The sequence below is a fragment of the Paenibacillus sp. HGF5 genome (genome assembly GCF_000204455.1).
In the GTDB taxonomy this organism is placed as follows: Bacteria; Bacillota; Bacilli; order Paenibacillales; family Paenibacillaceae; genus Paenibacillus_AQ; species Paenibacillus_AQ lautus_A.
This window is the reverse complement of sequence record NZ_AEXS01000025.1, coordinates 1-57671: the sequence shown is the minus strand read 5'-3', so window position 1 is coordinate 57671 and position 57671 is coordinate 1. Positions and strand designations below refer to the sequence as shown.

The following is a 57671-nucleotide window of genomic DNA, read 5'->3' as shown; positions in this document are numbered from 1 at the left end:
TATGTCGCCATCATTGCGGTGCTGCTGGCTTCCATAGCTGCCGCGAACGTCGGCTCGGTCGGCTTTATCGGGCTGCTTGCGCCGCATGCCGCCCGAATGCTGGTCGGTGCCCGTCATCGGCAATCGATGGTGATTGCGGCGCTGCTCGGCGGAATTCTGCTGGCCGGGGCAGACTGGATCGGCAGGGTGGTCATCATTCCGAAGGAGCTGCCTTCGGGTATCGTTACCGCGCTCCTGGGAGCACCGTATCTGTTATATTTAATGGGGAAATCCAATAAACTGAAGAAGAAATAAACCGTTAGGATTGTAATAGTGAAAGAGGCTATTCCATCGTCGCCAAGGGGTGACATGGAATAGCCTTTTTGCGTGCCATCGCCCCTGGACTGCTGGGGACGGCCAAGCTGATGATCGTTTCGTTCGACGTGGCGTATGAGGATCAGGCTTCCGTGTAGCGCACAAACGACAGGATGATATCCTGCGGATGATCACCGAAGCCCGAACCGTATAGATTCAGTCCGTTTGGATATTCCGCGTCTTTTTTCACCTCAAAGCGGACGCGGATCGGCCGGTTAAAAGCAAGGTCCAGCGAATCAATGGTCGTGGCACTAGATGCATGGCCGTCGACCTGGCTGCCTTGTTTCGTCACGCGCCATTCCGTCAGCATGCCGTACTCGCTGCCGCTCCTCCATTTATCCGGGGTAAGCTTCCCTTTGCGGTCGCCAAAATCACCGGGGCTTCTCCAAGTGCCTACAGGTAGGTCGTTGATGCTGACGGTGATGTCGGATGGCCATTCCTGCTGGAAGGAAGGCGCTTCCGAGCTTAGCTCCGCGCGGATGCGGAGCTCATCGAGGGCCGCACCGGGCGGCATGGGGTTCGCAAAATAATATTCGATGTATCCCGCCCCCGAGAACCAGAGGAGCGCAGCCTCCGTTCGTTCCGGCATGTAAAAGGCGCGCGGATCGTCAGGCGATCCGATCAGCGAGCCGTCCCGGGCCGCCATGCCGCACGTAGGCTCGATGCAGCAGTGGGAAAACATGCCGATCGGCATGTGGATTTCTTCCGTGCGCTGCAGCCCTTCTCCCGGCTTCGAGGGCAGCTCGAGAAGAATGGAGCGGCAGGTGACGGCGCAGATTTTTTCCCGATTCGCACCTTGCGAAGAGACGATCAGTTCCGCTTGCTCCAGCATTTGGACATTAATGGACACTGTAGGCTGGGCAATCCCCAGCGCCTCCGCCAACTGACCGACGCTCATCGGTTTATCGCCGAGCGCTTCAAGGATGCGGACCCGGACGTCGCTGGATAAGGCCTTGGCGACTTCCACGATCCGGGATGCCGGATAACGGTTGGTTTCCAGCTTCGATTCGTTCATAATTCCCTTCCTTTTCTGAAGCGTTATAGTGACTCCAAGTGTACAATAAATTTGTTATATTGTAAAAGTATAATGTACATTGCAATAATTATATATAGGTGCTAGAATAGGGGCAAATTCAGAACAAGGAAAGGTTGTGTTCGCTTCATGAAGATTCCTGTGGCAGCGCCCATCCGTACGGACATTCCACGTCCCGAGTATCCGAGACCGGATTTTGAACGAAAAGACTGGCTGAATTTGAACGGGCCGTGGTCGTTCACGCTCGAGACCGGCGGCGCTTTGGAGCAAGGCGGCGTGGGCTCGGAACAGTTGCAAGGGGGAGACGCCGGTCTTTTTGATTCGGAGATCACGGTGCCGTTCTCGTGGGTCAGTCCCTTATCCGGGATTGCACGAGACGAGAAGGGGGTTGGCTGGTATCGCCGGTCCGTGAAATGGGAGCCGGCCGAGAAGCAATCGCGGATCTTCCTGCGATTCGGTGCCGTGGATTATTTGTGCGACGTATGGGTCAACGGCAAGCATGTCGGCTCGCATCAAGGCGGATACGGAACCTTCGAGTTTGAGGTGACAACCGTTTGGAATACGGAACAAGACAATGTTCTCGTGGTTCGTGCAGAGGATTACGACCATAACTACCAAGCCCGCGGGAAACAGGGGTACGGCGAGATCAGAGGGATTTGGCAGCCGGTTTGGCTGGAGGCCCGGCCGAAAACCTACTTGGAGCAAGCAACCTTTACGACTTCCATGGACGGCCGCGTCGAATTGAAGTCCAAAATCCAGGCGCTGGAAGCAGGCGCCGTGACACTCGGGCTCTCGTTCGCTGGGGGCTCGATCACCCATCAGGCGGAGTGGGAGCTGCAAGAAGGCCCGAATGAAATGACAACGGTGTTCCAGGTTGACGATCCGCAGCTGTGGAGTCCCGAAACCCCGCATTTATACGAAGGGGAGCTACGCCTGGCGGGTTCCGCCGGCGAGGATGTCGTTCATACTTATTTTGGGATACGCGAGATCGGGACGGCGAAGTTCGATGGCCGGGATTACCGCTGGATTACGTTGAACGGGAAGCCGGTTTATTTAAACGGAACGCTGGACCAGTCTTACCATCAGACGGGATTCTTCACTTACCCGACGGATACGGAGATGCGGGACGAGATTTACCTGATGAAACGGCTCGGGCTGAACTTCGTGCGGATTCATATTAAGCCGGAGGAGCCCCGCAAGCTGTATTGGGCGGATAAACTCGGGATTCTGGTGATGGAGGATATGCCGTGCTTCTGGGGCAATCCGGACGAGGCGGCGCGTTCCGCCTATGAGCGCGAGGCGCTGGAAGTGATTGAACGGGACCGGAATCATCCGTCGATTTTTTCCTGGGTTATGTTCAACGAAACTTGGGGGCTTCGCACGGATAGCGAGGCTGCCGGCCTGACAGGCGGAGAAGGACAGCAACATTATTATCTCCAGGAGACGCAGGAGTGGGTGCGGGAGAAGTACCGCTGGGCCAAGAGTGTTGACCCTACCCGAATCGTGGAGGACAATTCGCCATGCAATTATGATCATGTGGAGACAGATATCAACACTTGGCATTTTTATATCAACGGTTATGAACCGCTGCGGAATCATATCGAGGAAATTGTACAGAAGACGTATCCGGGATCGGAGCATAACTACATCGGTGGCAACCAGCAAGGCGATGCTCCGCTCATGAACAGCGAATGCGGAAATGTGTGGGGAATCGAAGGAGGAGCCGGGGACAGCGATCTCGCGTGGCACTATCGTTATATGCTGAACGAATTCCGCCGCCATGATAAGCTATGCGGCTTCGTATTCACGGAATTCCGCGACGTCACGAACGAGTTCAACGGCTATTATCGGCTGGATGGGACGGATAAAAAATTCGGGTACGAGGATTTTGTGCCGGGCATGACGATCGCCGATCTGCATACGCCGGACTTTATCGTGATCGACGCGCCGCCGTGCCAGACGCTGGACCAAGGGGCTGAGAAGACCATACCGCTGCTGCGTTCCAGTTATTCAGATCGATATCACGGGCAGAAGCTGACCGTAGCCTGGGAGTTATCCTATGACCGGCTAGGCACGAAGGTCGTGGCGGATCAAGGAAGTCTGGAAGTAGCATGGAACGGCTACGGCGTGGCGCCGCTGACCGAATTGCAGCTTCGCATGCCGGAGACCGATGCGGTCGCGATCCTCGGTGTTCGTCTCCTGAATGCTGTGGGCGGCGTAGTAACGCGTAACTTTACAACGTTTGATGTGCGTGGTGCGGAGGAACAAGGGAACGATGGAGCGGATGTCACTACCTTAAGCATTCCCGTTAACTCGTTCCGTGAGCAAAGCTTTGCCTACATGTGGGAGGCGCTTCTAGGCTCCAAAGTAAACGGCGGCGGTGAAGGGCGGTTCGTCTATGACGTGCAGCTGCCGGACCAAGAGGAACAGCCGCTGATCCGCGATATCGACATTGTTTTCGAGGCAGGCGCGAAGCGCTTATTGGCAAGAAATATCGAGGGCGCGCGGCAACGTGCTCACGGAATCGACTTTATGCACGGGGCTTCGGCGGACGTGGAATATAATCCAAGCACCTATTATATGACGGATGAAGAGCTGCATGAATCCCGTGTATCGGTGTGGGTGGACGATGTCAAAATCGGCGAGGCCGTGCTCGCGGATGACCCTGCCGACAGCCGGGGCGTGCTGTCGTGGCACTATCAGCCGGTTCATAACCTTCTGGAAGAGGCCGGTTCGTACGGCTATCTGTGCCAGGCGCAGGTGCCGGGCAGACTCGCGGCAGAGCTGGACCGCAAGCGGAGCTTCCGTCTGGAGCTGCGCACCGAGGAGGGCGGCATCAGTTTGTATGGTCGGAATGCGGGCCGCTATCCGATCGATTTGCTGGTGCGGTGCCGGTGATATAAGAAAGGTTGATGCATGGCAGCCTTGAATTTCGTGGTGAGGAATATGGGAGGCGATCAATTGCGACCGGCCCCATGGACCGACCCAGAGAACAGCAAAGGAGCATCGTTGTAGCGTACGCTACAACGATGCTCCTCTTTTAGTTAACTCCTACTTACGGAGTCGGCTGCCAGGTTTCAGACGGCGTAAAACCGTCAGCAACATGGTCCTGGTCAAACTGCAGGATGGTGACGTATTGACCGATGATGTTGTGATTTTCATCGTATAGACTTAGGTATACGACTTTATCGTTGACTATTTTTTCATTTTCATAGTCGGATTGGTGGTAATATCCCCCGGTGAGCTGTACCTCTCCCGAACCGGATGGAATCGGGCGCAAGCTGCTCATTTGGTAAGCTTGGTAACCGTACGGCTGCAAATTGCCCTTCAATTCGTCTACGCTCAATCCCGAAGGGAGCGAGGATGTCGGCATGTACATCTCATACGACCCTTCCACGAAGAATTTGGCTGTCGGAAACTCGGCGCGAAGCTTGGACATGTCCGCGTAGACGAGATAACCGTACTTAAACGGCGTGGTGAAGTTTCCTCCGCTCAAGAAGAAATCGATCAATTCCTGCTTGGTAACGGCAGAAGCCCGCAATCCGATGTCGTTGCTCAGCACCGGCGCCGTCATGAAATCGTATTGATAATCGCCGGAGTCTACAACCGCACCGTCGCGAAGAATCTCTACCCTCCAGGTACCTGCGGTATCCTTAGCAAATTTGCCGTCCGGCAGGTTACAGCTGGTATATTGGCAGGTCAGGAACGGCGTGGAAGCGTTCGGCTCATATAAGAGAACCGTGTACAGTTCCCCCAGCTTGATTCCGCCTACATTGCCTTTAATGAGGTTGTAGTACATCTTTTCCCCTACCAGCACTCCGTTGTTGCTGTGCGTCCCCTTGTGGGAACCAATCTTTAGACCCTCTTGGATCGTTCTTGGGTATTGAATGAAAATTTCGTAGACCTTCTTGCCGATTCCGTCTCCGCTCGTGACGGTCAAGCGAACCCGTACATCCTTCATGCCTTTGATCTCCAGGTTGAATGCAGGATTCTCGTCGGTGATCGTCCCGGAAGCCAAGGTATTCGCTCCATCCTCCCAGACGATATAGTCTACCTTGTTGTAAGTCGCTTTCGTGACAGATACCGTAGCCGATACGGGTTGCGTCATACTGCGGTCCGTCACGATGCTGTATTCGAACGTGTCCGGACTAAAGCCGGTGACTCCCGTAGTGTACTCGTTCGCATCCAACTGGTTCATGGTGAAGCCGGATACGGTGAGATCCACCAGACGGGCGTCTCTGCACTGGTCTGCCGTTCCTGTGCAAGGAACGGGTTCTCCGCCGTTTCCGCCACCGTTGCCTGGTCCCGGGTCGCTCCCATTATTGCCGCCGCCGTTTCCGCCGGAGCCGCCATCCACCACACCGCCGCCATTGTTGCTGCTGTTATTGCCGCTGCCCGTCGTGCTGCCGCTTGCGGGCGGTGCCGTTATCGTGTTTGCCGCATCGCCGGCAACCGCGCCAGGGCGCTTCTGGAATGTAGAGCCGGCGGCATCCGCGTTAACCGTTGCATTGGCGATGGTGCCTTGACCAAGCAGTTTGGCAACGGCGTTCAGAACGAGATCCATGACCGAAGCATTGGCATTGACGTTGATCTCCGTATTTTTTGCTCCTTCTTCCACGTTCAACTGCTTAACGGACCCGCTAGGGATGCTGACTTTGATGTCCGATGAAAGCACGCGAACATCCTCGAATTGGCCGACAAGCTGAACCTCGGAGCCTTGAGGCATGTTCTTCGCGATTTCCACATTGGCGAATCCGCTGTCGGTCACGCTGGATTCCTCAAGCTTGACCGGAGAATGGACAACCACATGCTGAATCGCGGATTCTCCGACGACAACGACACGCACGGTGCCGGTTTGCTTGTCAACGGATACGCGTACCAATACTGAGTCCTCGAAGTGGACCGAGTTGGCTCCGCCGCCTTGAATGGTCGTGGTGCCTTTGACGTTTACTTTTTTGAAGAAGGCATCACCCTCTCCGACGGCCTCGGTCAGCGTAAGATTCCCTTCGATCACCACATTTTGAAGGGTAACGCCCGGCGCGGCTACGATGACATTCCCTTTGATCGTTTCGATGCCGGCAGCCGGTCCGTAAGTCCCAGCCTTATCGTATGTAATTTCCGTCGGAACCTTGTACTCCAGTGATTTATCGAGCAGGGTAACGGCCTCCGCGCGAGTAAGTTTGCCCTGCGGATTAAAGTTCCCTTTGGCGCTGCCGGTGATAACGGCTTTCTCAGCCAAAGCGGAAACCGCCGGTTTACTCCACTTGGAAATGGAGGAGTCGTCCTTAAAATCGGTTGCAGGCACGGTTTCGGCGGAGACAAGCTCCGTCAATTTGGCCACCATGACGGCGGCTTCTTCGCGAGTAACCGTATGGTCCGGGCGTACCGTATTGTCGTTATATCCATCGATGTAGCCTGCTTTCACGGCTCTGGCGATTTGGTCATAAGCCCAATGAGAAGCTTCCAAGTCCTTAAACGAGATGCTGCTTGGTTCGGTTATTTCAAAAGAACGGTTGATCAGCGTTACCAATTCGGCCCGCGTTACTGGACGATCGGGGTTGAATTTCCCGTTATAGCCCTGAAGCAGGCCCTGATCGGACCAGCTGCGCAGCCGGGTCTCCGCCCAATGTCCTTGAAGATCGTCCGCATCCGGTTGTGCGGCCCATGCCGTCGTCATGATGGACAGCGAGAAGATGAGCATGATCATGACAAAGACAGGTTTCTTTAGCGCTTTCGTGATGTGCATTCTAGTAGCCTCCTGGTAAGATTTTATATGAACATAGTTCTTAAAACCCTCTTCAATCATTTCTAAATACCTAATATGGGATTAAAATACTAGGACTATGTTATTATATTTTGGAATATTGATAGAGTCAAAGAAAATATTGGAACAAAAAAGACCATTTCCATCATGGAATGGTCTTTTATATTAAATATAAAGCAATCACGATGCGTTACCGCTTCTTCCAGAACAGCTGGAGCGCCACCTTCGCGCACCATAGGGAGAACAGCAGGAACAGCAGCGCCCAGGCGAACGCCGGGAGCACGGTCATGTTGGCCAGGTTGGACGCGTCGCCCGCTTGCTTGGGCTGGGTCAGCGCCATGGTCAAGAGGGTCAGCGGACCGACCACGGATTCTTCCAGCACGAGAAAGGCGAGCAGCAGATAATAGAAATTGCGGACCTTATCGCCGAGGAAATAGAAGATCAGATTCACGATCATAAATATGATAAGCCACCATAATCCGTAACCGGCGCGAACGAAGAAGATGATCATGATGAGGGCAAGCACGGTAATGGTGATCAGGCCGGTAGCCTGTTTTTTCTTGGCATAGCCGTAGAACATCAGAATGGCGAACAGGGATGCCGACGTATAGCCTGCAAGCGAGACCACGATCGGACTCCAGCCGCCGGAAGCCAGCATGGAATAGGTGACGCCGCTGTGATCGGGATTCAGCTCGATGCTGAGCACCCGGCCCGACATGAGAAGGGTCATGGCGGCATGCCCCAGCTCATGGATCATCGTATCCAGGATACGGAACCAGGAAGAGAAGGGGATCAGCCTCGTCAGAAAAGCCGCGCCCGCCAGAAATAACAATGCTTTCAGCCATTTATTCATTCGAAGGTCCTTTCAGCATAAAGTCATTCGCTAGACTATCATTCCGTCCATTATAATACAGATGAGAAACATGTGAAAACTCAGGTGGCTCCTATAGGTTAAATGGTATAATTGAAGTTGTGACGGAGGTTCATGTTCGATGAAAAACGATAAGCCTAACAACGACAATCACATAGATTCGATAAGACATACTACGCACGTGACCGACCAAGGGATTCGCTTTGCCGAATTCGAGCTGGCCGGTGATGAGCAGGATATTCCACTGCCGGACAAGCGGCCGAATCATCAGGAACAGGAGATCGTTAATCCTAACGCGCAAGCGAAGAATCCCCTGATTGTGAAGCCGCAGCAGCCGCTGGACATGAATTGGGGCGAGGACTTCCGCTATGTGACCAAGGAACAGCAATTCGTGCAGAAGGCGAGGGAACTCGCATGGCATGTGGAGGATGAGGCCCCTTTCGTAGCCTTCAAAAGCTATTGGCCGACCTACGACCAGATGGCCAGCGACCAGTTCAAATGGTATTTTTACTGGCGGGAGGAAGTAAGGTCCGGGCGATATCCGGATACGGACCTTTCCTATCTTTTTGTCTATTTTTACGAGCTGATCCATGGCGTTGGCTGGAGCGATCCCCTGCAGGGCTATGCATTGATGGAGCAAGCGTGGACGGCCTACCGCAAGCGTTATGCCAAGCTGGATACGTATCTGCGGGAGTGGTTATATGATTTTATGATCGTGCATGCCCTGGATATGCCGATCCGGGAGACGTACCAGCGTTTTCCGCGCGTCCTATCCGCTGAGCTGAAGGAGAAGGAATGGAAGCGCCGGTTCTCCCTCCAGCCGGTGGAGCTGACGTGGGAGCTGCTGCTCGATTTGCTGGATTATGACGTGGAAAAGAGCCGTTTTTACCAGGAGAAGGGCCGCAAGGACCTGGAACGGTACGCTCCGAAGGTGATTGCGCTCGTGGACAGCTACTTAGCCAAAATGAAGGGGCAGCGTCTTATTGACCGCTTTCAGCCGCGGCCCCGGCAGGTGAAACGGCATTTATTCCGCAGCGCGGTGTACGATCACGGGTTATACGGCCGAACCGTCGTGCTGACGGTGGTGTCCTTAAGCGAGCACGCTCCTTTGCGCTCCTATATAACCGGGCTGGTCCGCTTGACCGAGAATAAGCTGCGGGAATTGAGGGGCTTCAAGGGACGGCTGCGCGGAGCGGATGCGGTAGAACCCGAAGTGGAAGAGATCATCACCCGTTATCTGAAAAAAGAGATTCAGGAGCAGATGGAGGCCGAGCGCAAGCAGAGCCTGCCTGAGGTTCAGATCGATACGGGGAAGCTGCGCCGCTTGCAGCGGGAATCGGACCAGGTCCGCGACATGCTGCTTACGGAGGAAGCCGGGCAGCAGGAGGTTGAAGCGGAGAACAGCCGATCTGCAGCGGAAATTGTAACGGATGCGGGAGCCTCTTCGGACTATGGGGGACATGCAGCAACTAACAGGAGAACGGGTGCGTCTTCAAAGGGGCATTCCTCTCCAAAATCCGCGGCGAAGAACCCGGAAGTGTTCCAGGCCGTGATGGATTTTGATGCGGTTATTTATGAAGAGACGCCAGTTCCAGAGGAAGCCCGGAATGAAGCTAAGGAGCAAGAAGCGCTCGTTGTGACCGAGAAGGAAGAAAAGGCAATCGCTGCTTCGGAGGATGAAGGAACAGCGCTCGCTGCACCCGAGAGTAAGGAACCATCCGTCCCGGCGGCTGGTAAATCATCTGAGGGTGCGGTGGTTTGGAATACGGACGGACTGGATGAGGAATGGCAGGAGCTAGGTGAGCGTCTTAACCTTATACACTTGGAGGTTCTGCACGCCCTCAAGTCCGGACCGAACCGAACGCAGCTGCAGCGGATTGCGGAGCAGGCCGGCTCCATGCCGGCGCTGCTGCTTGATGAGATCAACGAGGCCGCGATGGATACCGTCGGCGATCTGTTGATCGATGGGGAGTCCATTGCGGATGATTATATAGATATGCTGGAAACATTGAAGTCCGAGTAACCGGACGGATTGACATCGATTGGACTCGTTATGACTGTAAGATGCTTGAAAGAGGTGGAACCATGACGGAACTGAAAATACCGAAGCGGCTCACGACCGCCCTCGTGAACTCTTTGACGGCAGGGGTCGTGCCGCGGGTGGGGCTGGAGTTCATCGCCGTCGGCCGCAAGCCGGAGGTGGAGTCGATCCTGCGCGACATGGATAATATCGGCGAGGGCGGCGCCGCCTTCCGGCTGATTACCGGCCGCTACGGAAGCGGCAAAAGCTTCCTGCTGCAGATCATCCGCAACTACGCGATGGATCGCGATTTTGTGGTGGCGGATGCGGATCTGTCGCCGGAGCGGCGGCTTGTGGGCACGAAAGGGCAGGGCCTTGCCACATACCGCGAGCTGATGACCCATCTGTCCACGAGAACGCGTCCGGACGGAGGCGCGCTGGAGGCCATTTTGCAAAAATGGATCGCCGCGATCCAGCAGGACATCATGCAGGAGACGGGCCTGCGCCCGGATGACCCTGCGCTGAACGATAAGGTGGAAACGCAGATTTATGCCGTGACGAACGGTATGCAGAATCTGGTGCACGGTTTTGATTTTGCAAAGGTTCTCGCTGCTTACTGGAACGGCTATAAGCTTGGCGACGATGACCGCAAGGGAGCGGCGCTGCGCTGGCTCCGCGGGGAAGTCCCGACGAAGACGGAGGCCCGCAAGGACCTTGGCGTCGGAGTCATTATCGATGACGACAATTGGTACGATTACATGAAGCTGTGGTCCGAATTTACGGCGGCCATCGGGTATAAGGGATTGCTGCTGTTCATTGACGAAGGGGTTAACCTCTACAAAATCACCAACAGCGTGTCCCGCCAGAGCAACTACGAGAAGCTGCTGACCATGTTCAACGACACGATGCAGGGCAAAGCGGAGCATCTGGGCATCTATATGGGCGGAACGCCGCAGTTTGTCGAGGATGAGCGACGGGGACTGTTCAGTTATGACGCGCTGCGCTCCCGCCTGATCGACGGACGCTACGGCAGCAGTTCGCTGAGAACCTACACGTCGCCTATCCTGAAGCTGGACATGCTGTCGTATGAGGAAATTCTCATCCTCCTGCAAAAGCTGCGCGACATCCATGCCCTGCATTTCAAGTATGAAGCGCAGTTGACGGACGAGCAGCTGATCGCGTTCATGCAGACGGCCGTGAATCGGCTGGGAGCTGAGGAGCTGCTAACCACCCGCGAGGTGGTGCGGGATTTCATGGATCTGCTGCATACGCTGCATCAGCATCCGGAGGCGACGTTTGAAGAGCTGCTAGGCGAGCGCGCCGCAGCGCAGCCGCAGGGCAAGGGGCAAAGCGATGCTCCTTCGGACGATCTGGACGATCTGCTGGCGGAGTTTGAGCTATGAGTGCGAATCCTTTTTCCAGGTTGGCCCCGTTCATTCAGGAGTTTATCTATAAAAAAAGATGGGACACCCTTCGCGAGGCCCAGGTGGAAGCCTGCCGCGTCCTGTTCGACACGTCCAATCATCTGCTGATCGCTTCCGGCACGGCATCGGGCAAGACCGAAGCCGCATTCTTCCCGGCGCTGACGGAGCTGTACAACATGCCTTCCAGCTCGGTCGGGATCCTGTATATCGGGCCGCTAAAGGCACTGATTAACGACCAATTCGAACGGATCACCGATCTGCTGAAGGAAGGCCAGGTGCCGGTATGGCATTGGCACGGCGACGTGTCCCAAGCCGAGAAAACGAAACTCATGCAGAAGCCGTCGGGCGTGCTGCAGATTACGCCGGAATCGCTTGAAGGGCTGCTCATGAACCGGCCGAACGCCATCCCGGCGCTGTTCCAGGATATGCGGTATGTCATCATTGACGAGGTTCATGCCTTCATGGGAGCCGACCGGGGCATTCAGGTGCTGAGCCAGCTGACCCGGATCGAGCGGATGGCTTCCTGTTCGCCACGCCGCATCGGGTTGTCGGCGACGCTCAGCGATTACGAGACCGCAGCCGGTTGGCTGGGCGCAGGCACGAAGCACGCGGTCGAGGTTGTCTCGCCGCAAGGGGGGCGGAAGCTGCGGCTGTCGGTCGAGCATTTCTCCTTCCCGGATGCGCGGGACGAGAAGCAGGCGGAGCAGCTGGAGCTTGCGCGCAAAGCCTACTACGATTTCGTATACGACAACACCCACCTGAAAAAAGCGCTGGTCTTCACCAACAGCCGCTCGGATGCCGAGCTGACCACGCTCGAGCTGCGGCGGATTGCGGCCAAGCGCGAGCAGCGGGATGTCTTCCATGTGCATCATGGAAGCATTTCCGCCATGCTGCGCGAGGAAGCCGAGGCCGCGCTCCGCGAAGGTCCGGGGCCGGCGGTCGCGGCGGCTACCCTGACGCTGGAGCTCGGCATCGATCTCGGCGAGCTGGAGCGGGTGATCCAGCTGGGCGCTCCGTACAGCTGCTCCAGCTTCGTTCAGCGGCTGGGCCGCTCGGGCCGGCGCGGGGATCAGGCCTCCGAGATGATGTTCCTCTGTCCGGAGGACGAGGACGAGGAGGCTATGCTGCCTGCGCGCATGCCATGGATGCTGCTCCGGGCCATTGCCGTCATTGAGCTGTATATTCGCGAGAAATGGGTCGAACCGCTGGCCCTGCGGAAGAAACCGGTCGGCGTGCTTTACCATCAGACGATGAGCACGCTCAAGAGCATGGGCGAGGCCGAGCCGCCGGATCTGGCTCGAGCGGTGCTCACGCTCCCGGCCTTCCGCGGCATCGAGCCGGAGGAATACAAGGAGTTCCTGCAGTATTTGCTCCAGACGGACCACATCCAGCGTACGGAGGAAGGCAGCCTGATCATCGGCCTTGGCGGGGAGAAAATCGTGAACAATTACCGCTTCTATGCGGTGTTTAAGGACGATGAAGAGCATGTCGTTTATAATGGGTCGGAAGAAATCGGATCGATTACGACCGTGCCGCCGCCGGGCTACTGCTTCTCGCTGGCAGGCAAGCTGTGGAAGGTAGAGGAAGTCGACACGAAGCACAAGGCCCTGTACGTGAAGTCGGCCAAGGGCAAGGTCGATACGTTGTGGCTTGGCGCAGGCGGCGATGTGCATACCCGCGTGGTGCAGAAGATGCGGGAGGTGCTCGCTGACAGCGCCATCTATCCATACCTGGCACCGGGTGCGGTGAATCGCCTGGAGCGGGCCCGCCGACTTGCTCGGGAGAGCGGACTGCTGAAACAGGTGGTCATACCGGCGGGCGGCGACTCCCTGTTCATTCTGCCTTGGGCGGGCAGCAAGCAATTTCGCACGCTGGAGCGATTGCTGAAGCATAATCTGTCGGAGCGGCTGGCTCTCCGATCTATCGTGCCGATGGAGCCGTATTACATGGTGGTCGCGGGCAAGGTCGATAACGAAACGCTGATGGAAGAAATCAAGCAGGAATTGGCGAACTGCGAGGACGCCGGCGCGCTTCTCGATCCCGACGAAGCGCCGTATCTCGGCAAATATGACGAGTTCGTCCCGCCGAAGCTCGTTCGCACCGCTTTTGCCGCCGACGGACTGGATCTGGAGGGATTGTCTGAGGCGCTGGGGATGGCACATGGTGCAGCGGGAAGGGGAGCTACGAATGAATGACAAGGAAGAAATACTTCCTGGTGGCAATGTGAACGAAGTCGTACGTATCGGTAATAACGTTCATCGTACTACGAAATGGAGTTCTTTCGTGCATGACTTGCTTCGACACTTGGATAAGCAGGGTTTTGAAGGTGCCCCCAAGTTCATAGGCATTGATCATAGCGGTCGGGAGATCTTGTCTTACATTCCTGGCGAAGTGCCGGGAAACCAATATCCTGATTTTAAACCCTATATATGGTCGGACCATGCCCTTATCCAGAGTGCAGCGTTGTTACGGCGTTATCATGACGCCGTACAGGGCTTTGCTGCAACTTCAATCCAACCCGAGGTTGCACATACCTCTCAGGCTTCGGGGGAGTGGGTCGATGAAGTGATCTGTCACAATGATGCCGCGCCATACAATATCGTTTTTCAAGATGAAGTGCCGGTTGCACTGATCGATTTTGATTTGGCTGCGCCAGGTCCAAGAATTTGGGACATGGTTTATATGCTGTATACCTCAGTCCCGCTGGCAAGCTTTGCAATAGATTACACTACAGGGACATCGATACCTTATCAATCGGAATTACATGCTGCGGATCGCACGCATAGAATATCGCTGTTCTTTAAGTCCTATGGCATATCACCGCCTCCCAACTTGAAAGAATGGACGATAAGACGCCTGAAGGCATTATGCGATACACTTACAACCGGTGCGGCACAAGGAAACAAGGCTTACCAGAACATGATCGATGAGGGGCATGTGGCCCATTACGAACGAGAGATTCAATTTCTGCAGGCACACTTCGAAGAGTGGTACCGGTGAAGGGTACCGATTTGAAGAGTGTCTGCTTTTTTTTCATATCTATCCCCCAATAGTCGTTGAGCATAACTGAAAAAAATATTTGTAACCCCTTCCAAAAAAGCATTGTGTTCACCTCACATATGTGGTAACTTATGAACATAAAAACGTTTTTATCGCAAAGGAAATGGAATGGTTATATGGGTAAAGTAACGATCAAGGATGTGGCAAGAGAAGCCGGAGTCTCCATTTCTACAGTTTCGAATGCATTGAACGACGTAGATGTATTGAACCCGGAGACCAAATCCCATGTGCTGAAGGTGGCGGAGCGGCTCAATTACGTACCTAACCTGAATGGAAAGCTGTTGAAGTCGGGCAAGACCAAGATGCTGGGCTTTTTTACAACAAGCGTGTCAGGGCCTTACTTCTACACATTGGTGGAGTCGATGTCACGGGAATGTGACCGTCTGGGTTATGGTTTGAACGTGTTTGTGACGAAGGATAAGCAGGTGATCATGAGCAATATTATGGGCGGCCGTGTGGACGGCGTCATTATCTTCGAAGAGCTGAAGATCGACGACAAAGACATCGCTGCCATGGAGAAGGATAAGATTAAGGCCGTATTCCTGGATCGCGAGGTTCAGAACGAAACGATGGGCAGCATCATATTCGACTCTTACGTAGCCGGTTATGAAGCAACCAAGTACCTGATCAGCCTGGGGCATAAGAAGATTGCCTACATCTCCGGCGTGGATACGATGTTTGACAGCGTGCAGCGGAAGGAAGGGTATCTGGCTGCGCTCCGGGAGTGCGGGTTCCCGGTCGACGGAGACTACATACTGCAAGGCTATTTCGAGGAAGAGGGTTCCTATAACGCCGTCAAATCGTTTCTTCACTTACACCCCGGGAAAGTGCCCGATGCTTTTCTCGCCGGTAACGACGTGAGCGCCATCGGCTGCATCCGGGCCCTGAAGTCCCACGGATACGAGGTTCCGCAAGACGTCAGCGTCGTGGGCTTCGATGATATCGATATCGCGCAGTATTTTACGCCGCCTCTATCGACCGTTCGCAACCAGATTGCCAGACAGGGGATTTTGGTCGTGGATCATCTGGTGCGCATGATTCAGAAGAAAGAGAAGGGCAAGATTCAGAAGCTGCCGGGAGAACTGGTCGTTCGCGGCTCCAGTCACGTGAAGATGAATCGGAATGAACCGGTTTAACCGAAGGGAAGGATCGAATCAAACGGTTTTTTAAAAATGGTTTTATAAATTCGGGGTTTTTTTGGCGGAAAATAAAAACGTTTTTATTATATGAAACGTTTTTGATCAAAGGGGGTTAAGCAGGTGAGCAAAACAGCTGCAGCAGTTCAGTCAACCGGAAAGGGAGCGGTTCAACCCACCGGGAAGAAGCCGATGGGGCAGAGGATCAAGGAATTCTTTATTGATTACAAGCGGCAATGGGAGCTTCAATCGATGATCATTCCCGGCGTCATCTTCATGTTCATCTTCTGCTACATACCGATTTACGGTTTGACGATTGCGTTTAAAAATTACACCGTTATCGATACGCTGGATTCCGCGCCGTGGGTTGGCCTGGACAATTTCAAGATCATTATGTCGGACAAGTATTTCTGGGACTCCGTCGTCAACACGCTGGGCATCAGCTTCTTGAAACTGGCGATCGGCTTTGTCATTCCGATTATTCTGGCCATTATGATTTACGAGGTTGGCATGGGGCGCTTCAAAAAATTCGTCCAAACCGTCTCGTACCTGCCCCACTTCTTGTCCTGGATCGTATTGGGCGGCATGCTCATTACTTGGTTCTCGACATCCGGCCTGTTCAACGAAATCTTGCTTGCTCTGGGGCTGATCTCGCAGCCGCAAAACATTTTGCTTGATCCAAGCAAGTATTGGTGGATTGCAACGCTGTCGGATATTTGGAAAGAGGCCGGCTGGGGAACGATTCTGTACCTGGCGATCATGGCCAAGATCGATCCTACCTACTACGAGGCTGCAAGAATCGACGGGGCCAGCCGCTTGAGACAAATCTGGAACATCACCCTGCCGAACATGAAGATGATTATCAGCTTGAATTTGATCCTGACTGTAAGCGGTTTATTGGGATCGAATCTGGATCAAACCTTAGTGCTCATGAATTCGCAGAACCGGGAAAAGGCCGAAGTCATTAACTCGTACGTGTACCGGATGGGTATGACGCAGGGAGATTTCTCTTATGCCACAGCCGTTGGTTTGGGCGTATCCATCATCTCCGTCATTCTGCTCGTTACGGCGAATAAGGTGACCAGTAAATTAAACGATAATCAATCCGTTCTATAGGTCATGCAGAAGGGGGTATAACGGTGAATTTAAAAGCAGCAAAAGGAGATCTCGACAGCCGGATCTTTGATACGATCAACATCATTTTACTGGTTACGTTTACGATCATCATCGTCGTTCCGTTATGGAACGTCGTCGTCTCATCCTTCAGCTCGGGCAGGTCCCTTGCCGAGGGTGGGTTCATCTTCTGGCCTACCGAGTTCTCGCTTGAGAATTATCAGGCCGTGTTCAGGGATGCCAGCATATGGAATGCCTTCTTCATCTCGGTGGCCAAAACCGTGATCGGGGTCATCACGCACGTGTTCTTCTGTGCGATGGTGGGATACGGCTTAAGTAAAAAATACGTCCGCGGCCGCAAGTTCTACGTGGCGATGGGTGTCGTTACCATGTTTTTCTCGGGCGGCATGATTCCGACGTACTTGTTGATCAAAGACTTGGGGCTGCTAAACAGCTTCTGGGTTTATATCATCCCGGCTCTGTTAAGTTTTTACGACGTTATCATTCTGATGAACTTCTTCCGCAACGTGCCGGATTCGCTGGAAGAGTCGGCGAAGATCGACGGCGGGGGCGACTGGAGAATATTCCTCAGCATCTTCATTCCTCTTTCCATGCCGGCTATGGCGACGATTGCCCTGTTTAACGGAGTCGGGCAATGGAACGATTTTATGACCACCAAATTGTATATCACGGATCAGTCGCTGTATCCGTTACAGATGATGCTGTATGAGATTATTGTGCAGTCCCAGACCCAATCGATGCAAAATATCGGTTCGGTCGCGATTCAGACGACGACCAAAGGGGTCCAACTAGCAACAATTGTCGTGACGACGCTGCCGATTGTTGTGATGTATCCAATATTACAGAGATATTTTATCTCCGGCATGATGCTCGGGGCTGTTAAAGAGTAGCGAAGCTGCAGCTCTTTAAGGGAGTGGAACAGAAGCAAGCCTGTAAAGACAAGGAGCTATTGAGAAAGCGCTTTTATTAAAAGGGAGGGTTACAGGATGTTGATGAACAAAGCTATGGGTAAGAGAGGACTTACGCTGCTTACGGCATTGATGGCCGTTGTGCTGGTTGTGAGCGGCTGCGGCGAATCGGGGGGGGCCGGCTCCAAGAAGGAGAATTGGATTTCGATCGAGGACCGGTATACACCGGATCCGGAAAAGCCGGCTTGGCAGCTGGACAAAAAAGAAGAGACCACCGAGCTGACTTGGTACGTGAATGCAGACTGGTGGAACACGGATTTCGGCAAGGACGTTGTCACCAAGAAGATTAAGGAAGACCTGAATATCAATATCAAATTCATTACGGGCGACGATACCAAATTGAATACGTTTTTTGCCGGCGGGGATATGCCGGATTTGATTACAACGTTTGACTCGAACTCCCCGGTCGTGCAGAAAGCGGCGACATGGGCGCTGCCGCTGAACGATCTGGCTGAGAAATATGACCCTTACTTCAATAAGGTAGCGGCGCAGGATACCCTCAACTGGTTCCAATTGAAGGACGGCAAAACGTACGGATACCCGAATTATTCCAATACGCAGGAAGACTATGACAGCGGCAACATTCCTGCCAAAACGGCATTTATCATCCGCAAGGACGTGTACGAGGCTATCGGCAAGCCTGCGATGGGAACGCCTGAGGAGTTCCGGGCTGCTCTCGCGGATATCAAGAAGCAGTTCCCTGCCCTGATTCCACTGGGCTTCAATTCCATCGGCGAAGGTACGGGCTCGCTCGGCGACGTGCTGCAGGATTTCATCGGCGTGCCGCTGGAAGACGAGAACGGCGGCTTCTATAACCGGAACCTGGATGAAGACTATCTGACTTGGGTGAAGGCGTTCAATACCGTATACCGTGACGGCGCGATCAGCGATGACAGCTTTGCCGATGACGGAACGGCTTTTGAAGAGAAGGTGAAGGCGGGCAAATACGCAACGATCATGCTGGACGGCACGCCGCAGCAGGGCGGAAACCTGCAGAGCTTCTACAGCAACAACAAAGGCAAAGAGTACATCGCAATTGACGGACCGCAAAGCACGGTCGGACATGCGCCGACCCTGAACCAATCCGGTATTACGGGCTGGATGATCAGCTTTATCACGAAAGAGAATGCAGACCCTGCCAAATCCATTCAGCTCTTCACGTACCTGTTAAGCGAAGAAGGACAAATGCTGATGAACTATGGCATCGAAGGCGAGACTTACCAAGTGAACGCAGACGGCACGGTGGAATTCCTGCCGGACGTGAAGGAGCTTCAGCTGAACAATCCGGATACGTTCAAGAAGGACTACCGCATGGGCGAATTCATGTTCTTCGGACATGACCGCCACAAGGCCCTGAGCGGGGATGCGTTCCCGGATGCGATCAAGCAAATGCAGGAATGGGGCAAAGGCAAGCTGACGCCGCACTTTATTTTGGAGAATATCAACCCGGATCAGGGCACGCCGGAAGCGCGCTCCCTGACGGCCATCAATACGAAATGGAACTCCACGCTCGTCAGCATGATTCGCTCGAAGGACGACGCAGCCTTCGATAGCCTCTTGAACGAATATAAAAAGTTCCTGGACGATAACAACTGGGATAAAATCGTCGAAGTCCGCAACGAGAAGATGAAAGCGAACAAAGAGAAGCTGGGGCTGAAATAAGTTTGCGTTAATGGATGGAAGGGCCCCTTTCTTGACAGGAGAGGGGCTCTTTCCAAGTTATCTTCGGTAAGCCATGGGTAGGAAGACACAAGAAACCTGGAGGGAAACAACATGCTGAACATCACCATCTACCAGTCAAACGGTGAAGAAGAATTATTCGTGAAGAAAGACAAGGCGCAGCTGACGCCCGTAACTACGGGTGCAGCGAAGCATTCGGTTGTCATCGATGAGGAGCAGACGTTTCAGGAGATGGACGGCTTCGGCGCGTCCTTCACGGACTCCGCTGCTTATCTGATCCATCAGGTGCTGGAGACGAAGCAGCGTTCCGAGCTCATGACCCAGCTGTTCGATCCAAACGAAGGGATCGGGTTATCCGTACTCCGCCAGCCGATGGGGGCATCGGATTACGCGCGTGACTTCTACAGCTACAATGATATGCCTGAGGGCCAGACGGATGTAGAGCTGGAGCAGTTCTCCATTGCGCATGACGAGGAAGATATCATTCCTCTTCTGCAGGAAGCGGCGAGATTGAATCCGGACGTGAAGCTGATGGGTTCCCCGTGGAGTCCGCCCGGCTGGATGAAGACGAGCGGGTCGATGATCGGCGGAGAGCTGAAGCCGGAATACTATTCGGTGTATGCTGATTATTTTGTACGTTATATCCAGGGGTATGAAGCCAACGGGCTGCCAATCTATGCAATTACACCGCAAAATGAGGCATTATACTCGCCTGGTCATTATCCTGGCATGATCATGCTGCCCGAAGCGCAGAGCGATTTTATCAAGAACCATCTGAAGCCGCAATTCGTAAAGAACGGCATCGGTACGAAAATACTCTGTTATGACCATAACTGGGACAAGCCCGACTATCCGTTGACCGTCTTTGAGCAAGCGGCCGACGCTGTGGATGGGGTTGCCTGGCACTGGTACGGCGGTAAACCGTCGGCCCAATCCGAAGTCTTCGAGGCATTCCCGGGGAAAGAGGTTCATTTTACGGAAGGATCGGGCGGGGAGTGGATTCCGCCGTTTGAGCAAGCCTTCTCCAATGTGATGCGAACCGGAATCGAGATTCTTCGCAATCACAGTAAATCTTATGTGCTATGGAATATGGCGCTGGACGAGAAGAACGGACCTACCGTGCCGGGCTTTGGCAAAAGCACCTGCCGCGGCATCGTGACGGTGAATCAGCAGACGAAGGAGCTTACCTATACGCTGGATTACTACGCGCTGGCACACTTTAGCAAGGTGATCCGTCCCAAAGCACGGCGCGTGGCATCTACCAGCCATGAGTCCATCCGTTCGGTAGCCTTCAAGAACACGGACGGCTCGATTGCCGTCGTGTTGTTCAACGACAGCGAGGCTTCGGAGAGCGTGGCGATCCAGCTGCGCGGAGAAGAGGCGTTGCAGCTGGAAATGCCGGCGAAGAGTGCGCTGACAGTCAAGATGGAGAGCAACTGATTGGAGGCTGCAGCGTCATAACAGCAACTGCTTGAAAGTTGCGACCTTTATAACTGGATGATAAAAAGCCTGGAACGATGGTTCCAGGCTTTTTTCTGTTTTCGTTAGAGATCAGCTTGTGGCCCTGATCTCGCAAGACAATTGCATCCTATTCTTACATGACTATCGCTGTGCTCCCGAATTCGGTGGGGGACTACGCAGCGCTTATTCTTTTGTCAGACCGAACACGTAAGACTCCAGGAAAGCCTTCAGCTGAGTGAAAGATTCGGGCCTCGCGCTGTATTTATATCGTTCATTCGGCATTTTGAAGTGCATGCGCAGAAGGCCCGCGGTTTTAAGCAGGGACAAATGATAGTGCAGGTTGCTCTTGGAAAGTCCGGTCTTCTGCTGTAATTCCGTAAACGTGACAGGACCGTCAGCGAGAATGTGCAGCAGCACGAGCCTCTTCTCGTCTGCTAATCCCTTGGTCATGCGCAGCAGCTGATGGGTCGGCGTATCTTCGTCCAGCTGCTCATCGTCTACGGCATAACTGATAATGAGCTGTCGGTTGCTCACGTAGTCCATCCGGTTTAACGGCTTGATGTGATAGGTGGGAATGAGCAGAATGGCGTTATATTCGTCTTCGGGATCGAGCACGATCCCGCTTGTTGCCTCATCGATCAAATCAATGTAGGGAAGCTCCCGGCTCAGCAGCTCCATGCGGGCGGCGGAACGCCCTAACAGCTCGTGAATTTCCGGCGTGATGGGATAGGCCCGATGCCACTCCGACATGATTTCATGACTCAGCTCCCGAAAGGTTTTTAGTCCCATCGGAAATCCATCTTCCAGATAAGGCGCCAGGAGTTCGTACAAATGGCCTTCTCCTAAATCGGCGAACCAGGCAAGAAAGCGCTCCACATTGTCTTTCTCCGGGCTGTCTGCGATGACCAGGTGCAGATAAGCAATGGTTTCGCACAGGTCCAGTCCTTCCAGCTTATCCGTAAACCAAACGGGCAGATTCTTCTGAATCTCTTTCCTCCATTTACTCCCCAGATCATGCATTTGATTTTTATTATCCGTATATGCGAACAAGCTGGTGATCAGCTCGTGAACAGGCGAATAGTCAACTCTGATAAAGGTCATGAGCATTCTCCTCCGGTACTTATCATTCCAGTCTCATGTTACCACATCTTAGGGAAAATAAATATTGAACTTTCATAAAGTTCATATATAATTGAACTTAAATAATTAGTTCAAAAAAATATGAACTATTGTGCGGAGGAAGAGGAGTGACTGGATATGACCAATTGGTTCGTTGTGGAATCTCTCATCAAGCAGCAGCAGGTGGAGTTGGATCGAGAGGCCGGAGAGTCCTGGAAATATACGCATGATCGGGTACGTTTGTTGGCACGCTTCTTCCCAGTGAAGAGACGGCCATTTCAGCCGGCCAAGAAAAGAGCCCGAAATTTGAACTAACGGGAACATGGAAGAACCGATTCATATCCATCTACGGAAAAAAGGAGCTGAAAATGAATGGACCTTTTGGCTGAGAATCGTTTAAGCGAGTGCGCCGTACAGGTGCCTGAATCGATAATGAATAACGAGGGAAACCATGACGAGCTGTTGTCTGCCGTGCTCATGCTGCCCGAAACCTTAAGACAACCGATGTATTTGTACTATTACGAGGATTTCAACACCTTGGAAATTGCGGAGGTGCTGCAGATTGAGCCCGAAAATGTCCGGAACCGCATGAGCAGAGCCCGCAAGAAGCTTAAAATGATGCTGGGCAAGAAGCTGGGCGTGATACGGGACGGCCGGGAAAGGGCAAGAAAAGCTGCTTATTCGTCCTCTTGACTTCTTCCGTGAAGATCGAGTATGATTTCCAGTAACTTGAATAACGTGAGACAAAAGCAATGAAGAGAAAGAGTACCTTGGCAGCGTCTTTGAACAGAGAGCCCCGGCAGGTGAAAAGGGGTAAAGAAGGAGCCTCGGGAATATGGTCTCTGAGCTGTGCACCGAAACCCTGCATGGGGTTGTAGGCTGTGCCGGAACCCGCACCCGTTACCGTGCTAGGGTATACACGCGATATATGGGCGTCGTACCCGAAGAGGTGAATGCCGCAAGGCATGAATGAAATTGGGTGGTACCACGTGAGCCATAAGCTCTCGTCCCTTTGGGATGAGGGCTTTTTTTGTTGTCCATAAAAAAAGGAGGATGAACGATATGACGAATATTTTTATCGGCGGTGCCTGGCCATATGCCAACGGGTCTTTACATTTGGGGAGGCTTGCCAGCCTCCTGCCGGGCGATGTGTTGGCACGTTATTTCCGCGCGAAGGGAGATCACGTCTTGTATGTATCGGGCAGCGATTGCCACGGCACGCCGGTGGCGGTGCAAGCGATCCAAGAGGGCGTAACGCCAGGGGATATTGCCGATCGGTATCATGCGGAGTTCGCGGAGTGCTTTGCACAGCTGGGTTTCTCTTACGATTTATATACGCGAACCGATCAGGCGTTTCACCATGGCGTAGTACAAGAGCTGTTCCTGAAGCTGCTGGACAACGGTCATCTGTACCGTAAAACCGTGCTGCAAACGTATTGCGAAACCGATCGGCGGTTTCTGCCGGATCGTTATGTGGAAGGAGATTGCCCCGTATGCGGGAGCAGGGCCCGCGGGGATCAGTGCGACGCCTGTTCCACGATGCTTGATCCTTCCGATCTGACGAACAGGACCTGCAAAATGTGCGGGAACCCGCCGGTGGAGCGGCCCACCGAGCATTTTTATGTAGCGCTGTCGCATTTCCAAGCTGAGCTGGCGGATGATTTGAGTCACGCCCAAGGCTGGCGGGATAATGCGGTGCACATGACCCGAAGATACTTGGAGGAAGGGCTTCAGGACCGGGCGGCTACGCGGGATCTGACCTGGGGCGTGGACGTCCCGGTTCCGGGCTTTGAGGATAAGAAAATCTATGTTTGGATTGAAGCGGTCAGCGGCTACTTGTCCGCCAGCAAGCAGTGGGCCGCGGAGACGGGCGGCGATTGGGAGCCCTTTTGGCGCAAGGGGCAGGGCGAGGTGACCGCTTACTATGTTCATGGGAAGGACAATATTCCGTTTCATACGTTGATTTGGCCCGCGCTGCTGAAGGGGGCCGGGGATCTGCATCAGCCGGATCGGATCATTTCTTGCGAGTACATGACGCTGGAAGGGAAGAAATTCTCAACCAGTCGCAATTGGGCGATATGGGTGCCGGATTTGTTACGCCGCTATCAGCCGGACTCGATTCGGTATTTCCTTATTGCGAACGGTCCCGAGAAGCGGGATGCGGATTTCTCCTGGAGGGAGTTCATTCACAGCCATAACGGCGAGCTGCTTGGAGCGTTCGGGAATTTGGTCAACCGGACTTTGGTGTTTGCGAACAAATCGTTTGACGGGAAAGTGCCTGAGGGTAGCATATCCGATGAGTGGCAGGGCCGGTTGGAGGCATTGTATCAGCAGGCCGGGGCGCTTATTGAGGAGGGGCGACTGAAAGAAGCGTTGGAGTTGATTTTCAGCGTGGTACGCCAGGCGAACAAATATTTCGATGAACGGAAGCCGTGGATTCAGGTCAAGGAGGATCGGGCCGCCTGCGGGACCACGCTGTACACCTGCATTCTGATTATGGCCAATCTGGCGAACCTGCTGCAGCCGTTCATTCCGTTCTCTTGCGATAGGATCCGCGACTTTCTCTCGCTGGAGCCGCCTGCGTGGAAGTGGTGCCACGTTCCGGCCGGCAGGCCGATTCATGGGGTGGAGCTGTTGTTTGAGCGGATCGATCCAAGCCGGATTGAGGAGGAGAGCCGTCGGCTGGGGGAGCTGTCCCTTTAATGGGGGAACTCACGGCTGCCCACCAATAGGGTCAGACCCAGCAGGAGGGTGGGAGCTATCGCTGTCATGATGAAATTCGTATTCGTGCCAGGACCCTGTGAGGTGGGTAGAGATCAAGGGGGCTAGGGATCGAGAGTTGGGGAGTCAGGAAGCAAAGTATCACTAGTCGGGGATACCCAGGAATCAAAGTATCAAGAGTCGAGGAATGAGAAAGCAGAGTATGTGAGTCGAGGATCGAGGGAGCAAAGTAACAAGAGCAGGGGGTCGAGGAAGCGAAGTATCAAGGGTGGGGAGCAAGGAAACAAAGTATCGAGAGTCGGGGATTGTTGGAGCAGAGTATCAAGAGTCGAGGATCGGTGAAGCAAAGTAACAAGGTCGGGGATGAGGAAGCGAAGTAACATGAGTCGAGGAACGGTGAAGCAGAGTATCAAGAGTTGGGGATCGATGAAACAAAGTAACAAGGGTTAAGGATAGGTGAAGCAAAGTAACAAGAGCAGGGGGTCGAGGAAGCAAAGTAACATGAGTCGAGGGACGATGGAACAAAGTACTAGAGGAGCTTCGACATGGGCGAAAATTGATGAAGCAACGTCGCGTGAGTGTTGAAGGTTTGCGGTTTGGATGGGGCTGGATTTGTGACGTTTGGAGGACAATGGTTCCGTTATTTCTATGTTTTTAGCCATATTGCAGTGGTTTGAGGACAGGAGATCCGCTATATTCAAAATTTACTGGGATCCAACCGTGTAAAAGCTGCATTAACGGATCCTATGTCCGCATTGGCCCAAAAGAGGCCCGAATATCAGTAAATAGCGGAACCAGTGTCCGCATAGATTCAAAAACAGAGTGGTTTCTGCCAAAAGGATTCTAAGAAGACCTGATCGCAGACTGATGCACATCCCATCTGACAATCAGGTTTAAGTCCTTGTTGGTTCCAAAAGCCGCCCAAAAATCAGCAAATAGGGGAACTAGTGTCCACGGATCGACCCCAAAAAAGGACCGAATATCAGCAAATAGCGGATCCTAAGCCTATGTCCGCATCGAAGTGCCGACTAGCGGCCCCAGGCAATCACTAGTCGACCCCAAAAAGAGCGACTTTGAGCGAGTAGAGCATCGGAGGATGCTTCTTTGAAGCCTTATGAAGCGAGAGTACGCCGCTTGAAGCACTGGCGGATACAAAAAGGAGCCTAGCGGGAATGCTGCGGGCTCCTCTTCATTTAAGCTTTTACAAGATCAGCGATCCGTTTCGTGAATCCAATTCGTCAAGACGGCGTTAAAAAGCTCAGGCTCCTCGAACATCGGATTATGGCCGCTTTGCTCAAAAACGACCTTTCTCACGTTTGCTTGCGAGCCGTCTACGGCATCCCATAGCGACACGGGGCCGACCAAATAGTCGTACCGTCCAAGACCGATGAAGACGGGGATATTGACCTCTTCCAGGCAATCGATCAGATTCAGCCGCGCGAAGGCTTCTCCCCATAAATGATCCAAGACGGGCATGCTGGTGAAGACCCCATCCCACATCCAAGCCGTATCATAGGCATAATCATAAAAGCTGTGGGCCCCCATCCGAATGCACATATGAGCAAACCGCCGTTCAGGCTCCCTTCGGATATCCTCCTCCAGCAGGGCGATATCCACTTCGAACTGCCGTTTCCGCTCAGGGCTTGCCGTCTCATTGAAAAAAGCGATGCTCTGCTGCTGCCGCTCCGAACTATTGGAGGGTGCCGTATTCAGCAGGATCACCTTGCGGACATGTTCCGGATAGGTTTGGGCATACGCCAGCGCCATAAAGGCGTGTCCCGAATGCCCCAATATGATAAAATCCTCCAGTCCCAGCGCTTGTCTTGCCCTTTCGATATCATCCAGAACCTTATTCAGCGTATAGTCTTCGGGTTCTAGTGTCCGAGGAGGCTCCACAAAGCCTCGATGGTCCAGGAAAATCAATTGAAATGACATATATAGCTGCTCCGAAAACAAGCGGGGGTAGTAAACGCTGCTTCCCACCACCAATATGGGCTTGCCGTTTCCGCGAATGGAAACATTCAATGCAAAACCTTCGCTCATTATCGTTTTTCGTGTATTCATTTGTATCGTCCTCGTTTCGTATAATTTTTAATCGCACCAGCCCCTTTCCTGTTCGGATTCCATTACATTCTCCATAGAACGTTCCAGCATTCTAAATCACCTCGATTAGCGTTCGTTCAAGCTCAGTATAGCATAGGAGCACAGGTACTCGGTGTAACAGATACCAGGCTTTCGTACATCGTACAAAACTGCTCCCTGTGCGCACGGCACGTGGTCCGGGGCATGCTTGGATGGGTGCCAACCATATCTGCCGCTGCTGAAAAAAAGCAAAGTATACAAGTTCGGACCGCTTCGAAAGGCCACTTATTCAGCGGTGTTCCGAAGGGTCAGGGCAAGTGCAGGATAATCCGCGGCAATCGCGTCCTTGCGCTCGAGGATGCGGTCAAATTCAAAGGCCGAGCTGAACAATTCCGGCTCGGGCTTGAACGTCACGCTGGTTCCCGTCTCTTGAGTCAAACCAACCGTCAAAAGACCCGTCTGTGGAATGCCGTGCCGGTATTCCTGCCGGTATATATTCCCGTCACGCCGAATTTCCACGGACAGCTGCTTGGAGAGGGCATTGACCACGGCAATGCTGATGCCTTTTTCCGCGCCGGGAACCAGAAAGTGCGCGCTGTTGTTGAACCGGTGGACATCGGTCAGAATCGACTGCACAACGGGGACATCGGAATTCGGGAGGGCCTGCACCGGAATGCCCCTTCCGTTGTCGGTCACCGTCACGCTGCCATCCTCATGCAGAAAAATGCCGATCTGATCGCCATACCCGCTCGTATGCTCCAAAATCGAATTTTCCACCACGGCCCAAAGCAGCTGATGAATATCAAAGCCATGCGAGGGCCCGAAGTACATCCCTGCATTGTTGCGGGTTTCCGACATCTCCAGGTAATCGCTGGCATCGAGCAGATCGCCGGCAGCGGACAACAGCAGCAGGAACGGCAGGCTTCGATGCTGGGGAAGAGCGTAGCGGCCCCCCTGCTCCTGGACGAGCAGGTCTGCGCCGAGCAGCGCCTTGAGATGATGATACAGCTGACCCGTCGTTCCCATGTTCAACCGTTCCACCAGCTCCGAACCCGATAGCGGCTCCGCCATGACGGCCTTCAAAATATCCAGGCGCTGCTTGTTGCCCAGGGCAGCGAGGATTTTGGCCGCTTTCTCGGTATTCATGTCCAGTAATTGATTCAATCGGCGTTGCTGTGGCTCCCAGCGGATGTTTTGTCCGTTCAGGTGCACTTGCCCGGAGTAGAAGACAGAGCCATCTTCCGGATTGGGTTCATTTATGGTGGGCGCTGTTGCGATTTCTTGGCGGTATGGGTTTGATGCGGATGCAGGTTTTCGTTCCATAAGAGCTTGATAAACAAGCTGCTGCAGCTCCGCCATTTGATTCTTTAAGACATCCATCTCTTGGGTCAGATCACGTGTCATGTGGAATCATCAACCTCACTTTAGTTTATTATGTTATTACGTAATTATTATATTACGTAATAACATTATTGTACACCCATTATAAGGAGATCGTTGTTTGAAATAGCGGCTTGTTTGTCTATAGTTGTTTTTTCTCTGTTGGTGGCACTCCGATCGCCTTACAATGAACGCAAAGGCTGGTGACATTCATTTGAGCGAAAGAATCATTCGTAATTTTAGGCAGGGCGACATGCCTCTACTAGGCGAGTTATATCAGGCGGTATCCGCCGAGAATGCGCTGTTCTGGTGGGTGGGTGACCGGGAGAATTGGGAAAACGTGTTTTGCGCTATCGAAGACGGGAAGATGGTAGCTAAGGGTCAGGTCGGGATCATGAACGTGATTCCGCCGGGATGTGCCCCGAACTGCAAGCATCATATTTACGTGAATCTCAAGGTGGTTCCGCATCGTGAGCGGGATGATGGCCTGTTGGACGAATTGTATCAGGTCCTGTATGAACGGGCGGTTGTCTTAATGAGGACTTTGCCGAAGACGTACGAGACGTATTTGTGCGTGGGCAATTATGTCCATGAGAGCGCCAATAACGCTTTTTTTACGGTGAAGAAGGGGTTTCAGCCGCTGGAGAACCTTTATGCCATGAAACGATCATTGGAGAAGCCTATTCCTGCCTTGCCGTTAGATGATCGCTATCAAAATCGATTGTGGAGGATCGAGTCTGCGGAAGAGGAAGTGGAGTATTTAAAGCTCGAAGCTGAGATTTGGCCGGAAGCGCCGCTGGGTCTCGAACGATTACGGGAATATAAGGGGCATTCCAACTGGATCGCCATGAATGTCCTGGAAGGGGATACGATCGTCGGCAGTACCATGGCATGGCAGGAGGAGGGGGATGGCGTGATTGAAGATGTGTTTGTGCGGGAACCGTGGAGACGGCGGGGGATCGCCAAACATTCTGCTTTGCCGCGCCATATCTTATCTTCAGGCGCATGGGTCCGCCACGGTCAAGCTGCAAGTAAAGGCAGCCAATGATACGGCGTTATCGCTGTATCAGTCGGTCGGCTTTGCCATAGACCAAGAGGAGCACCGGTTTTACCTGCCGCTGGAGCAGGAAAGCCACTAAAAAGGATCGACAGCCATGCGTGCGACAAGCATGTTGGTTAACAGCCATCGAAGCATGCCTCGGACCACGCAACGTACGCACAGGGAGTAATACGCAAGATGTACAATACAAAGACCACGCCAGGAACGAATCCTGGCGTGGTCTTTTCTATACGAAATTGAAAGTTATGAGGTTGATTCTTCGCCCCCGGAAACATTCGGATTGGCATCCAGAATGCCTACCGTGACATCCCACAGCTTCGGCAGGAAACGGAGGGTCTCTTCGGCCATCCGGAGCAGGTCATCGGTAGACGTTATGCCGAGATCGGCCAGGATCGCATCGAAAGCGGGAGCATACTGTTCTTGAAATTGGGGAGTCCCGTCAGCCTCCAAGATGTTGTGGCAGCGGGCGAAGGTGGCCACCATCCAGAAGACGGCTTCCCGATGGCTTCCGTTTAGGATCAGCTCGCGGCTGCCGTCAATGGCAATCGGTCTTGCCTCCGGCGTAATGTCACTGCTGAAGAAAAAGGGTGTCTTCGCAATCGCAGCAGCAGCATCGAAGGTTCGGGCCAGTCCGTTGAGATGATTCATGGCTTGCTCGGCAGTCAGGTCTTTACAGCCCAGCAAACGTAACAGCTCCTCGTAGACCTCCTCTTGGTTATATTCCTTCAGCACGTCGCGAACTGCCGCATAGCGGAGTCTGACCGTGGGGTTGCGAAGCGCGGCGACCAGAAGCATATGGGTGGTTACGCCGGTAGGAAACAGCCACGAGGTTACCTGGCGATGCCAAGGAGCGGTAGGATCTATGGATTGGAGACCGTTCATGATACGTTCGCGCACGTTCTCACAGCGGCGGGTGACCCAGATCCGGTCGGCAAAATGCCGCGAGACGTCCGTCTGCAGCTTGCGCAGCTGCCCGGTCGGGTCGGACATCAGGGTGTCTACGCGGAAGCTGCCGGCCAGATGGTAGGACGTTAATACTTGCTCGGGCGAAGCTAGGTCCTGCCAGGACAGATAGGTGACCTCGATCAAGGCATCCTGGTAGATAAACTTCCCCGGTTTCAGCGGGGGCTCCGGATCCGCGGTGACTACAACGACGTCAATGTCTGATGACGGAGCCATCTGGGCATCGTCCGGCTTGCCGACCGTGGAGCCGCTGAAATAGGCACCCATGAATCCAGGCTCCCTGCTGGCATGCTGCAAGACCCAATCTGTTGCCGCTGCTCGTGCTGATCCAACGTTCATAATCAGATTCCTCCTCTACCTGCATAATGTCGCAGAAAATAACAAAAATATCCTAATTTTCATTCCTTAATCATTATATGGACTTCCCTTCTAATGTACAACCGCTTACAAAGGGGGCTTGGTCCGTCATCCACATAATAAAGAGATGGAGATGCATGCAAAGAAGATTAATCCTTATGGGTGCAGGATACTGGAAAAGGCTCATATAAGGTAGCACTGGTCTCCGATAGTGTGAAATAAAAAACGGACATTCCCATACTCGCTGACGTTCTGCGATGGGTATTGTCCGTTTTTGGCTTGTTTTTCTATTCTATTCATCTGCAATCATAAGCGTTGTGTTGGTCTTCTTGAATGTTGGAATGAAGCTTGGATGGACGTTCGCATCCGTCACGATGGTATCGATTCTGTCGAGCGGAGCGATGGAAATGGTAACGTCTTTGCCAAACTTGGTGCTGTCCGCCATGACAATCACCTCTTTGGACAGCTCGATCATTTTTTTGCGCGTGATGGCTTCTTCCAGGTTGTAGTCGGAGATGCCTTTTTCGATGGTGATGCCGCTGCAGCAGATAAACGCCTTCAGCACATTCAGCTCATGAAAGTTGAAGATGTATTCATACGCGACGACGGATTGCTCCTCCCGCCGGATTTTGCCGCCGATCATAATTAGCTCCACGTCGCTGTCCATCAGCTCGATCGCAACCGGAAGTGAATTCGTAACCACCGTCAGCTTCTTCTTATGCTTCACGTATTTGGCGATTTGGTACGTGGTCGAGCCGCTGTCGATGTAGATGCAGTCGCCGTCATGAACGAATTCGCTGCATTTGCGGGCGATCCGGTCCTTCTCTTCCAGCTGGCTGACCATGCGCTCATCCATGGAGGATTCGCCGAACCGGGACTCCACGAGCTTTACCCCGCCATAGATCTTCTCAATCCGCCCTTGCTTGGTCAGGGTGTTCAAATCCCGTCGCAGCGTATCCACGGAGACGTTCAGCTCTTCCGTAAGCTCCGTGATCTTCAGTACTTTTCGAATCGTAAGCAGCTCAAGTATTTTCTTTTGCCTCTCCAATGGAAACATTCGCTCACCCATTCAATCCGCATTAGTGGTTGATGCCTGTATTCATGTCTAGTTTACCGATTCGCACGGCCATGTTCAATACAGTTACCTACATTATTCATAAGTTAGGCATCTGTTTTGAGTGAATATGGTCAATAGTTGGTATTGATTTATGAATGATATATGCATAATTTACTTACATTTAACAGTTCCCATGATTCTTATTTACATATGGTTTCTATACTGAGGATGTGTTTAAGGAGGTGAGCCGTTTGCTGAAGCTAGCGCATATTTGCAAACAATTCGACGATAAAGTGGTTTTGGATGACATCAACGTAGAAATCGGCACGGGCGAGATTGTATCGCTGCTTGGTCCGAGCGGGAGCGGGAAGACCACATTGCTGAATATTATTTTGGGACTCACCCGAATGGATCAGGGAAAAATCGTGTTCCAGGGTCAAGATCTGAGCAACGTACCGATGAAGAAGCGGGGATTTAATATCGTGTTTCAGGACTATGCCTTATTCCCCAACTTGAATGCCTACGACAATATCGTATACGGCCTGCGCAATAAGAAGGGAACCGCGAGCGAGCAGGAGGTCCGGGAATATATCGATTTTCTCGAGCTCCAGCCCCACTTGGACAAGCGGATCGGCGAACTGTCAGGGGGGCAGAAGCAGAGAGTGGCGCTGGCCAGAACGCTGGTCACGAAACCGAAAATCCTGCTGCTCGATGAGCCGCTCAGTGCGCTGGACGGCGTGATCAAGGAATCGATCAAGCAGCGGATCCAATCGATCGCCAGGGAATTCAAGCTGACCACGATCATTGTGACGCATGACCCGGAAGAGGCGCTGACGCTCTCGGACAAAATCCTGATCATCCATCAGGGACAGATTGCCCAATTCGGCACGCCTCAGGAGATTGTCCATCATCCGAGCAATGATTTTGTGAAGCAGTTCATTATCAAGCAGCTGCATATCAAAAGGCAGAACATCTACAACCTGTTCGGTGAACAGTATGCGTAGCGCGAAGCCTGAAATGCGGGTGATCTTTACCGTTATCCTGTTATTGTTCGCCGTGTTTCTGTTCCTGCCGCTGCTCATATTGCTGATCCGCTCCTTCGGATCCGATCAGGGATTTACCCTTGGACACTATGCATCCATAGGGGCGAATCGGGAATTCGTCGTGGCGATCGGCAACAGCGTGAAGGTATCGGGCGTAACGGCCGTGATCACGACCGTTCTGGGGTTCATACTCGCGTATTCCATTCATTGCACCAAAATATACCGGCCCGTCAAAGGCCTGCTGAAAACCGTCATCATGGTCCCCATGCTGCTCCCGACGATTACCTATGGGTTCGCCATCATGTATTCGTTCGGTAACCAGGGCTTGATCACCCGGCTTGCCGGGCGCAATCTGTTCGATATCTACGGATGGAACGGGCTGCTCATCGGCTACGTCATTTACACGCTGCCGCCGGTATTCCTGCTGATCCATAACGCGTTTAAGTACATTGATAAAAAATTCATCATCGTATCCAAGTTAATGGGTGACGGTACGATGAGAAGTTTCATGAATACGATTTTGCGTCCCCTTGCGGGAGCCCTTGGAGGGGCCTTTGTGCTGTCCTTTATCTTAAGCTTTACGGATTTTGGGATTCCGGCTTCCGTCGGCGGTACCTATCCGGTCGTGGCGACGCAGCTGTACCAGGTGATGCTGGGTTCCATTCCGGACTTCAATCAAGGCGCTGTCATTGCGGTAATGATGCTGATTCCGGCCGTGTTCGGCATCTGGCTGCTGAATTATCTGGAAAAGTGGAATTTCCACTATGACAAGCTGTCGGATATCGAGCTGCCGCGGCAGCGCGTTCGGGATATCGCCTTCGGGGTGATGTCGTCGGCCATTGTGATGGGCATGCTGTCCATTTTTGCGGTGATGTTCATCGCTCCTTGGCTGAGCAGTTACCCCTATGACATGACCTTCACGTTCCAGCATGTGCGGGATGTGATTCAATCGAGTGATTTGACGGGGGTCTATCGCAATTCGCTCTGGGTCGCCTTCTTAACGGCGCTGCTCGGTACCTTGATGGCGTACTTATCCGCGCTGCTCAATGTGCGTACATCGTTAAAAGCCCGGTCCGCGGTAGACATCATATCCATGATAACCAATACCGTGCCCGGCATGGTGCTCGGGATATCCTACCTGCTCTTCTTTAACGGGAGCAGTCTGAAGGGGACCTTTATCATTATCGTTCTGTGCAACATCGTTCATTTCTTTACGACGCCGTACCTGATGGCCAAGAACTCTCTGTCCAAGATGAATCCCTCCTGGGAAACCACGGGAGAACTGCTGGGGGACAGCTGGTTCAAGACCGTGTATCGGGTGGTCCTCCCGAACTCGGCCTCAACCGTCATTGAGATGTTCAGCTACTATTTCATCAACGCCATGGTGACGATCAGCGGCATCATTTTTCTCGTATCGGCCCAGACGTCGCTCGTCGCCAGCAAAATCAAAGAGCTGCAGCATTTCGCCAAGTTTAATGAGATCTTCGTGCTGTCGATGCTGATCTTCTTCACGAATCTGATCATCAAGCTGGTGTGCGACGCATGGCAGAGGAGAACGGCGCATCGCTAAAGGTGCCCCATTACGCTTGTCCGCTACGATGCCGGATCGTACTTCCGATCGCTGTTGTCTTCGGATTTCTCGGATTGAGATGATTAAGCAGTAGAAATCCGAATACAAAGGCGAACGCATTCGCTTCTCCAATACGATTCCGTCCTCTCCGCTGGGTATTGACACTTGAAGTGAGGAGCAACTCCTTGCTCGAAATCGCCACCAGCCATTCTGACGCGGAATGCGCAGGCTAATTCATTTTTTTAAATCATTACTAAATAAAAAAATTCAAGGAGTGGAGTTAATCATGATGAAGACGCTGAAGGGAATGCTGCTGTCATTGATCGCAGTCAGTATGGTGTTTGCTTTGGCCGCCTGCGGCAGCGGCAGTGCGGGGGAAGCGAAGAAGGTAGTCATCTACACCAATGGGGATGAAGAAGCCGTTGCGGCAATGGAGACCTCATTGAAGAATGCCGGATATGAAGGACAGTACCTTGTCCAATCCCTGGGCACCTCCGAACTTGGGGGCAAATTGATGGCGGAGGGGAACAAAATCGAGGCCGATCTCGTCACGATGAGCTCCTACTTCATCGAAAGCTCGCAGAGCAAGCATTCGATGTTTAAGGATCTGGCTTTTGACGCAGGCGCTACCGGTTCTTATCCGGCATATTACACGCCGATTCTGGCGAATACCGGCTCCATCTTCGTGAATACGGAAGTGCTGAAGGACAAAGGATTGACGATGCCCACCTCCATCACGGACCTGACCAAACCGGAATTCAGCGGACTTGTATCGATTCCGAACATCATGGATTCTTCCACCGGCTGGCTGCTCGTTCAGGCCATTATTACGCAGTACGGCGAAGATGCGGGACGTAAAGTGCTTCATGACCTGATTGCTAACGTGGGACCGCATCTGGAGAGCTCGGGCTCCGGTCCGATCAAGAAAGTGCAGGCGGGCGAAGTGGCGGCTGGGTTTGGACTCCGCCATCAGGCGGTAGCGGCCAAAGCCGCCGGTGCACCGATTGACTACGTGGATCCGGTCGAAGGAAACTTCTCGCTGACCGAATCGGTTGCGGTCGTGGACAAGAAGAATGCAACGACCGATCTAGCGATGAAGATGGCCGAGACCATCGTAAAGGATGCCCGCAAAGATCTGATTGCGAACTACCCGGTGGCCCTGTACGAAGGGGAGACCGTCGATGAAGTCAACAAGCCTGCATACTCGATGACCTTCGAGAAGCCGCTGACCGTGGAGCTGCTGGAAGAGCATCAGCAATTCTTCAACGGATCCAAAGAATAAGCCGACTTAGGAGCGATGCGACATGAAAACCTACAAGCTTTTGACACCGGGACCTTTGACCACAACCAAGGCGGTAAAAGAGGAAATGCTCTTTGACCGCTGCACGTGGGATGATGAATACAAATCGATTACGCAAAAAATCAGATCGCAGCTCCTGGCACTGGCCGGAGCGGATCCAGAGCTGTACACCGCCGTGCTGATGCAGGGAAGCGGCACGTTTGCCGTCGAAGCCGTCATGACGTCCGCCATTTCGAAAGACGATAAGGTACTGATCGTAACGAACGGTGCCTACGGCGAGCGGATCGTGAAAATGGCGGAGTACATCGGACTGAATTACGCGGAGTACAAGGTGAATTACGATGAACATCCAAGCGAGGATGAGCTGCGGGCCATACTCCATGAGGATTTGCGGATTACGCATATCGCGATGGTTCATTGCGAGACGACCACCGGCATTCTGAACCCGCTGGAGATGATCTCGAAGCTGTCCAGGGAATATGGAAAAACCCTCATCATTGATGCGATGAGCAGCTTTGGCGGCATGGAGATCGATGTACAGGGGCTCGGTATCGATTACCTGATCAGCAGCGCGAATAAATGCATTCAAGGCGTTCCGGGGTTTGGCTTCGTGATCGCCAAGCTTGAGAAGCTTGCAGTCTGCGAAGGAATAGCACGGAGCTTGTCGCTCGACCTGTACGACCAATGGAAGGGCATGGACAAGGACGGCAAATGGCGTTATACCTCGCCGACCCATGTCGTGGCGGCTTTCTCCAAAGCGTTGGATGAGCTGAATGAAGAAGGCGGCGTCCCTGCCAGGTTCAGCCGTTACCGGAATAACAATCGCCTGCTGCGGGAGAGATTGGGGCAGATCGGCATCCGGGCATATATCACCGATGATAAACAATCCCCGATCATCACCACGTTTTTATTCCCGAGCGAAGGGTTTAGCTTTGAGCATTTTTACGCTTATATTAAAGAAAGAGGTTATGTGATTTACCCGGGCAAGCTGACCGACGTGGATACCTTCCGCATCGGGAATATCGGAGAGATCTATGAGCAGGATATCGAGCAATTATGTACGATTATTGAAGAATATATGGGGGTGACGGCACGATGAACCGAATCGAAGGCGTTATATTGGACTGGGCCGGAACGGCCGTGGATTTTGGATGTTTTGCGCCCGTGAACGTGTTTGTCGATATTTTCAAGAATGCGGGTATTGAGGTAACGATGGAGGAAGCGAGAGCGCCGATGGGCATGCTGAAGATCGACCATATTCGTGCCATGCTGTCCATGCCGAGAGTGTCTGCGCTATGGGAGGCGAAGTACGGCAGAGCTTTCGGTGAGCAGGATGTGGAACGGCTGTATGCGGAATTCGAGCCGGCCTTGATGGTCTCTTTATCCGAGTACACGGACCCGATTCCGGGTGTCATTGAGGCGGTTGAAGCGCTGAAGGAGCAAGGCTTGAAAATCGGTTCCACGACCGGTTATACGAGCAGCATGATGGAGGTCGTGGTTGCCAATGCGCGGCAAAAGGGGTACAGCCCGGATGTCTATTTCACGCCGGATGACACGCACTCTCAAGGAAGACCTTATCCCTACATGATCTACCGGAACATGGAGTTTCTTGGATTATCGGCTTCATGGAAAGTCGTTAAGGTGGGCGATACCGTCTCCGACGTGAAAGAAGGCGTGAACGCAGGCGTGTGGTCGGTTGGCGTTGCTATTGGCAGCTCCGAAATGGGCCTGAGCTTGGAAGAGTTCCATGCCCTGTCAGAGTCGGACCGGGAAACCGCGATCTCGAAAACCGAAGAGACGTTTATCCGTAACGGGGCGGATTTTACGATCCGGACGATGAGCGAGCTGCCGCAGTTAATCGATAGCATTAACGGCATGCTGGCTGAGGGAAAAAGACCGGGGTTTCAGCGCTAGGGAACCATTAAGGCCTATCGATATGCCGGTACAGTATTGCGGGAACATATAACCCGAGCACGCTGAAGGAAAGAGAACGGTGCTATAGGGTACCTCTCACCTCGCTAAAAAAGAGCAGTCCACATGGACTGCTCAGACTGTCGGGAAAGAAAGAACTCAACAGCCATCTTGTATGCGTTTGAAACGAATGGTCAATCGCCCCAGAAATGATAGAAGAACCAAGTATACGATCCCATACTTGGTTCTTTATGATATCAACGTATACCCACCTCGTAATTCACTTTATTATTCCGACTGCAAAAACTCCAACACAGTACTCAGGAACTCGGATTGATACTCCACATTCGTTAAGTGTACGGATGGGAACAAGACGAACTTGGAATTCGGCACCGTTTTAGCGATCAATTCACCGTGGCTCGGAAGCGTCACAGTATCATACTGCCCGCTAATGACGAGTGTTGGGCTGCTGATCAGGGAAGCCGTCCGGCGCATATCCATATCGCGGATAGCAGCCCAGCTTCCTGCGATTCCATGTGGGCGAGTCGACAGCACCATCTCCCGAAAAGAAGCAACGATCTCATTTTCTGACTCCACCATATGTGAAGGAAACCAGTTCTTCATGAATGTATCGGCGAACTCTGGAAGGTTCTCGCGTTGCAGCACAGATGTGATTAAACCTTGCCATTGCTCAGCCGGTCCCAGATAAGAGGATGTATTGCTTAGGACGAGCCGGTCGATCCGCTCTGGAGCGTGGATCGCAAGCCATTGTGCGACCGCGCCGCCTAACGATAGCCCAAGGAAATGCACGCGGTCAATGTGAAGCGAGTCAAGCAGTTCGATGACATCCCGCCCCAGTCGATCGAACGAATAGGGAACCTCAGGTGTATCCGATTCGCCATGTCCCCGATAGTCGTAGCGAAGCACGAGAAAATGCTCAGAAAGATCAGCTATTTGGCCGTCCCACATGTGCATTGTGGTTGCAATTGAGTTCGCCAGCATCAGTACCGGTTTACCGGCTGGACCATCCATTCGATAAGCAATTCTAACTCCATCAATGGTTGTGAAAAAGTTTAACCCGTTTATCATTGTGCCCTCATGTAACTTCGTGGTCATATTCTCCATCTCCCTTGTCGGTTCATAATGAAATTATATTTGAATTATTTTACAATCGAAATGGAGTTATAAAGGAGTTTGGGGTCAAAAAACTTAATAATTACGTTGCTTACGCCATTAACTTTAAAAAATGAGGTGCATGGATTATGGATCACATAGACAATAAAATCTTATCGATCCTTCACGGAAATGCTCGAATAACAATCTCCGAGATGAGCCGATTAATCATGATGTCCCAGCCAGCCGTGACGGAACGGCTTCGGAAGCTGGAGGAGCAGGGAGTTATAACGGGGTATCGTGCAGTGCTTGCCCCATCGAAACTCGGCAAGTATACCACTGCGTTCGTACTGTTTAAATCGAATAACTGCAGGGAGTTCGAGGCATACGCAGAGTCGGCTCCGGAGATCGTCGATTTCTACAGGACGAGTGGAGAGTACAATTATTTATTGAAGGTCGTCACCGCAACGAGTGAAAGCTTGGAAACCTTCCTTGAAACGTGCAACACGTTTGGCCATTCATCGACGCATGTCGTTCTGTCCACACGATTCGAGGATAAAAGTCTGGTCTCAAGCCAGGATGCATCGAACACCATTCCACGCATTAATCCGCCGGGTATTTGAGCTGGTATCGTTGGAGCAGCAAGATCTCTAGAAATAGAGCAGGAATTACCAAGCAAATGATATTTTCGGCACTGCTTGTACACTATCACCTAACACAATTCCGCTAAGAAAGAGCAGTCCGCATGGACTGCTCTTTTTACCCTTCTTTCATCTTTATTGCACATACGTGCCGATAAACTCCTTCACTTCCCGGTCGTACCCTTCTGGATCGAACTGGCGTGCTAGGCCGTGGCCTGCATCGGGGACGATGAACAGCTTCTTTTGCTCCGGACCGTTCTCGTACAGCTCATACACCATCTCGGTAGGGACGAACAGATCCCCGCCGCCGTGTATGAACAGCGTGGGCGTCTTGGATTTCTTCACCTGCTCCAGCGCGGAGGCCTCGCCGAAGGAGTATCCGGCCCGGATCTTGGTGAGCAGGCTCGTGGATTGAACCAGCGGGAAGGATGGAAGCTTATACATGCGCTTCAGCTGATAGGTCAGCTCATCCGTGACCGAGGTATACCCGCAGTCCTCGACAATGGCTTTCACCTGGGGCGGAAGCTCTTCGCCGCTGGTCATCATCACCGTAGCCCCGCCCATGGACACGCCGTGCAGGACAATCTGGGCGTCTTCCCCTGTATGCCGGATGACACGTTCAATCCATCTGAGATAATCCATCCGCTCCGGCCAGCCGAAGCCTATGTAATCGCCTTCGCTCTTTCCGTGGCCACGCGCATCGGGAAGAAGGACGTTGTAGCCCAGGTCCTCATGATACATTTGGGCGAATCCGCTCATCTGCTCCGAATGGCCGGAGTATCCGTGCGCGATCAAGACGGTTTTATCCGTGGGCACTTCGGCAGGTATATAGTACGCATGCAGCTTCAAGCCGTCGTCTGAGGTAAGACTCCATTCCTCGAAGCTTTGCTTGGCCCACCAATCCTTACTATCCGCAAAGGGGTTATCGATATTCGAGTTGGCTTCCAGGTCCGGGTTGCCGTTCAGGAAAGCCTTATCGGCCCGGGCAATAGCGACGTTATAGAAGTAGAAGCTGGCTGAAATTATAATGATCGCTAGTAATGCGATAATAGCTGCAGACATGGTCATAATCCTTTTTTTCTTAATGATGTGTTTCCTCCCGCCGGTGTTGATCGTATGCGCCGAAGGCATGCCGAGAGGAAGGAATGCGCCGAATCGATAGCTTCCTACCACCTATCATATCGTACGTAACTTGATTCATCTATATGGCTAATCACGTTCGATTCGGATGGCGTTACATCAATCTTATCGGTTGGGAGAACCTAATTCATAAGAGCTGTGGCAGGAGGTGCGAAGAGAGGAACATGAATAAATACTTTATCAGCCTGATCCTTGCGGTCGTCACGATTTTCGGCTTGCCGCTGCCATCCCATGCCGAGGTGACCGATTATACATCACCGAAAAAAGACAGTGACCAACTGCAGTATCAGGATATGCTGATGCTGTTTCTGCTTCCCCATATCGATGAAGTCGTCAATCGGCATTATAGCCATACGTTGAAGGAGCTTCCGGTTGTCTATCCCTACTTCGTGGACGTAATCCAAGTGAAGAGAGTGAACGGATTCCGCGGCTTTCATTTCGTCATCACGCTGGAGGCCCGCCCGGTGGTCGGTCCCCATATCCCGGTGGGAAAGGACCACCTGGTTTTTGAGGTGGCTCCGACGATTCCCGGCAGTATGGTGAAGCTGTTGGAATACAAGCATCTGAAGACGTATGAGCTTCCTTCGCATTGGCAAGACATCGTGAAGTAACGGCGGCTGAACTGTTCAATGTAAAAAAACAAGCAAACGCAGTATTCGCGTTTGCTTGTTTGGCATGCAGGGGGACAAGCGCTTATCGGTGCAACAAGAACGATTAGCGCTTTAGGGGGGGGCCTACCGATTTTCATAAACCGGCCGATCCGGCCCGGGTTCAGCTTGGCTCCAGCCGATGCCGAGCAGGACAACGATGGCGATGAAAGCGGCCGGCAGCACCCATTTCCAAGAATGCGCGAGCATTCGGACTGCCGGGGACATCAGGGCCAGTATCAGTCCGATGAGCACAACGCTGAATAGATGAATCCCCGGCGGGAGCAGGAGGAATACGATGTGAAAGACCGACGTGAACATCAGAACCGGGATAAGCGACGTTCCCAACACGACGGCCGGATGGATTAAGGTCTCGCGCGGGTCCCGGGTAAATGCCGCCCACGTCAGAGCCGCGAAATGAACCAGCAGCGGTATCGCGAATAAATAACTTGCGCCCGGCAGAAGCCAGGTCGAGCCGATGAGCAGCAGCAGGAACAGGAACGCGCCGCCAAGCAGCGTCTCCACTTCATTTGCTTTCCGCACAATCCAGCGGGTAAGCGCCACATGAACGATGAGGGTCACCAGGACAAAGCTGACGCTGTACAGAAGCGAATCATAGGTTGCGCCTGTGGGCTGCGTCATTTTGCCTGCCCACAACGCATCGATGAGCGTCCACAAGCCATAGCTGAGCGCGGTTGAGAGCACGACGGCCAGAATCGGAGTTCCGAGCCCGATCAGCCCTCCCTTAACGGTAAGCAGGGAGAAGCGGGCAAACAACCAAGCAAAAGCCAGCCATAGCGCTGCGATCGCTACGGTGATCGGAATTGCCCAGTGCGCAGGGTAGTGAATCAGCAGGCCAAACAGATTGAAATAGATGCGGTCGCCTGTGGAGGTCAGGTCAGCCAAGTCCAGGTTGCCAAAATGCTTTGCCATGGCGAGCGCATTCTCGCCTTGATGCTGCATGGTCTCAAGGGAGACATTCTCCGTGTTGTCCATCGGGGTATGGTAAGCTACCCACCCGTCGCCATAGGCAAAGTTCAGCCCCGGGAGGCCATGCTCCAGCGCCACCGTCAGATCGGTATCGTTCGGCAGTTGTTTGTAGAGATCCACCAAGAGGGAGTTGCTGACAGGATTGGATACGGCCCGGGCATATTCTTCAATGATCCGTCCATTGCTGTCGCTGGTCTGGAACATGAAAGACGAGCCCTTCGATCCCCGGGCTTCAAAATTCGCAATCATGCCAATCTCACGGTGCGCCGGATCCTGAAAGAACACCTCAGCACCTAGCAGGCCTCTTTCCTCCCCGTCTGTCAGCAGGATCCATATGTCATTTTGCGGCGGAGGTCCGGCCTGGATCGCTCTTGCCGTCTCCAGCAAGGAAGCTACGCTGACCGAAGCATCGTTCGCTCCCGGTCCGGTAGGGACCGAGTCATAGTGCGACATCAGTAGGAGCGGTTTCCCCGATCCGGTTCCTTTAATGACGCCGAGAATGTTCGTAAGCTGCACGTCGGCGTCGATGTACTTGGTTGTCAGACGGTCATTAAACTCCTGAACCTCCGGGTTCAAGCCGAGCTGCTTCATCTGTTCCACCAAATAAGCCCGGACTTCCGCATTGGCAGGGGACCCCATCGGGTGGGGCTCTTGGGCAATCCGCTCGACATGTGCCATGGCGCGTTCTGCGGAGAACTCAGTTGCGGGTGCATCGATCTTTCTGGCTTCCGGCGGCTTCTCGAACCACAGCATGAGGGAGATAAAGAGTATGACGGCCAGGATGGTTGTAAGCGGCAGCCAATAAGGCGGTCTGCGGTCCGGCGGTCTGCTCAATTGAATTTGCATGATCAATACTCACTTCCTTTTAGGATCATTCAGGGTCATTCGCGGTGTGATCTTTCATCATATGTAAGAAATAGGCCCTTACACAGCGTAGTTCCAGAATATGACATGTGTCAATATAAGATTGAGAACGATGGCTCCCTACCTAACAAAAGAGCCTCCATCAGAATGGAAGCTCTCTTAATTTATATTCGATATTCATCTGTTCATACCATGCGTTTAGTCCGGTCCAGAGCTGCTCGCAGAGCTCATAGACATGATCCATTTGGAGAAGCTGTCCGCGCATGACCAGCTGCGCCAGCTCGTCATAACCGGAAGGTCGGGACGGGAGGGACAGGGATTCCTCCAAAGTCCGCGCTCTTGTATGATAAAAGGTTCGGTTGGCAAGTCCAATCAGCTTGGCCGTCTGCCAGGTCAGGTCCTTAGCGCCAAGCGGGAGATAGTTAAGGTTCCCGGACTGGACGTTGTTTCGGATTTTGCCCATCGTTTCGTAGGGCTCCCAAATCATGAATTCCCGCATCGTTTCTTTGATCGCTTCGTCCGAAACCTCGAGGGGCAGCTTCCGAATCTCGGCGAGCAGGTTCCCCGGATCGTAGATTTCCTGCAGGTGTACATAGGCGCCGGCCTTAATTGCCCAGGAGTCATCCACAGACGCAGCAGCCTTGAAGATGTCCTGTTTCTGTTTCATTCCGATTTCGATTTTGAAAGGGGGATATATGAATTCGTGCCCGGGCAGGGAGACTCCGTCCTGCGTAACAACCCGAAGCTCAATGTCCGAGTAAGGACCATCGATCCCTTGCGCAATCGAGCCGTACAGGCCGATGGCCAGAATGTCATCGCCGTGCAAGTGAAGCAGCCGGTCTTTGATGTGATGAATGATGTTCATTTTCTCTTCTCTGGTCGTAGCCGCAGGATAAGATAGCATAAGGAAATCCCCTCCGAAGAAAGTTAGTTATCTATATTATAGTATAAACAGGATAAGTGTATCAGGGGGTGACGGGTTATTGAAGTTTAGGAGCGTTATGTCTTGGTTCGTCTTGGCGATGGTGATCGGTTGTTCCGGTTTGAGCAAGATAGAAGTTCCTGAGGAACTGCTGGCGGAAAAAGACGAATTACGAATTCATTATTTCTATGAAGATGCGAATGCGGCGAATGGGCCGAATGAGCAGACGCATGTTGCATGGTGGAGTGAAGAGATCCATATGTCCGATGCCGATCGAGAGGTTTTGCAAGCTACCAATTTACATAATGTAAGGGACGAGACCGGCAGGCAAACGGCGGATGTTATAGGACTAACCAGATTTCCGATTGTTGTATTGGTGAATGATAAAGAAATCGTCTTGAAAACGGATGACTTAAATGAGGTTATAGATTTTCTTAAAAAGATCAGGCAGGGATCATAATATTCTTATGCCTATACTCCATATTATGGTAGTATATCCTTGCGGAGTGGGCAGGAGCTGCCGCATCCGCAGCCAATCTATAGCTGAGGTGAGAAGAGATGAGTAAAGCTGAGCAGAGTAGAGGCAAGACCAAGCAGGCATTGGACCGGGTTGTATTCATTGGCCGCACGTTCGAAGAGTACGCGAACATGTTTGATTTGAAGATGCCGGAGCTTGCCGGTAAAAGGGTGCTGGATTGCCCTTCCGGCGCGTGTTCGTTCACCGCTCACGGTTCGAAGCAGGGTCTCGATATAACGGCCAGTGATATTGCTTATGATCACAAGCCGGATGATCTGGAGGCCAAGGGACTGCAGGATATCGGGCATGCCATGGAAACGATGGAGCAGGCGAAAAGCAATTATGTCTGGGATTATTACGGGGATGTGGAGGGGCTCCGCCGGCATCGCGAGCAAGCGCTCCGCGATTGCGTTAGGGATATGCGGGAGTTTCCGGATCGCTATGTCGCTGCGGTACTGCCGGAGCTGCCTTTTGATAACAAACAGTTTCACCTGGTGTTGTCCGCCCATTTTCTGTTCATGTACAGCGACCGATTGGATTATGACTTTCATGTCCAGACGGTCCGGGAGCTGCTGCGAGTGGCCTCGGAAGAGGTGCGCATCTTCCCGTTGACCGATTTATCGGGGAGCCGCTACGTCCATTTGGACCGTCTGATTCATGAGCTGGAGGCAGAAGGCTTTCGGGTAGCGGAAGTTAAAGTACCTTATGAATTTATGAAGAACGGCAATTCGCTGCTACGCATTCGCAAGTTGCAGAAGTTTAGAAGGTAAGAAGTGGGGGAGCCGGCAATGTGCCAGCTTCCTCTTTTTTTCTGGGGATGGTGATTGTCGCCAGAGCAGCAGGATCTGTCGTATTTCATTGATCCCATATATGCTTCAATCCTACAGGAGCACGGAGAATGGTTTTCATGGTGGAAAGGACAAATGACAAAAACTCAATATTGATATGATGAGGTTGTTTGCTATAATGTGTTCAACAGAGAGGGGGCGTGAAGGTGGGCAGCGGGCGAACGGAATCCCGTTGCTCATGGAACCTATGTCACATGACCAACCATTAACGAAAGAAGCCATATTGGACGCGGCCGAGCAGACGCTTCGACGTTATGGCCCAGACAAGACCTCGGTTGTCGATGTGGCCAAAGCGCTGCAGGTGAGCCACGGCTCGCTCTATCGGCATTTTCCCAGCAAGGCCGCTCTCAGAGAAGCCGTCACGGAGCGGTGGCTTCAGCGGATTGCGGATCCGCTGCAGATCATTGCAGACGGGACGAATGGCAGCGCCACCGATCGCTTGCGGTTATGGACGGATACCCTGATCCGGGCTAAGCGGACTTACGTTCTCGAGGATCCCGAGATGTTTGCCATGTACGCGTCCGTGACACTGGAAGCTGTCAAGATCATTGATACGCATGTGAATTTGTTAATCGGGCAGATCACCCAGATTATGGATCAAGGGATGCGTGCCGGTGAATTCAAGCCAGGCCAGCCGGAGTCGGCGGCGAAGGCTTTTTTCATGGCAACCTCCTTGTTTCACCATCCGGCCCATGCCTATCAATGGACTTCGGATGGGATCGAAGCCGCCTTCGAGTCGGTTTGGACGTTATTGTTGGCCGGGATTTCGACGAACGGTTAGCGGAATAGGGATATGGCCAACCGCCGTCATCAGAATGCGGCAGGGCACTTTGGGAGCTAGCATGATGAGATCATTCCTTATGTAAAAAAGATGCTATTCTTGGCGATACTCGCATAGGATAGCGTCTTTTTAGTTTTGATTCGTTTACAAATGACAAAATTATAAATCTGTCACTTGTAATTTGTTATGAAGAGATCTATAATCAAATTACTAATAAGAGATTGCCGATCAGAACATCCATCTGGGGAGAGATTCGTGTTTCTCAATTCATATGCGGGAGGTTTTATCATGACAAAGGGCTTATCGGGCAAGGTAGCTATCGTAACGGGAGCATCGAGAGGCATCGGGCGCGAAATTGCGGAGAGACTTGCGGAGAACGGAGCCAAGGTTGTCGTAAACTATGCAAGCAGTCCGGCTAAAGCCGAGGAAGTGGTGGGCTGCATTAAGCAGGGCGGCGGCGAAGCCCGGGCCATTCAAGCCGATATTAGTCAGGTAGCGGAGATCGAACGGCTGTTTCGTGAAACGATCGAAGCCTATGGCGGAATCGATATCCTCGTGAACAATGCCGGCATCATGACCACCAAGCCGATTGCGGCCATAACGGAGGAGGATTTCGATCAACATTTCGCGATTAACGTGAAGGGGACTTATTTTGCGATCCAGCAGGCTTTTCACCATATGAACTCCGGCGGGCGCATTATCAATTTCTCGACGTCGGTCGCTGGGCAGATGTTCCCGACTTACAGCGTATACGCGGGGACGAAGGGAGCTGTAGAGCAGTTTACGCGTCAGTTGGCCAAGGAATTCGGGCCCAAAGGGATCACGATTAATGCAGTGGCGCCCGGGCCGATTAATACGGAGCTATTTACCGTTGGCAAATCGGAGGAACAGATTGCTGGGATCGTGAGCATGAACTCCTTCGGGCGCTTGGGCGAACCGGATGATATTGCAGGGGTCGTGCTGTTCCTGGCCAGCGAAGAGTCAAAATGGATCACGGGTCAAACGCTGCGCGTGAACGGCGGGTTCGTTTAATATCAGCGTTATGGCTAAGGAAAAATAAAAATGCACCGGGATTCCGGTGCATTTTTGAATTGCGGCAGGCCACGCCAATGCGTCATAATGACCTTCAACCCATTTTTATACCCAAGGATTTTTCTCTAGAGGGCGCTATTTCCCTCAAGACCCTCAAAACACTTTAAGCCCCTCAAGGCAACCTTAATCCAGGTCCTTCCACTTCAGGTCCAGCGTCGGAGGCGTGTAGCTGTCCATAAGCCCTAACAGCTTGAGCGGATCATCGGACATGTTGATCAGGTTCAAGTGCGAGGAGTTGGAGAAGCCCTCGGTAATGCTGTACTGAATCAGCTTCATGAACGGTTCAAAATAATCGCGGATACTGAGCAGCCCGATCGGCTTCTGATGAATACCGATTTGGGACCAGCACAGCACCTCGAACAATTCCTCATAGGTTCCAAAACCGCCCGGCATGGCGATAAACCCGTCGGCCAGCTTGCCCATCGTCGCTTTGCGTTCATGCATATCGGCTACTTCAATGAGCTGGGTCAGCCCGGTATGTACGATTTCCCCCTTGAACAGCCCTCTCGGCATGACCCCGATCACTTCGCCGCCATTTTGCAATACGGCGTTGGCTACTTCACCCATCAATCCGATGTTGGAGCCGCCGTATACTAATTGGAATTGGTTGTGGGCAATATGCCTGCCAAGTTCGGCCGCTTTTGCTTTATAGTCCGGATGCTCGCCCATGTTCGATCCTGCAAATACGCATATGGATTTCAATTTGCACACTCCTTACCCAGATGTTGATATTTTGTTCGAGTAATTATACTATATATAGTGATTTGTGTCATGGAATGTTCGGCCTATCCTTTCGACGCCGACATAGCACCTTATTTATTTTATGGCATGCATGTTCGTTTTATCATGGATTTAATCTCGGATTGTGTAAAAAGAAGGATGCAGTCATCCCAAGAAATCGCGGAGGTAACACACGTCATGGATATGAATGAAGCTCAGCAATGGATTAAACAGTTCTACGGTGAAAGAGGCTGGGCCGGTTACGGCCCCTTTATCCGGGTTGGATTTTTGATGGAGGAAGCAGGGGAAACGGCGCGTGCCGTTCGCGCGTATGAGATTGGCAGGGACCGCCCCGATGAGGAGGTTCAGTCGAGGGAACGGCTCAAGCAGGATCTGGTGGAGGAGATCGGGGACGTGCTCGGCAATATTTCGCTGTTGGCGGATCTCTATGATATTTCGCTGGAAGAAGCGTTTACGGCCCATCAGCAGAAGCTGTTGAAACGGTTTGGTTCTTATAGGTGACAGGCTTGTGAACCCGTTTCGCATCCAGTTGACGTGTGACGTGGCAGTCCCCCGGAATGCTTCTTAAGCGAAGGAACACGCTTCAGGCACGGAGAACTTACGTAGTAAAAAAGGCTGCTCCAAGTCCCTCGGACCTCGTGGAGCAGCCTTTTTTGAATATGATAAATCGTTAAGAAGTCCTAGGATACCAACACCTTGCGGAATTCCTGCGTCAGCAGCGGGACGACATCGAACAGATCGCCGACGATGCCGTAATCGGCAACTTTAAAGATCGGTGCTTCCGGGTCCTTATTGATGGCGATGATGACCCTGGATTGGCTCATGCCGGCCAAATGCTGGATCGCGCCGCTAATGCCGCAGGCAATATAGATCTCGGGCGTGACGACTTTGCCGGTCTGCCCGATCTGGAGCGCGTAATCGCAGTAGCCGGCATCGCAGGCGCCGCGCGATGCGCCGACCGCCCCGCCGAGCAGGTCGGCGAGCTCCTCCAGCGGCTTAAAGCCGTCCGCGCTCTTCACGCCGCGCCCGCCGGAGATGACGATTTTGGCTTCCGATAGGTCGATTTTTCCCGTGGTTTTGCGAACGACGTCCTTTACCACGGAGCGAAGGGAAGGAGCCGGGTAAGCGATGTCCTCAATGCCGGAGCTGGCGCCTTCGATGGCTTCCGCGGCGGGAATATTGTTCGGTCGAACCGTGACCACCCACGGTCCGTTCTGAAAGACGCGTTTCTCAAAGGCTTTACCCGCATAGAGCGGACGCGTGAATACCGCTTCTCCGCCTGCGTTGTCAACGGCGGTGACGTCGGAGATCTGTCCGGCATTCAAGGAAGCGGCCACCAGCGGTGCCAAGTCGCGGCCGATGGCCGTATGCCCGAAGAGGACGGCATCGGGCTGTGCCTGACTAATTACCGCTTCGATGGCGGCCATATAAGCTTCGGGATTATAGCTCTCCAGATCCTCATGCTCGACGGCATAGATGGTATCGGCACCATAGCCGTTCAGGGCCGATACGGCCTCCGTAATGTTGGAGCCTGCAACCAGAATACGGACGCTGTCACCATCTTCTGCAATTAAACGGGCAGCGCCAAGCGTCTCGAGAGCAACCTGACGCAGCTTCCCATCCCGGTTCTCGGCATACACTAATATCGTTTTGCTCATATCATAACCTCCTAAGATCCATTTAGGGTTGAAAGTAAAGAGAGTTTGACGATGTCGGCCAGCCTGAGCGTCCAAAGCGAATGCGGGTCATTCCTCCAATCGCTGCTGCCCCCGATTTCCAAGACGCATTAAGCGAAAAGCGTGCATGACGGACATCCCGTAAACCATACAATCAGAATACATAAGGCACGATGGCAGGGGCTCTGCCGCTGTCATGTAATCGCATTCAACAATAAGAATCGAAGGAATTCACAGGTTCATTTGTCCTTTTATTAAATCACTTTCGACTGCGTTCGCAGCAAGGATACCAGCTCATGCGCCACTTCGGCAGGCTCCCCCTTCAGAATGCGCCCGGCGCTTCGCTCCGGCGGCAAGGACAACTCGCTTTGCTTCGTTGCCGGCTGAATATCGGGTTCGGATAACCCGAGATCATCCAAGGTCAGCGTCTGAAAAGGCTTCTTTTTGGCCTTCATGATGCCCGGCAGCGACGGATAGCGGGGTTCGTTCAATCCCTGCTGTGCGGTGAAGATGGCCGGCAGCTGGACTTCAAGCACTTCCAGATCGCCTTCCGCATCCCGGTGCACTTCAGCGGTGGTCCCGTTCAGGGTAAGCTTGGTAATGGAGCCGGTGTGCGAAATGCCGAGAAGCTGTGCCAGGCGGATGGCCACTTGGCCTGAACCGCGGTCCACGGAGAAGTTGCCGCCGAGGATCAGATCCGGGCTTTCCTTGGACAAATACGCATGCAGCACCTTCGATACCGCATATTCATCGTCCGGAATCCGTTCGTCGGAGATCAGCACCGCATCGTCCGCCCCCATCGCAAGGGCGGTCCGGAGGGCTTCTGCCGTACGGTCGGGTCCGACGGACAGGAGCGTCACGCTGCCGCCGTGGTCATCCCGAAGCTTCACGGCTTCTTCTACCGCATATTCGTCATACGGATTGATGACGAATTTCACCCCATCCTCGGCAATCGATCCATTCTCAATCGTGATTTTTTCCTCCGTGTCAAAGGTCTGTTTAAGCAATACCACAATCTTCATCGGTTAAACTCTCCCTTCAATATGAATATCAGCAGGACTTATTGTCCGCCGGAAACACCGCTCAGAAAAAAGCTTAGCGTCTCATCCGCTTGATCGGACAACGAATATTTACGGCCGGAGATCAGCCAAGAGGTTACCGCTTCGTCCATCGCGCCAAAAATCAGGTTGCGGACCAGCTTGACGTTCAGATCGGAACGGAATTTCTGTTCTTGGATGCCCTGTTCCAGGATATTCTCGATCAGTACGATATATGGCTTAAGCGCGCTGCCGATTTCCTTGCGCAGCTCCAAATCGCTCTGCCGCAGCTCAATCTGCGTGACATAGGCAAGTTCGGGATTGCTCTCCAGCTCCGAGAAATGGATGCTGCACACCGTCCGCAGCGCTTCCACGGCGTCCGTGGTGCCTTCCACGCTTTCGTGGAATTTGCCGACCAGCTCCCCAAGCTTCTCCTGGAACAGGCGGATCAGAATATCCTCCTTCCTCTTAAAGTACAAATAGATGGTGCCGTCGGCCACGCCGGCAGCCTTGGCGATCTTGGATACCTGGGACCGGTGATAGCCGTTTTCGGCAAAAACTTTCAGGGCGCCCTGGAGGATCAGGTGGTATTTTTCATTTTTTTTACTTGTCATATGCTCACCCCGGTGTTAGAATACAGTTAAAATTATGAATGAATACTCATTCATTTCTTGTATCCATCATAAAATACGTTCATGTCATTGTCAACGATGGGTTAACGAAGACGCGAAAAATGGATGAGGCAGACCTAGAAGAGCAGCAAAATAAGGCGTTCATATCAGAGCAATAGACGGCAATTTAACCGGAAGAAACGAATAGCTGGGTATCCGCAGGCAAGTACACAAATACGGATGTAGCGTTGTACAGATGAAGAGATGCAGCTAGCAATCATGATGTTCGGTTTAGAGTGGTCGGCACGGCACGATGTGGAGGTCTTGTTTTTGTCTCTATAATGAAAGCGCTTCATATATTGTCCCAATCTTGACACAATGACGAGCCGGTTTTGGAAGGAGTGACAGGAGCTGTAGAATTGGACGCTGCAGAGACGAAATGAAGGGTGTGGAAGTAGGATCTTTTAACGCAAGGGGCTGAGAGGGATGATTCCAACATTAATCAACGCGCTGCTCTTTGTCTTGATCACGGGCTGGGCAGTGTACATGTTCGCCACCGTGGTGTATCGCCGTTACCTGTATATCCGTTTGGGCAAGCCGGCGAATCTGAAGAAGGATCTGAAGGAGCGCCTGAGCCAGTTCGCCATCCAGGTGTTCGGACAGAGCAAGCTGTTCAAGGACCGCAAGAGCGGCATCATGCACTTTATCGTGTTTTACGGATTTATCATTTTACAGTTCGGGGCGCTCGATATCATCTGGAAAGGGCTTTCGGGCCACAGCCTGCCGATTCCGGGCCATGCGGGCTTCATCCTCATGCAGGAGATTACGGTTGCGCTGATTCTGCTGGCCATCGGTTATGCGGCATATCGCCGTTATGGCGAGAAGCTGAAACGGCTCAAGCGAGGCTGGAAGCCAAGCATTGTCGTGTTTTTCATCACAACGCTGATGGCTTCGGTGCTGCTGACGATGGCTTTTGAACGGCTCATGGAAGGTCTGGCTTGGTCGGCCATGGCGCCGATCTCCTCGAGTATCGCGGCCGCGTTTGCCTGGATGCCGCCGGTGGCAATAACGGTGTGTTATTACGTATTCTGGTGGCTTCACCTGCTGATTTTGTTGTCGTTCCTCATTTATGTGCCGCAATCGAAGCATTTTCACCTCATTACGGCACCGATCAACATTCTGGTTCGTCGCACGGATCCCCCGGGCAAGCTCAGCAAGCTGGACCTGGAGGATGAAGAAGCCGAGGAATTCGGGGTAGGCAAAATCGAGGACTTCACGCAGAAGCAGATGCTGGATTTCTATGCCTGCGTTGAATGCGGACGATGCACCAACGTGTGCCCGGCCTCGAACACGGGCAAGCTGCTGTCGCCGATGCACATGATCGTGAAGCTGAGAGACCATCTCACGGAAAAAGGTGCTGCGCTCACCTCCAAATCGGCGTGGATGCCTGCCTCCGTGTTTGGGTCGCCGGGCGTTCACTCCATGGGCGCAACGGATCTGGCGCTTGTCGGCTGGAAGGGCGAGGGGGTCACCGACATAGGGCCGACGATGGATGTGCAGAAGCGCTCCTGGCACCAAGTCGAGGGCGTCGACCCGAAAGACATTCAATTGATTGGCGGCGTCATGACCGAGGAAGAGATTTGGGCATGCACGACCTGCCGCAACTGCGAGGATCAGTGTCCGGTCGCAAATGAGCATGTCGACAAAATCGTGGATCTCCGGCGACATCTCGTTCTGATGGAGGGCAGCGTGCCGCAGGAAGGCCAGCGAGCCATGCAAAACATCGAACGACAAGGCAACCCTTGGGGAATCAGCCGCGCGGACCGGAGCAAGTGGGTGAAGGAGGTTGATCCGGAAGGGACGTTGGATCTGAAGATCCCGACCGTGAAGGAAAATCCGGACTTCGACATTCTGTTCTTTGTCGGTTCCATGGGTTCCTACGACAATCGCAGCCGCAAGATCACCCGGGCATTCGTCCGGCTCATGAATGAAGCGGGCGTCAACTTCGCCATTCTCGGCAACGAGGAGAAGAACTCGGGCGACACTCCGCGCCGGATGGGCAATGAATTTCTGTTCCAGCAGCTGTGCATGGAGAACATCGAGACGTTTCAGAAATACGATGTGAAACGAATCGTCACGGCTTGCCCTCATACCTTCAATATTTTCAAGAACGAATATCCGGAATTTGGACTGGAGGCTGAGGTCGTCCACCATACGGAGCTGCTGGATCAACTGATGAAGGAAGGGCGTCTTAAGCCCAAGTATCAGGTTCAGGAGAAAATCACCTATCATGACTCCTGCTACCTGGGACGGTATAACGACGTATACGATCAGCCGCGCAGCGTGCTTCGCGCCATTCCCGGCGTCGAACTCCTGGAGATGGAGCGGAGTCGCGAGAACGGGATGTGCTGCGGCGCCGGCGGCGGTCAGATGTGGATGGAGGAGGACGCAGGCAAGCGCGTGAATCTGGCGCGTACCGAACAGGCGCTGGCCGTATCCCCGACGATGATCAGCTCTGCCTGCCCGTTCTGCCTGACGATGCTGGAGGACGGCACGAAGCTGAAGGAAGTGGAAGAAAGCGTGAAAACGCGAGATATTGCGGAAATTCTGGAGTTATCCGTATTCGGTCTATCCGAAATCCATGAACAGGAGGTCGTTGTCCAATGAGTAATACCATTACCAAAGAAGCCGTCAGCGGTTCAGGGGTCGCAAGTCGAAACATCACCAAAGCCGCCGTGATCGGCTCGGGCGTCATGGGGTCGGGGATCGCCGCCCATCTTGCCAACGCAGGCATTCCCTGCCTGCTGCTCGACATCGTTCCGAATGCTTTGACCGCCGAGGAGGAAAAGGCCGGCCTGACGCTGGATCATCCGAAGGTACGAAACAGGCTTGCCGCCAAAGCGATAGTGGCTCTGCCTAAATCAAGCACCGCTCCGCTCTACAGCGCTGATTTTGCGGATCGGATCACGCCGGGAAACACCGAGGATCATCTAAGCCTGTTGAAGGATGTGGACTGGATCATCGAGGTGGTTACGGAACGCCTGGAAATCAAAAAGAGTATCTTCAAGCAGATTGAAGGCGTGCGTAAGGAAGGATCGATCGTCAGCACGAACACCTCGGGCATTTCCGTCAATGCGATGGTCGAAGAATGCAGCGAGGAATTCCGCAGCCACTTCCTGGGAACCCATTTCTTCAATCCGCCGCGTCATATGAAGCTGCTGGAGATTATTCCGGGCTTTGATACCGACCCGAACATTACGAAGTTTATGGTTGAATTTTGTACGAAGCGCCTTGGTAAAGGGGTTGTGCTTGCGAAGGACACGCCGAATTTCATCTCGAACCGGATCGGCACCTACGGACTTCTGGTCACGCTGCAGGAGATGGTGAAGAACAGCTATACCGTGGAGGAAGTAGATGCGGCCACGGGTCCTGTCCTGGGACGTCCAAAGAGCGCCACCTTCCGCACGCTGGATCTGGTTGGCATCGATACGTTTGTCCATGTGGCCAGAAACGTGTACGACTCCGTACCGGACGGCGAGGAGAAAGACGTGTTCACGGTGCCTGACGTCATGAATGAGCTCGTCGCCCGCGGCTGGACCGGGGAGAAGGGCGGCCAGGGCTTCTATAAAAAAGTAAAAGGGGATCAAGGCAGCAAAATCCTATCGCTCAATCTGTCCACGATGGAGTACAATCCGAGCGCCAAAGTGAGCTCCGCTTCCATCGAAGCTGCTAAAGCGGTAAAGGGAGCCAAGCGGAAGATCAAGGCTTTCCTGGGGACGCAGGATCGTTACTCGGAGCTGGCCTGGAATGTATTGAAGCAAGTGCTCGTCTATGCGGCCGGCAAGCTGGGAGAGATCGCCGATTCCATCCAGGACATCGACAACGCGATGAAATGGGGTTTCAACTGGGAGCTCGGTCCCTTCGAGACCTGGGATCTGATCGGACTGCCGGAATCCGTGCAGCGCATGGAAGCAGAGGGCATGACCGTCCCGGCGTGGGTGAAGGAGTGGGTTGCCGAAGGCAACAAATCCTTCTATCAGGAGAAGGACGGCGAGGTGATCCATTATTTCAAAGGCGAGTATAAGGGCGTTGAGGTTCAGCCTGAGCTGATCTCGCTGCAAGCGCTCAAATCGCAAAACCGGATCATCCGCTCGAATACGGGGGCGAATCTGATCGATATTGGGGATGGCGTTGCATGCCTTGAATTCACTTCGCCGAACAACGCGATCGGCGCCGATATTCTGGTCATGATTCAGCAGAGCGTGGAAGAGGTCAGGGCCAATTACCGCGGGCTGGTGCTGGCGAACGAAGGCCGGAACTTCTGCGTCGGCGCCAATCTGATGCTCATGCTGATGGAAGCGCAGAGCGGCGACTGGGATGAGGTGGATGACATCATCCGTCTGTTCCAGGGCAGCATGATGAAGCTGAAGGGCCTGGAGAAGCCGGTTGTCGCCGCGCCTCACCGGATGACGCTGGGCGGCGGCGTGGAAGCGTGTCTGCCGGCGGACCGGATCATTTTCTCGGCGGAGACCTATTTCGGGCTGGTGGAGACGGGGGTCGGCCTCATTCCGGCAGGCGGCGGCTGCAAGGAGCTGGCGCTAATGACCAGCAACCGCCATCCCGACAAGGACAGCGACCTCCAGCCGGAGATCAACAAAATCTTCGAGATGGTGGCGATGGCCAAGGCATCGACCAGCGGACATGAAGCGATCCGCATGGGGTATGGACGCAGCGGGGATACGGTGGTCATGAATCAGGATTACCGGATCCATGAAGCAAAGCAGGCCGTGTTAGCGATGGACCGGGCGGGTTATGTGCCGCCGCAGCCGGGCAAAGCCCGCGTTGTCGGCCGCGATGGCCGGGCCGTGCTCCAAATGGGCGCGATCGACATGAAGCGAAGCGGCTATATCAACGATCACGATCTGTTGATCGCGAAGAAGCTGGCGCATATCCTGACGGGCGGCGACGTCCCTGCGGGAACGGTCGTGAGCGAGCAGCATCTGCTCGACCTGGAGCGCGAAGCGTTCCTCAGCCTGCTCGGGGAGGTCAAGACCCAGCAGCGCATGCAGCATATGCTGGCAAAAGGCAAGCCGCTGCGGAATTAAGACGGTTCAGCTTGGACTGTACTTCCTTGGAAATTTTGAGCGTCTTGCCTTCCGGTCTCTCCTTGCCTTCGGCATCTTGAAAAGCAATCAGGACATGAAGAACGCTAATGTTGGTATAGGCCTTAAAGCATCACAGCTAACAGATTAGCTATCATTCGTTTTGCGATTCATCAAATCGAACGTGCATACGATACATGTGGCAGATTGCCCGCACTGCTGGATGTTTGGGTGATGAGGCACTTTAATCAGTTCCACCCGGTACGTACTCATTTCAAGGCCGATGAACGGCCAGCAATCATATCGGTATTGGATCCAACCATTTCTAGTTGATGAGGTGAATGGCATGAGAGAAGCAGTCATAGTATCCCTTGCTCGCACCCCGGTGGGGAAGGCGAAGAAGGGCAGTTTTGCCCAGACGCGCGTAGAGGATCTCGGCAAAGCCGTACTGGAAGCCGTCATTGAGCGTGCGCCGGGCCTGAAAAAAGAGGACGTCGAGGACATTATCCTCGGCTGCGCGATGCCGGAAGGCGAGCAGGGCCTTAACGTTGCGCGGATTATTTCCTTGTATGCGGGTTATCCGGTCACGGTGCCGGCCTTGACCGTCAATCGCTTCTGTTCGTCCGGACTTCAGGCGATCGCTTTTGCTGCGGAACGCATTATGCTCGGCCATGCCGAGGTCATCGTTGCCGGCGGCGTCGAGAGCATGAGCCATGTGCCGATGACCGGCTTCAAGCCGGCACCGCATCCGACGATCGTCGAAGAGATGTCGGAGGTTTACATCGGCATGGGCCATACGGCGGAAGAGGTAGCCCGCCGCTTCGGCATCACCCGCGAGGCGCAGGATGCCTTCGCGGCCAGCAGTCACCGCAAGGCCGCAGCCGCTATCTCCGAAGGCAAGTTCCGGGACGAGATCGTACCGGTGAACGTAACGCTGGCTGCCGCCGATGAGCAGGGCAAGGTGCGCAGCAAAACCTTAGCCATCGATACGGATGAAGGAGTTCGGCCAGACACAACACCGGATGTGCTGGCCAGACTGAAGCCGGCCTTTGCCCTCGGCGGCTCGGTTACCGCGGGCAATGCGTCGCAGACGAGCGACGGCGCGGCGGCGGTAGCCGTCATGAGTCGCGAGAAAGCGGAGCAGCTGGGCCTTGCCCCGCTGGCTACCTTCAAATCGTTTGCCCTGGCAGGCGTGGAGCCGGAGATAATGGGCGTCGGCCCCGTCGAAGCGATCCCGAAGGCGCTGCGCATGGCGGGCATCGAGCTGGATCAGGTGGATGTGTTCGAGATTAACGAAGCGTTCGCTTCGCAATGCCTCCACATCATCCGCGCGCTGGGGATCGACGAGAGCAAGGTCAACGTTAACGGCGGCGCCATTGCGCTCGGCCATCCGCTCGGCTGCACCGGCGCCAAGCTGACCGTCAGCCTCGTCTCCGAGCTCGCCCGCCGCGGCGGCGGCTACGGCGTCGTGAGCATGTGCA

47 protein-coding genes (1 of these 47 running past the window's edge) are annotated in these 57671 nt (G+C 53.3%); 31 read left to right on the top strand and 16 right to left on the bottom strand.

The genetic code is table 11. From position 1 onward, the window contains the following. Positions 1 to 294: the 3' end of a Fe(3+)-hydroxamate ABC transporter permease FhuB gene (gene fhuB, locus HMPREF9412_RS04730; protein ID WP_036671295.1), read on the top strand. Its footprint begins 1812 nt before the window's first position; only the last 294 of its 2106 coding nucleotides appear in the window; the start codon falls outside the window, past its left edge; its stop codon occupies positions 292 to 294. A gap of 142 nt (positions 295 to 436) precedes the next feature. Here fhuB and HMPREF9412_RS04725 read toward each other — a convergent pair whose 3' ends face one another. Then, positions 437 to 1369: an ArsR/SmtB family transcription factor gene (locus tag HMPREF9412_RS04725; protein ID WP_009590169.1), complete on the bottom strand. Its 933-nt coding sequence runs from the start codon at positions 1367 to 1369 to the stop codon at positions 437 to 439. 147 nt (positions 1370 to 1516) lie between these two features. Here HMPREF9412_RS04725 and HMPREF9412_RS04720 point away from each other — a divergent pair, with 147 nt between their 5' ends. Then, a complete protein-coding gene (locus HMPREF9412_RS04720) occupies positions 1517 to 4285 on the top strand; it encodes a glycoside hydrolase family 2 protein (protein ID WP_009590176.1) in 2769 nt (922 codons plus the stop codon). A 157-nt stretch (positions 4286 to 4442) separates the two neighbouring features. On the opposite strand, the gene HMPREF9412_RS04715 is transcribed toward HMPREF9412_RS04720, so the two are convergent. Then, positions 4443 to 7133, bottom strand: a complete 2691-nt coding sequence (locus HMPREF9412_RS04715; protein WP_009590189.1) for an S-layer homology domain-containing protein — start codon at positions 7131 to 7133, stop codon at positions 4443 to 4445. 208 nt (positions 7134 to 7341) lie between these two features. Beyond that, positions 7342 to 8004: a M50 family metallopeptidase gene (locus HMPREF9412_RS04710; RefSeq protein WP_009590185.1), complete on the bottom strand. Its 663-nt coding sequence runs from the start codon at positions 8002 to 8004 to the stop codon at positions 7342 to 7344. 139 nt (positions 8005 to 8143) lie between these two features. Between HMPREF9412_RS04710 and HMPREF9412_RS04705 the strand changes: the two genes are divergently transcribed. The 9 genes from HMPREF9412_RS04705 (at position 8144) to HMPREF9412_RS04665 (ending at position 20884) form a co-directional block, all read left to right on the top strand. Then, entirely contained in the window at positions 8144 to 10045 is a 1902-nt protein-coding gene (locus HMPREF9412_RS04705; protein WP_009590151.1) for a TerB N-terminal domain-containing protein, read from the top strand. 62 nt (positions 10046 to 10107) lie between these two features. Beyond that, on the top strand, positions 10108 to 11445 hold the full coding sequence (locus tag HMPREF9412_RS04700) for an ATP-binding protein (protein ID WP_009590188.1): 1338 nt from the start codon (positions 10108 to 10110) through the stop codon (positions 11443 to 11445). Then, positions 11442 to 13661 carry a DEAD/DEAH box helicase gene (locus tag HMPREF9412_RS04695; protein ID WP_009590157.1) on the top strand — a complete coding sequence of 740 codons (2220 nt, stop codon included), beginning with the start codon at positions 11442 to 11444 and terminating at the stop codon, positions 13659 to 13661. Before HMPREF9412_RS04700 ends, HMPREF9412_RS04695 begins: the two co-directional genes overlap by 4 nt. After that, entirely contained in the window at positions 13654 to 14466 is an 813-nt protein-coding gene (locus HMPREF9412_RS04690; protein ID WP_009590155.1) for a phosphotransferase, read from the top strand. Before HMPREF9412_RS04695 ends, HMPREF9412_RS04690 begins: the two co-directional genes overlap by 8 nt. Before the next feature lie 176 nt (positions 14467 to 14642). Beyond that, positions 14643 to 15662, top strand: coding sequence for a LacI family DNA-binding transcriptional regulator (locus HMPREF9412_RS04685; protein ID WP_036671292.1), 1020 nt, complete (start codon positions 14643 to 14645; stop codon positions 15660 to 15662). A gap of 123 nt (positions 15663 to 15785) precedes the next feature. Continuing rightward, entirely contained in the window at positions 15786 to 16778 is a 993-nt protein-coding gene (locus tag HMPREF9412_RS04680; protein WP_009590171.1) for an ABC transporter permease, read from the top strand. A gap of 23 nt (positions 16779 to 16801) precedes the next feature. Then, positions 16802 to 17686 (top strand): carbohydrate ABC transporter permease, encoded by an 885-nt coding sequence (locus HMPREF9412_RS04675; RefSeq protein WP_009590180.1) that lies wholly within the window; start codon positions 16802 to 16804, stop codon positions 17684 to 17686. 96 nt (positions 17687 to 17782) lie between these two features. Beyond that, positions 17783 to 19426 (top strand): sugar ABC transporter substrate-binding protein, encoded by a 1644-nt coding sequence (locus tag HMPREF9412_RS04670; protein WP_009590195.1) that lies wholly within the window; start codon positions 17783 to 17785, stop codon positions 19424 to 19426. A 111-nt stretch (positions 19427 to 19537) separates the two neighbouring features. After that, positions 19538 to 20884, top strand: a complete 1347-nt coding sequence (locus tag HMPREF9412_RS04665; protein ID WP_009590147.1) for a glycoside hydrolase family 30 protein — start codon at positions 19538 to 19540, stop codon at positions 20882 to 20884. 204 nt (positions 20885 to 21088) lie between these two features. Here HMPREF9412_RS04665 and HMPREF9412_RS04660 read toward each other — a convergent pair whose 3' ends face one another. Further along, positions 21089 to 22006 (bottom strand): ArsR/SmtB family transcription factor, encoded by a 918-nt coding sequence (locus tag HMPREF9412_RS04660; protein ID WP_009590156.1) that lies wholly within the window; start codon positions 22004 to 22006, stop codon positions 21089 to 21091. A 156-nt stretch (positions 22007 to 22162) separates the two neighbouring features. Between HMPREF9412_RS04660 and HMPREF9412_RS32780 the strand changes: the two genes are divergently transcribed. The 4 genes from HMPREF9412_RS32780 (at position 22163) to metG (ending at position 24727) form a co-directional block, all read left to right on the top strand. After that, positions 22163 to 22339 carry a hypothetical protein gene (locus HMPREF9412_RS32780; protein WP_009590199.1) on the top strand — a complete coding sequence of 59 codons (177 nt, stop codon included), beginning with the start codon at positions 22163 to 22165 and terminating at the stop codon, positions 22337 to 22339. 57 nt (positions 22340 to 22396) lie between these two features. Then, positions 22397 to 22717 (top strand): sigma factor-like helix-turn-helix DNA-binding protein, encoded by a 321-nt coding sequence (locus tag HMPREF9412_RS04655; protein ID WP_009590184.1) that lies wholly within the window; start codon positions 22397 to 22399, stop codon positions 22715 to 22717. 142 nt (positions 22718 to 22859) lie between these two features. Further along, positions 22860 to 22997 carry a hypothetical protein gene (locus HMPREF9412_RS33770; RefSeq protein WP_441295358.1) on the top strand — a complete coding sequence of 46 codons (138 nt, stop codon included), beginning with the start codon at positions 22860 to 22862 and terminating at the stop codon, positions 22995 to 22997. An 89-nt stretch (positions 22998 to 23086) separates the two neighbouring features. Next, positions 23087 to 24727: a methionine--tRNA ligase gene (gene metG / locus HMPREF9412_RS04650; protein ID WP_009590181.1), complete on the top strand. Its 1641-nt coding sequence runs from the start codon at positions 23087 to 23089 to the stop codon at positions 24725 to 24727. A gap of 1227 nt (positions 24728 to 25954) precedes the next feature. Here the strand turns inward: metG and HMPREF9412_RS04645 are convergent. Beyond that, entirely contained in the window at positions 25955 to 26809 is an 855-nt protein-coding gene (locus tag HMPREF9412_RS04645) for an alpha/beta fold hydrolase (protein WP_009590152.1), read from the bottom strand. Positions 26810 to 27112: 303 nt separating this feature from the next. Further along, positions 27113 to 28231 (bottom strand): ATP-binding protein, encoded by a 1119-nt coding sequence (locus tag HMPREF9412_RS04640; RefSeq protein ID WP_009590154.1) that lies wholly within the window; start codon positions 28229 to 28231, stop codon positions 27113 to 27115. Positions 28232 to 28421: 190 nt separating this feature from the next. Between HMPREF9412_RS04640 and HMPREF9412_RS04635 the strand changes: the two genes are divergently transcribed. Then, entirely contained in the window at positions 28422 to 29255 is an 834-nt protein-coding gene (locus HMPREF9412_RS04635; protein WP_368072372.1) for a GNAT family N-acetyltransferase, read from the top strand. A 255-nt stretch (positions 29256 to 29510) separates the two neighbouring features. On the opposite strand, the gene HMPREF9412_RS04630 is transcribed toward HMPREF9412_RS04635, so the two are convergent. Then, on the bottom strand, positions 29511 to 30569 hold the full coding sequence (locus HMPREF9412_RS04630) for a hypothetical protein (protein WP_009590162.1): 1059 nt from the start codon (positions 30567 to 30569) through the stop codon (positions 29511 to 29513). Between the two features lie 310 nt (positions 30570 to 30879). Then, positions 30880 to 31644 (bottom strand): DeoR/GlpR family DNA-binding transcription regulator, encoded by a 765-nt coding sequence (locus HMPREF9412_RS04625; RefSeq protein ID WP_009590150.1) that lies wholly within the window; start codon positions 31642 to 31644, stop codon positions 30880 to 30882. A gap of 251 nt (positions 31645 to 31895) precedes the next feature. Here HMPREF9412_RS04625 and HMPREF9412_RS04620 point away from each other — a divergent pair, with 251 nt between their 5' ends. The 5 genes from HMPREF9412_RS04620 to phnX all read left to right on the top strand — a co-directional run bounded on the left by HMPREF9412_RS04620 (position 31896) and on the right by phnX (position 37471). Then, entirely contained in the window at positions 31896 to 32648 is a 753-nt protein-coding gene (locus HMPREF9412_RS04620; RefSeq protein WP_009590194.1) for an ABC transporter ATP-binding protein, read from the top strand. Continuing rightward, a complete protein-coding gene (locus HMPREF9412_RS04615; protein WP_036671289.1) occupies positions 32641 to 34257 on the top strand; it encodes an ABC transporter permease subunit in 1617 nt (538 codons plus the stop codon). Before HMPREF9412_RS04620 ends, HMPREF9412_RS04615 begins: the two co-directional genes overlap by 8 nt. Before the next feature lie 286 nt (positions 34258 to 34543). Beyond that, positions 34544 to 35539 carry an extracellular solute-binding protein gene (locus HMPREF9412_RS04610; RefSeq protein WP_009590160.1) on the top strand — a complete coding sequence of 332 codons (996 nt, stop codon included), beginning with the start codon at positions 34544 to 34546 and terminating at the stop codon, positions 35537 to 35539. Between the two features lie 22 nt (positions 35540 to 35561). After that, positions 35562 to 36656 (top strand): 2-aminoethylphosphonate--pyruvate transaminase, encoded by a 1095-nt coding sequence (gene phnW, locus HMPREF9412_RS04605; protein ID WP_009590177.1) that lies wholly within the window; start codon positions 35562 to 35564, stop codon positions 36654 to 36656. Further along, on the top strand, positions 36653 to 37471 hold the full coding sequence (gene phnX / locus HMPREF9412_RS04600; RefSeq protein WP_009590201.1) for a phosphonoacetaldehyde hydrolase: 819 nt from the start codon (positions 36653 to 36655) through the stop codon (positions 37469 to 37471). Before phnW ends, phnX begins: the two co-directional genes overlap by 4 nt. A 285-nt stretch (positions 37472 to 37756) precedes the next feature. On the opposite strand, the gene HMPREF9412_RS04595 is transcribed toward phnX, so the two are convergent. Continuing rightward, positions 37757 to 38584 carry an alpha/beta fold hydrolase gene (locus tag HMPREF9412_RS04595; RefSeq protein WP_009590161.1) on the bottom strand — a complete coding sequence of 276 codons (828 nt, stop codon included), beginning with the start codon at positions 38582 to 38584 and terminating at the stop codon, positions 37757 to 37759. A 146-nt stretch (positions 38585 to 38730) separates the two neighbouring features. Between HMPREF9412_RS04595 and HMPREF9412_RS04590 the strand changes: the two genes are divergently transcribed. Continuing rightward, positions 38731 to 39204 carry an Lrp/AsnC family transcriptional regulator gene (locus tag HMPREF9412_RS04590; RefSeq protein WP_009590183.1) on the top strand — a complete coding sequence of 158 codons (474 nt, stop codon included), beginning with the start codon at positions 38731 to 38733 and terminating at the stop codon, positions 39202 to 39204. 153 nt (positions 39205 to 39357) lie between these two features. Here the strand turns inward: HMPREF9412_RS04590 and HMPREF9412_RS04585 are convergent, their stop codons facing one another. Beyond that, a complete protein-coding gene (locus HMPREF9412_RS04585; protein ID WP_302621992.1) occupies positions 39358 to 40290 on the bottom strand; it encodes an alpha/beta hydrolase in 933 nt (310 codons plus the stop codon). A 236-nt stretch (positions 40291 to 40526) separates the two neighbouring features. On the opposite strand from HMPREF9412_RS04585, the gene HMPREF9412_RS04580 reads away from it, so the two are divergent. Next, positions 40527 to 40973 (top strand): DUF3888 domain-containing protein, encoded by a 447-nt coding sequence (locus tag HMPREF9412_RS04580; protein ID WP_009590174.1) that lies wholly within the window; start codon positions 40527 to 40529, stop codon positions 40971 to 40973. A 123-nt stretch (positions 40974 to 41096) separates the two neighbouring features. Here the strand turns inward: HMPREF9412_RS04580 and HMPREF9412_RS04575 are convergent, their stop codons facing one another. Then, the gene (locus tag HMPREF9412_RS04575) at positions 41097 to 42845 is read right to left on the bottom strand and encodes a M28 family peptidase (protein WP_036671298.1); all 1749 of its coding nucleotides are present in this window, start codon (positions 42843 to 42845) and stop codon (positions 41097 to 41099) included. Between the two features lie 160 nt (positions 42846 to 43005). Continuing rightward, complete coding sequence (locus HMPREF9412_RS04570; RefSeq protein ID WP_009590158.1) at positions 43006 to 43767, bottom strand: kanamycin nucleotidyltransferase C-terminal domain-containing protein; 762 nt, start codon at positions 43765 to 43767, stop codon at positions 43006 to 43008. A gap of 97 nt (positions 43768 to 43864) precedes the next feature. Between HMPREF9412_RS04570 and HMPREF9412_RS04565 the strand changes: the two genes are divergently transcribed. From HMPREF9412_RS04565 to HMPREF9412_RS04550, 4 genes are all read left to right on the top strand, one after another. Then, positions 43865 to 44245 carry a hypothetical protein gene (locus tag HMPREF9412_RS04565; protein WP_009590182.1) on the top strand — a complete coding sequence of 127 codons (381 nt, stop codon included), beginning with the start codon at positions 43865 to 43867 and terminating at the stop codon, positions 44243 to 44245. A 98-nt stretch (positions 44246 to 44343) separates the two neighbouring features. Continuing rightward, positions 44344 to 45072 carry a hypothetical protein gene (locus HMPREF9412_RS04560; RefSeq protein WP_009590196.1) on the top strand — a complete coding sequence of 243 codons (729 nt, stop codon included), beginning with the start codon at positions 44344 to 44346 and terminating at the stop codon, positions 45070 to 45072. A gap of 256 nt (positions 45073 to 45328) precedes the next feature. After that, positions 45329 to 45931, top strand: a complete 603-nt coding sequence (locus HMPREF9412_RS04555; protein ID WP_009590179.1) for a TetR family transcriptional regulator — start codon at positions 45329 to 45331, stop codon at positions 45929 to 45931. Positions 45932 to 46219: 288 nt separating this feature from the next. Next, positions 46220 to 46963 (top strand): SDR family oxidoreductase, encoded by a 744-nt coding sequence (locus HMPREF9412_RS04550; RefSeq protein WP_009590202.1) that lies wholly within the window; start codon positions 46220 to 46222, stop codon positions 46961 to 46963. Between the two features lie 183 nt (positions 46964 to 47146). Here HMPREF9412_RS04550 and HMPREF9412_RS04545 read toward each other — a convergent pair whose 3' ends face one another. Continuing rightward, positions 47147 to 47725 carry a TIGR00730 family Rossman fold protein gene (locus tag HMPREF9412_RS04545; protein WP_009590175.1) on the bottom strand — a complete coding sequence of 193 codons (579 nt, stop codon included), beginning with the start codon at positions 47723 to 47725 and terminating at the stop codon, positions 47147 to 47149. A 216-nt stretch (positions 47726 to 47941) separates the two neighbouring features. Here HMPREF9412_RS04545 and HMPREF9412_RS04540 point away from each other — a divergent pair, with 216 nt between their 5' ends. Further along, complete coding sequence (locus HMPREF9412_RS04540) at positions 47942 to 48265, top strand: MazG nucleotide pyrophosphohydrolase domain-containing protein (RefSeq protein WP_009590166.1); 324 nt, start codon at positions 47942 to 47944, stop codon at positions 48263 to 48265. Between the two features lie 179 nt (positions 48266 to 48444). Here HMPREF9412_RS04540 and HMPREF9412_RS04535 read toward each other — a convergent pair whose 3' ends face one another. The 3 genes from HMPREF9412_RS04535 to HMPREF9412_RS04525 form a co-directional block, all read right to left on the bottom strand. After that, positions 48445 to 49422 (bottom strand): electron transfer flavoprotein subunit alpha/FixB family protein, encoded by a 978-nt coding sequence (locus tag HMPREF9412_RS04535; protein ID WP_009590168.1) that lies wholly within the window; start codon positions 49420 to 49422, stop codon positions 48445 to 48447. Positions 49423 to 49694: 272 nt separating this feature from the next. Then, the gene (locus HMPREF9412_RS04530) at positions 49695 to 50462 is read right to left on the bottom strand and encodes an electron transfer flavoprotein subunit beta/FixA family protein (protein ID WP_009590186.1); all 768 of its coding nucleotides are present in this window, start codon (positions 50460 to 50462) and stop codon (positions 49695 to 49697) included. 38 nt (positions 50463 to 50500) lie between these two features. Next, positions 50501 to 51091, bottom strand: a complete 591-nt coding sequence (locus HMPREF9412_RS04525; protein WP_009590197.1) for a TetR/AcrR family transcriptional regulator — start codon at positions 51089 to 51091, stop codon at positions 50501 to 50503. Between the two features lie 483 nt (positions 51092 to 51574). Between HMPREF9412_RS04525 and HMPREF9412_RS04520 the strand changes: the two genes are divergently transcribed. The 3 genes from HMPREF9412_RS04520 to HMPREF9412_RS04510 form a co-directional block, all read left to right on the top strand. Further along, a complete protein-coding gene (locus HMPREF9412_RS04520) occupies positions 51575 to 53755 on the top strand; it encodes a heterodisulfide reductase-related iron-sulfur binding cluster (RefSeq protein ID WP_009590192.1) in 2181 nt (726 codons plus the stop codon). Then, entirely contained in the window at positions 53752 to 56193 is a 2442-nt protein-coding gene (locus tag HMPREF9412_RS04515) for a 3-hydroxyacyl-CoA dehydrogenase/enoyl-CoA hydratase family protein (RefSeq protein ID WP_009590148.1), read from the top strand. The genes HMPREF9412_RS04520 and HMPREF9412_RS04515 overlap by 4 nt, the downstream gene beginning before the upstream one ends. 343 nt (positions 56194 to 56536) lie before the next feature. Further along, the coding region (locus HMPREF9412_RS04510) for an acetyl-CoA C-acyltransferase (protein WP_009590173.1) at positions 56537 to 57671 on the top strand (1135 nt) is incomplete at its 3' end.

Bases quoted from the DNA above. Each gene is read 5' to 3' on its own strand.
- HMPREF9412_RS04725 (WP_009590169.1), bottom strand. From the start codon at position 1,369: ATGAACGAATCGAAGCTGGAAACCAACCGTTATCCGGCATCCCGGATC.
- HMPREF9412_RS04720 (WP_009590176.1), top strand. From the start codon at position 1,517: ATGAAGATTCCTGTGGCAGCGCCCATCCGTACGGACATTCCACGTCCC.
- HMPREF9412_RS04715 (WP_009590189.1), bottom strand. From the start codon at position 7,133: ATGCACATCACGAAAGCGCTAAAGAAACCTGTCTTTGTCATGATCATG.
- HMPREF9412_RS04710 (WP_009590185.1), bottom strand. From the start codon at position 8,004: ATGAATAAATGGCTGAAAGCATTGTTATTTCTGGCGGGCGCGGCTTTT.
- HMPREF9412_RS04705 (WP_009590151.1), top strand. From the start codon at position 8,144: ATGAAAAACGATAAGCCTAACAACGACAATCACATAGATTCGATAAGA.
- HMPREF9412_RS04700 (WP_009590188.1), top strand. From the start codon at position 10,108: ATGACGGAACTGAAAATACCGAAGCGGCTCACGACCGCCCTCGTGAAC.
- HMPREF9412_RS04695 (WP_009590157.1), top strand. From the start codon at position 11,442: ATGAGTGCGAATCCTTTTTCCAGGTTGGCCCCGTTCATTCAGGAGTTT.
- HMPREF9412_RS04690 (WP_009590155.1), top strand. From the start codon at position 13,654: ATGAATGACAAGGAAGAAATACTTCCTGGTGGCAATGTGAACGAAGTC.
- HMPREF9412_RS04685 (WP_036671292.1), top strand. From the start codon at position 14,643: ATGGGTAAAGTAACGATCAAGGATGTGGCAAGAGAAGCCGGAGTCTCC.
- HMPREF9412_RS04670 (WP_009590195.1), top strand. From the start codon at position 17,783: ATGTTGATGAACAAAGCTATGGGTAAGAGAGGACTTACGCTGCTTACG.
- HMPREF9412_RS04665 (WP_009590147.1), top strand. From the start codon at position 19,538: ATGCTGAACATCACCATCTACCAGTCAAACGGTGAAGAAGAATTATTC.
- HMPREF9412_RS04660 (WP_009590156.1), bottom strand. From the start codon at position 22,006: ATGACCTTTATCAGAGTTGACTATTCGCCTGTTCACGAGCTGATCACC.
- HMPREF9412_RS32780 (WP_009590199.1), top strand. From the start codon at position 22,163: ATGACCAATTGGTTCGTTGTGGAATCTCTCATCAAGCAGCAGCAGGTG.
- HMPREF9412_RS04655 (WP_009590184.1), top strand. From the start codon at position 22,397: ATGGACCTTTTGGCTGAGAATCGTTTAAGCGAGTGCGCCGTACAGGTG.
- HMPREF9412_RS33770 (WP_441295358.1), top strand. From the start codon at position 22,860: ATGGTCTCTGAGCTGTGCACCGAAACCCTGCATGGGGTTGTAGGCTGT.
- metG (WP_009590181.1), top strand. From the start codon at position 23,087: ATGACGAATATTTTTATCGGCGGTGCCTGGCCATATGCCAACGGGTCT.
- HMPREF9412_RS04645 (WP_009590152.1), bottom strand. From the start codon at position 26,809: ATGAATACACGAAAAACGATAATGAGCGAAGGTTTTGCATTGAATGTT.
- HMPREF9412_RS04640 (WP_009590154.1), bottom strand. From the start codon at position 28,231: ATGACACGTGATCTGACCCAAGAGATGGATGTCTTAAAGAATCAAATG.
- HMPREF9412_RS04630 (WP_009590162.1), bottom strand. From the start codon at position 30,569: ATGAACGTTGGATCAGCACGAGCAGCGGCAACAGATTGGGTCTTGCAG.
- HMPREF9412_RS04625 (WP_009590150.1), bottom strand. From the start codon at position 31,644: ATGTTTCCATTGGAGAGGCAAAAGAAAATACTTGAGCTGCTTACGATT.
- HMPREF9412_RS04615 (WP_036671289.1), top strand. From the start codon at position 32,641: ATGCGTAGCGCGAAGCCTGAAATGCGGGTGATCTTTACCGTTATCCTG.
- HMPREF9412_RS04610 (WP_009590160.1), top strand. From the start codon at position 34,544: ATGATGAAGACGCTGAAGGGAATGCTGCTGTCATTGATCGCAGTCAGT.
- phnW (WP_009590177.1), top strand. From the start codon at position 35,562: ATGAAAACCTACAAGCTTTTGACACCGGGACCTTTGACCACAACCAAG.
- phnX (WP_009590201.1), top strand. From the start codon at position 36,653: ATGAACCGAATCGAAGGCGTTATATTGGACTGGGCCGGAACGGCCGTG.
- HMPREF9412_RS04595 (WP_009590161.1), bottom strand. From the start codon at position 38,584: ATGACCACGAAGTTACATGAGGGCACAATGATAAACGGGTTAAACTTT.
- HMPREF9412_RS04590 (WP_009590183.1), top strand. From the start codon at position 38,731: ATGGATCACATAGACAATAAAATCTTATCGATCCTTCACGGAAATGCT.
- HMPREF9412_RS04585 (WP_302621992.1), bottom strand. From the start codon at position 40,290: ATGACCATGTCTGCAGCTATTATCGCATTACTAGCGATCATTATAATT.
- HMPREF9412_RS04580 (WP_009590174.1), top strand. From the start codon at position 40,527: ATGAATAAATACTTTATCAGCCTGATCCTTGCGGTCGTCACGATTTTC.
- HMPREF9412_RS04575 (WP_036671298.1), bottom strand. From the start codon at position 42,845: ATGCAAATTCAATTGAGCAGACCGCCGGACCGCAGACCGCCTTATTGG.
- HMPREF9412_RS04570 (WP_009590158.1), bottom strand. From the start codon at position 43,767: ATGCTATCTTATCCTGCGGCTACGACCAGAGAAGAGAAAATGAACATC.
- HMPREF9412_RS04565 (WP_009590182.1), top strand. From the start codon at position 43,865: ATGTCTTGGTTCGTCTTGGCGATGGTGATCGGTTGTTCCGGTTTGAGC.
- HMPREF9412_RS04560 (WP_009590196.1), top strand. From the start codon at position 44,344: ATGAGTAAAGCTGAGCAGAGTAGAGGCAAGACCAAGCAGGCATTGGAC.
- HMPREF9412_RS04555 (WP_009590179.1), top strand. From the start codon at position 45,329: ATGGAACCTATGTCACATGACCAACCATTAACGAAAGAAGCCATATTG.
- HMPREF9412_RS04550 (WP_009590202.1), top strand. From the start codon at position 46,220: ATGACAAAGGGCTTATCGGGCAAGGTAGCTATCGTAACGGGAGCATCG.
- HMPREF9412_RS04540 (WP_009590166.1), top strand. From the start codon at position 47,942: ATGGATATGAATGAAGCTCAGCAATGGATTAAACAGTTCTACGGTGAA.
- HMPREF9412_RS04535 (WP_009590168.1), bottom strand. From the start codon at position 49,422: ATGAGCAAAACGATATTAGTGTATGCCGAGAACCGGGATGGGAAGCTG.
- HMPREF9412_RS04530 (WP_009590186.1), bottom strand. From the start codon at position 50,462: ATGAAGATTGTGGTATTGCTTAAACAGACCTTTGACACGGAGGAAAAA.
- HMPREF9412_RS04525 (WP_009590197.1), bottom strand. From the start codon at position 51,091: ATGACAAGTAAAAAAAATGAAAAATACCACCTGATCCTCCAGGGCGCC.
- HMPREF9412_RS04520 (WP_009590192.1), top strand. From the start codon at position 51,575: ATGATTCCAACATTAATCAACGCGCTGCTCTTTGTCTTGATCACGGGC.
- HMPREF9412_RS04515 (WP_009590148.1), top strand. From the start codon at position 53,752: ATGAGTAATACCATTACCAAAGAAGCCGTCAGCGGTTCAGGGGTCGCA.